The sequence below is a fragment of the Arthrobacter sp. P1_B3 genome, from assembly GCF_056406615.1.
This window is the reverse complement of sequence record NZ_JBFTZV010000009.1, coordinates 57,267-114,937: the sequence shown is the minus strand read 5'-3', so window position 1 is coordinate 114,937 and position 57,671 is coordinate 57,267. Positions and strand designations below refer to the sequence as shown.

40 protein-coding genes and 1 pseudogene (2 of these 41 cut by a window edge) are annotated in these 57,671 nt (G+C 66.8%); 14 read left to right on the top strand and 27 right to left on the bottom strand.

All coding sequences use genetic code 11. From position 1 onward, the window contains the following. The 9 genes from rapZ to AC1D2F_RS12360 all read right to left on the bottom strand — a co-directional run. Positions 1 to 284, bottom strand: partial view of an RNase adapter RapZ gene (rapZ, locus tag AC1D2F_RS12400; RefSeq protein WP_229992642.1) — the beginning only. Its footprint begins 640 nt before the window's first position; 284 of the gene's 924 nt are visible here — the first part of the coding sequence; it begins with the start codon at positions 282 to 284; the stop codon falls past the left edge of the window. Positions 285 to 408: 124 nt separating this feature from the next. Further along, positions 409 to 2,418, bottom strand: coding sequence for an excinuclease ABC subunit UvrC (gene uvrC, locus AC1D2F_RS12395; protein ID WP_476966834.1), 2,010 nt, complete (start codon positions 2,416 to 2,418; stop codon positions 409 to 411). Between the two features lie 66 nt (positions 2,419 to 2,484). Continuing rightward, entirely contained in the window at positions 2,485 to 3,153 is a 669-nt protein-coding gene (locus tag AC1D2F_RS12390; RefSeq protein WP_229992644.1) for a lysophospholipid acyltransferase family protein, read from the bottom strand. Further along, positions 3,140 to 3,904, bottom strand: coding sequence for an HAD hydrolase-like protein (locus tag AC1D2F_RS12385; RefSeq protein WP_476966833.1), 765 nt, complete (start codon positions 3,902 to 3,904; stop codon positions 3,140 to 3,142). The genes AC1D2F_RS12390 and AC1D2F_RS12385 overlap by 14 nt, the downstream gene beginning before the upstream one ends. Before the next feature lie 181 nt (positions 3,905 to 4,085). Next, entirely contained in the window at positions 4,086 to 7,034 is a 2,949-nt protein-coding gene (gene uvrA, locus AC1D2F_RS12380) for an excinuclease ABC subunit UvrA (RefSeq protein ID WP_476966832.1), read from the bottom strand. 67 nt (positions 7,035 to 7,101) lie between these two features. Beyond that, entirely contained in the window at positions 7,102 to 7,494 is a 393-nt protein-coding gene (locus AC1D2F_RS12375) for a GntR family transcriptional regulator (RefSeq protein WP_229996135.1), read from the bottom strand. Beyond that, the gene (locus AC1D2F_RS12370; RefSeq protein ID WP_476966852.1) at positions 7,491 to 9,332 is read right to left on the bottom strand and encodes an ABC transporter ATP-binding protein; all 1,842 of its coding nucleotides are present in this window, start codon (positions 9,330 to 9,332) and stop codon (positions 7,491 to 7,493) included. Before AC1D2F_RS12370 ends, AC1D2F_RS12375 begins: the two co-directional genes overlap by 4 nt. Before the next feature lie 113 nt (positions 9,333 to 9,445). Then, on the bottom strand, positions 9,446 to 11,230 hold the full coding sequence (locus AC1D2F_RS12365) for an ABC transporter ATP-binding protein (protein ID WP_229996137.1): 1,785 nt from the start codon (positions 11,228 to 11,230) through the stop codon (positions 9,446 to 9,448). 135 nt (positions 11,231 to 11,365) lie between these two features. Continuing rightward, positions 11,366 to 12,145 carry a trans-aconitate 2-methyltransferase gene (locus AC1D2F_RS12360; RefSeq protein WP_476966831.1) on the bottom strand — a complete coding sequence of 260 codons (780 nt, stop codon included), beginning with the start codon at positions 12,143 to 12,145 and terminating at the stop codon, positions 11,366 to 11,368. A gap of 144 nt (positions 12,146 to 12,289) precedes the next feature. On the opposite strand from AC1D2F_RS12360, the gene AC1D2F_RS12355 reads away from it, so the two are divergent. The 3 genes from AC1D2F_RS12355 to AC1D2F_RS12345 all read left to right on the top strand — a co-directional run bounded on the left by AC1D2F_RS12355 (position 12,290) and on the right by AC1D2F_RS12345 (position 16,868). Continuing rightward, positions 12,290 to 14,836: a DEAD/DEAH box helicase gene (locus tag AC1D2F_RS12355; RefSeq protein ID WP_476966830.1), complete on the top strand. Its 2,547-nt coding sequence runs from the start codon at positions 12,290 to 12,292 to the stop codon at positions 14,834 to 14,836. A gap of 93 nt (positions 14,837 to 14,929) precedes the next feature. Beyond that, positions 14,930 to 15,502 carry a GNAT family N-acetyltransferase gene (locus tag AC1D2F_RS12350; RefSeq protein WP_229995866.1) on the top strand — a complete coding sequence of 191 codons (573 nt, stop codon included), beginning with the start codon at positions 14,930 to 14,932 and terminating at the stop codon, positions 15,500 to 15,502. Positions 15,503 to 15,521: 19 nt separating this feature from the next. Further along, positions 15,522 to 16,868 (top strand): alpha/beta fold hydrolase, encoded by a 1,347-nt coding sequence (locus AC1D2F_RS12345; protein WP_476966851.1) that lies wholly within the window; start codon positions 15,522 to 15,524, stop codon positions 16,866 to 16,868. 116 nt (positions 16,869 to 16,984) lie between these two features. Here the strand turns inward: AC1D2F_RS12345 and AC1D2F_RS12340 are convergent, their stop codons facing one another. The 3 genes from AC1D2F_RS12340 to coaE all read right to left on the bottom strand — a co-directional run bounded on the left by AC1D2F_RS12340 (position 16,985) and on the right by coaE (position 21,626). Beyond that, entirely contained in the window at positions 16,985 to 18,013 is a 1,029-nt protein-coding gene (locus tag AC1D2F_RS12340; RefSeq protein WP_229995867.1) for a TerC family protein, read from the bottom strand. Positions 18,014 to 18,175: 162 nt separating this feature from the next. Next, the gene (gene uvrB / locus AC1D2F_RS12335; RefSeq protein ID WP_476966829.1) at positions 18,176 to 20,257 is read right to left on the bottom strand and encodes an excinuclease ABC subunit UvrB; all 2,082 of its coding nucleotides are present in this window, start codon (positions 20,255 to 20,257) and stop codon (positions 18,176 to 18,178) included. Between the two features lie 40 nt (positions 20,258 to 20,297). Continuing rightward, the gene (gene coaE, locus AC1D2F_RS12330) at positions 20,298 to 21,626 is read right to left on the bottom strand and encodes a dephospho-CoA kinase (RefSeq protein WP_476966828.1); all 1,329 of its coding nucleotides are present in this window, start codon (positions 21,624 to 21,626) and stop codon (positions 20,298 to 20,300) included. Positions 21,627 to 21,648: 22 nt separating this feature from the next. On the opposite strand from coaE, the gene AC1D2F_RS12325 reads away from it, so the two are divergent. Together AC1D2F_RS12325 and AC1D2F_RS12320 are read left to right on the top strand one after the other, a co-directional pair. Next, positions 21,649 to 22,350 carry an IMPACT family protein gene (locus tag AC1D2F_RS12325; protein ID WP_476966827.1) on the top strand — a complete coding sequence of 234 codons (702 nt, stop codon included), beginning with the start codon at positions 21,649 to 21,651 and terminating at the stop codon, positions 22,348 to 22,350. Next, positions 22,334 to 22,930, top strand: coding sequence for a GNAT family N-acetyltransferase (locus AC1D2F_RS12320; protein WP_476966826.1), 597 nt, complete (start codon positions 22,334 to 22,336; stop codon positions 22,928 to 22,930). The genes AC1D2F_RS12325 and AC1D2F_RS12320 overlap by 17 nt, the downstream gene beginning before the upstream one ends. A gap of 775 nt (positions 22,931 to 23,705) precedes the next feature. Here the strand turns inward: AC1D2F_RS12320 and rpsA are convergent. The 3 genes from rpsA to polA all read right to left on the bottom strand — a co-directional run bounded on the left by rpsA (position 23,706) and on the right by polA (position 29,745). Next, positions 23,706 to 25,181 carry a 30S ribosomal protein S1 gene (rpsA, locus tag AC1D2F_RS12315; protein ID WP_026537355.1) on the bottom strand — a complete coding sequence of 492 codons (1,476 nt, stop codon included), beginning with the start codon at positions 25,179 to 25,181 and terminating at the stop codon, positions 23,706 to 23,708. Between the two features lie 333 nt (positions 25,182 to 25,514). Next, positions 25,515 to 26,801, bottom strand: a complete 1,287-nt coding sequence (locus AC1D2F_RS12310) for a GNAT family N-acetyltransferase (RefSeq protein WP_476966825.1) — start codon at positions 26,799 to 26,801, stop codon at positions 25,515 to 25,517. Between the two features lie 70 nt (positions 26,802 to 26,871). Then, positions 26,872 to 29,745: a DNA polymerase I gene (gene polA, locus AC1D2F_RS12305; RefSeq protein ID WP_476966824.1), complete on the bottom strand. Its 2,874-nt coding sequence runs from the start codon at positions 29,743 to 29,745 to the stop codon at positions 26,872 to 26,874. Between the two features lie 19 nt (positions 29,746 to 29,764). Between polA and AC1D2F_RS12300 the strand changes: the two genes are divergently transcribed. Further along, positions 29,765 to 30,229, top strand: a complete 465-nt coding sequence (locus AC1D2F_RS12300) for a hotdog fold thioesterase (RefSeq protein WP_229992202.1) — start codon at positions 29,765 to 29,767, stop codon at positions 30,227 to 30,229. 30 nt (positions 30,230 to 30,259) lie between these two features. Here AC1D2F_RS12300 and AC1D2F_RS12295 read toward each other — a convergent pair whose 3' ends face one another. From AC1D2F_RS12295 to AC1D2F_RS12275, 5 genes are all read right to left on the bottom strand, one after another. Next, entirely contained in the window at positions 30,260 to 30,808 is a 549-nt protein-coding gene (locus AC1D2F_RS12295; protein ID WP_476966823.1) for a dihydrofolate reductase family protein, read from the bottom strand. Between the two features lie 76 nt (positions 30,809 to 30,884). Continuing rightward, positions 30,885 to 31,106 (bottom strand): hypothetical protein, encoded by a 222-nt coding sequence (locus tag AC1D2F_RS12290; protein WP_229992115.1) that lies wholly within the window; start codon positions 31,104 to 31,106, stop codon positions 30,885 to 30,887. Then, positions 31,103 to 32,329, bottom strand: a complete 1,227-nt coding sequence (locus AC1D2F_RS12285) for an inorganic phosphate transporter (protein ID WP_290369305.1) — start codon at positions 32,327 to 32,329, stop codon at positions 31,103 to 31,105. The genes AC1D2F_RS12290 and AC1D2F_RS12285 overlap by 4 nt, the downstream gene beginning before the upstream one ends. A gap of 271 nt (positions 32,330 to 32,600) precedes the next feature. Further along, positions 32,601 to 33,287 carry a hypothetical protein gene (locus AC1D2F_RS12280; RefSeq protein ID WP_476966822.1) on the bottom strand — a complete coding sequence of 229 codons (687 nt, stop codon included), beginning with the start codon at positions 33,285 to 33,287 and terminating at the stop codon, positions 32,601 to 32,603. 105 nt (positions 33,288 to 33,392) lie between these two features. Continuing rightward, the gene (locus AC1D2F_RS12275; protein ID WP_476966821.1) at positions 33,393 to 34,262 is read right to left on the bottom strand and encodes a universal stress protein; all 870 of its coding nucleotides are present in this window, start codon (positions 34,260 to 34,262) and stop codon (positions 33,393 to 33,395) included. Between the two features lie 179 nt (positions 34,263 to 34,441). Here AC1D2F_RS12275 and AC1D2F_RS12270 point away from each other — a divergent pair, with 179 nt between their 5' ends. Further along, entirely contained in the window at positions 34,442 to 35,242 is an 801-nt protein-coding gene (locus AC1D2F_RS12270) for a hypothetical protein (protein WP_476966820.1), read from the top strand. Here the strand turns inward: AC1D2F_RS12270 and AC1D2F_RS12265 are convergent. Both AC1D2F_RS12265 and AC1D2F_RS12260 read right to left on the bottom strand, forming a co-directional pair. Then, positions 35,239 to 36,555, bottom strand: a complete 1,317-nt coding sequence (locus AC1D2F_RS12265; RefSeq protein ID WP_476966819.1) for an erythromycin esterase family protein — start codon at positions 36,553 to 36,555, stop codon at positions 35,239 to 35,241. The two genes, AC1D2F_RS12270 and AC1D2F_RS12265, sit on opposite strands and share 4 nt — an antisense overlap. After that, entirely contained in the window at positions 36,552 to 37,934 is a 1,383-nt protein-coding gene (locus tag AC1D2F_RS12260; protein WP_476966818.1) for an MBL fold metallo-hydrolase RNA specificity domain-containing protein, read from the bottom strand. The genes AC1D2F_RS12265 and AC1D2F_RS12260 overlap by 4 nt, the downstream gene beginning before the upstream one ends. A 269-nt stretch (positions 37,935 to 38,203) precedes the next feature. On the opposite strand from AC1D2F_RS12260, the pseudogene AC1D2F_RS12255 reads away from it, so the two are divergent. Further along, positions 38,204 to 39,942, top strand: a pseudogene (locus AC1D2F_RS12255) (long-chain-fatty-acid--CoA ligase). Between the two features lie 33 nt (positions 39,943 to 39,975). Here the strand turns inward: AC1D2F_RS12255 and AC1D2F_RS12250 are convergent. The 3 genes from AC1D2F_RS12250 to AC1D2F_RS12240 form a co-directional block, all read right to left on the bottom strand. Beyond that, entirely contained in the window at positions 39,976 to 40,845 is an 870-nt protein-coding gene (locus AC1D2F_RS12250) for a hypothetical protein (protein ID WP_364743349.1), read from the bottom strand. A gap of 1 nt (position 40,846) precedes the next feature. Continuing rightward, a complete protein-coding gene (locus AC1D2F_RS12245; protein ID WP_229992123.1) occupies positions 40,847 to 42,547 on the bottom strand; it encodes a multicopper oxidase family protein in 1,701 nt (566 codons plus the stop codon). A gap of 135 nt (positions 42,548 to 42,682) precedes the next feature. After that, positions 42,683 to 48,169: a peroxidase family protein gene (locus tag AC1D2F_RS12240; RefSeq protein WP_476966817.1), complete on the bottom strand. Its 5,487-nt coding sequence runs from the start codon at positions 48,167 to 48,169 to the stop codon at positions 42,683 to 42,685. A 581-nt stretch (positions 48,170 to 48,750) separates the two neighbouring features. Here AC1D2F_RS12240 and AC1D2F_RS12235 point away from each other — a divergent pair. Further along, positions 48,751 to 51,099, top strand: coding sequence for an FdhF/YdeP family oxidoreductase (locus AC1D2F_RS12235; protein WP_476966816.1), 2,349 nt, complete (start codon positions 48,751 to 48,753; stop codon positions 51,097 to 51,099). Positions 51,100 to 51,312: 213 nt separating this feature from the next. Here the strand turns inward: AC1D2F_RS12235 and AC1D2F_RS12230 are convergent, their stop codons facing one another. Both AC1D2F_RS12230 and AC1D2F_RS12225 read right to left on the bottom strand, forming a co-directional pair. Then, positions 51,313 to 51,630 carry a DUF6457 domain-containing protein gene (locus tag AC1D2F_RS12230; protein ID WP_229992126.1) on the bottom strand — a complete coding sequence of 106 codons (318 nt, stop codon included), beginning with the start codon at positions 51,628 to 51,630 and terminating at the stop codon, positions 51,313 to 51,315. A 94-nt stretch (positions 51,631 to 51,724) separates the two neighbouring features. Beyond that, entirely contained in the window at positions 51,725 to 52,714 is a 990-nt protein-coding gene (locus tag AC1D2F_RS12225; protein ID WP_364743754.1) for a LysR family transcriptional regulator, read from the bottom strand. Positions 52,715 to 52,845: 131 nt separating this feature from the next. Between AC1D2F_RS12225 and AC1D2F_RS12220 the strand changes: the two genes are divergently transcribed. The 5 genes in view from AC1D2F_RS12220 to AC1D2F_RS12200 are tightly spaced (at most 5 nt apart) and all read left to right on the top strand, a layout consistent with a single transcriptional unit that may run on beyond the window. Then, the gene (locus AC1D2F_RS12220) at positions 52,846 to 53,724 is read left to right on the top strand and encodes an FAD binding domain-containing protein (RefSeq protein WP_364743363.1); all 879 of its coding nucleotides are present in this window, start codon (positions 52,846 to 52,848) and stop codon (positions 53,722 to 53,724) included. Positions 53,725 to 53,729: 5 nt separating this feature from the next. Then, complete coding sequence (locus AC1D2F_RS12215) at positions 53,730 to 54,302, top strand: (2Fe-2S)-binding protein (RefSeq protein WP_229992128.1); 573 nt, start codon at positions 53,730 to 53,732, stop codon at positions 54,300 to 54,302. Then, a complete protein-coding gene (locus AC1D2F_RS12210) occupies positions 54,299 to 56,692 on the top strand; it encodes an aerobic carbon-monoxide dehydrogenase large subunit (RefSeq protein WP_364743366.1) in 2,394 nt (797 codons plus the stop codon). The genes AC1D2F_RS12215 and AC1D2F_RS12210 overlap by 4 nt, the downstream gene beginning before the upstream one ends. Further along, a complete protein-coding gene (locus AC1D2F_RS12205; protein ID WP_476966815.1) occupies positions 56,692 to 57,645 on the top strand; it encodes an XdhC family protein in 954 nt (317 codons plus the stop codon). The genes AC1D2F_RS12210 and AC1D2F_RS12205 overlap by 1 nt, the downstream gene beginning before the upstream one ends. Next, positions 57,629 to 57,671, top strand: partial view of a nucleotidyltransferase family protein gene (locus AC1D2F_RS12200; protein WP_476966814.1) — the beginning only. 674 nt of this gene lie beyond the right edge of the window; 43 of the gene's 717 nt are visible here — the first part of the coding sequence; the start codon lies at positions 57,629 to 57,631; the stop codon falls past the right edge of the window. The genes AC1D2F_RS12205 and AC1D2F_RS12200 overlap by 17 nt, the downstream gene beginning before the upstream one ends.

The window sequence follows — 57,671 nt, the reverse complement described above, 5'->3', positions numbered from 1 at the left end:
AGGGCCGCGCGCATGTCGACGAAGAGTTCCTTGCTCCGGACGTCCATCACGACGGCGAGCTTGGACATCGAATGCGGTGTCCGCGACACGAGCTCGGCGAGCGTGCCGAGCATCTGMGGCGGCAGGTTTTCCACGACGTACCAGCCATGGTCCTCAAGGGCGTCCGAGGCGGTGCTCCGGCCGGCTCCCGACATTCCGGTCACTACGAGCAGTTCCGCCTCGACGGGTTTAACGGGCGTCATGCCGTCCGCATCCGTCTCGGATCCTGCCGTCGACTCTGCCATCAGTGAAGCCCCATCTCTGCCTGTGCGATTTGCTGTTCCGATCAGGTTCGCGCCCATGGCCGCGGTGATGCCGCGGCCATGGCGTTACCCAAGTCTTTACCCTAGCTAAGTTTGGCGGCGCTAGCTAAGCGTCGAGGATTTCACCGGTGGTCATGTTGACGGCAGGAACCGTGGCGGCCTCCTCGCCGCCGTCGGCATTGAAGTGCCGGACGATTGCGGCGGCCAGGGACGGACCGATCCCCTTGGCGCCGGTGAGTTCTTCCTGCGTCGCAGCCTTGATGCCCTTCACGGAGCCGAATTCGGCCAGGAGGGCCTTGCGTTTGGACTCACCCAGCCCGGGCACGCTGTCCAGCGCGGAAACTGTCATGGCCTTGCCGCGCTTTTGCCGGTGGAAGGTGATGGCGAAGCGGTGGGCCTCGTCGCGGATCCGCTGCAGCAGGTACAGGCCGGCGGAGGCGCGCGGCAGGATCACCGGGAAGTCACTCTCCGGCAGCCACACTTCTTCGAGCCGCTTGGCCAGGCCGACCACATACACGTCCTCGATCCCCAGCTCCGCCAGCGCCCGGGCGGCGGCGTTGACCTGCGGTTTGCCGCCGTCGACGACGACGAGGTTGGGCGGGTAAGCGAACTTGCTTCGCGGCGCCGGCGTCGTGGAGTCAGCGACCGCTGCGGCGGTTGCCGCGTCCAGCGCGGCCTGGTGCGCCGGTTTGGCCGCGGCCGCTGCCTGCTCGGATTTCTCCTGCAGATAGTGCCGGAACCGGCGGGTGAGCACGTCGTGCATGGCCGCCGTGTCGTCGGTGGCGGCGGCTCCGGTTACGGCGAACTTCCGGTACTCGGACTTCTTCGGCAGGCCGTCCTCCACCACCACCATGGAGCCGACCACGTTGGTGCCCTGGACGTGCGAGATGTCGAAGCACTCGATCCGCAGCAGCGCCACGGGAAGCTCGAGGGCTTCCTGGATCTCCTGAAGGGCCTGGGAGCGCATGGTAAGGTCGCCGGCGCGCCGGGACTTGTGGAGCTTGAGCGCGTGCTCGGCGTTTTCACGGACCGTGGACATGAGCGCGGCCTTGTCTCCGCGCTGGGGCACCCGGACGTCCACCCGGGCCCCGCGCAGGCCGCTGAGCCATTGCGTGAGCTCCGTGGCGTTGCTGGGTTCGGTGGGCACAAGGACCTCGCGGGGCAACCTGCCCTGCAGCCCGGCTTCCTCGCCGTAGACCTGCTGGAGCAGGTGTTCGACCAGTTCCGGGGTGGTGGAGTCCTCGACTTTTTCCACGACCCAGCCGCGCTGGCCGCGGATCCGGCCGCCGCGGACGTGGAAGACCTGGACGGCGGCTTCGAGCTCGTCTTCGTGCAGGGCGAAGACGTCGGCGTCCGTGCCCTCGGCGAGGACCACGGCGTTGCGTTCGAAGACTTTCTTCAGCGCCACGATGTCGTCCCGGAGCCGGGCCGCGCGTTCGTAGTCGAGCTCGGCAACTGCCGCGGCCATCTCCCGTTCCAGCCGGTTGACGAACGGCTTGGCTTCGCCGCCCATGAAAGTACAGAAGTCCTCGGCAAGAGCGCGGTGGTCCTCGGCGGAGATCCGGCCGACGCAGGGCGCGGAACATTTGTCGATGTAGCCGAGCAGGCAGGGCCGGCCGCTGGCTTCGGCGCGCTTCAGCACCCCAGGACTGCAGCTCCGCACCGGGAACACGCGCAGCAGGGTGTCCATGGTGTCCCGGATCGCCCCGGCGGTGTACGGGCCGAAATACCGGGTCCCCTTGCGACGGTCGCCGCGCAGCACCTGGACGCGCGGGTACTTCTCCCCGATCGTGACGGCCAGGTACGGGTAGGTTTTGTCGTCCCGGAACATCACGTTGAAGCGGGGCGTGAATTCCTTGATCCAGGTGTATTCCAGCTGCAGCGACTCGAGCTCGCTGCCCACTACGGTCCATTCGACGCTGCTGGCCGTATGCACCATCGCGTAGGTCTTAGGCATGAGCCCGGCGGGGTTGGCGAAGTACGTATTCAGCCGGGAACGGAGGTTCTTGGCCTTTCCGACGTAGATGACCCGGCCGTGCGGATCGCGGAAGCGGTACACGCCCGGATTGGTCGGAATTTCACCCGTCTGGGGTCGGTAACTCGCTGGATCTGCCACACATCCAGTCTACTGAGCCGCCGGCGGTGCCGTGCACCTCCCCTGCGGAGAGCAGGATGGCGTGCGCTATTCGGCCGACTTGCTCTGGTTGTAGCTCGTGGAGCGTTCCTGGCCGCTCAGGTCCGCGATTGCGTCCATGATGCGGTCTGTGACCTGGCGGCGGGCCGGCAGGGAGTGGTCCGGGCCGGTCTTGTCGAAGTACAGCGGCTCGCCCACCTTCATGGTGAAGTGCTGCGGTTTGACGGACTTGCTGTCCGCGGGCTGCAGGTGTTCGGTGCCGATCAGGCCCACCGGGACCACCGGCGCGCCCGTGGTGAGGGCCAGCCAGCCGACGCCGGTGCGGCCGCGGTACAGGATCCCGTCGCGGGAGCGCGTCCCTTCGGGATAGATGCCCACGCCCTTGCCGGAGTCGAGGATGTCCAGCAGCGTCTTCAGTGCCTGCACGCTCGCMGCCTGCTCGCCGCGTTCCACTGGAATGGAGCCCACAGCCTCGAAGAAGGACTTCATGACCTTGCCCTTGACGCCGCCGGTGGTGAAGTATTCCGCCTTCGCGAAGAACGCTACGGGCCGAGGCATCAGGGCCTGGACGATCACGCTGTCCAGGAAGGAGAGATGGTTCGGGGCCACGATGAACGGTCCGTCCTTGGGCACGTTTTCCAGGCCAATGACCGTGGGACGGCACGTGGAGGATATGAGCCCGCGGGTGGTCCAGCGGATTGCGTCAAACATTGCCATCGGTGTGCACCTCGTTCAGGGCTGTGGTCCCCGGGCGTTCGGAGAGTCTGTTAATCGTCGCGTGAAGCGCCGTGGTGTTGTGCACGATCTCGATGGCACCAGCCGTGTGCAGTTCGCCGTCGGGCGCAAAACCCCAGCCTACGCCGATGCAGTCCAGTCCGTTCGCAGCGGCCCCGGCCACGTCCTGCGCCCGGTCCCCCACCATCACGGCACGGCCGGCCGCCGTGGGGCCGGCCACCGCCAGGTCCGAGAGCGCGGCAGCGACAATCCCGGCCTTGCCTTCGGGGACGGCCTCTTCGGGGACAGAGGCCGATCCCGGGCCGGCGGCGGCCTCGTCGGCAGCGGAGCCCCGGATGCTGTGGAAGAGCCCGGCGATGCCGTGGTGCGCCAGGACGGTGCGGGCAAGCCCTTCCGGCTTCTGGGTGGCGACGGCGATGGGGCGGCCCGTGGCCACAAAGTCCTCGAGCAGTTCCCGGATCCCCGGGTACAGCCGGCTCTGCGCGATTCCGGTAGAAACGTAGTGCGCGCGATAGATGCGGATTGCGTCTTCGAGCAGTGCGGCCGGAACCCCGGCGATTTCGGTGAGGGAATGGCTCAGCTTGGGTCCGATCATGGCGTCCATCCGGGACTTGCCCGGAACCGGCAGGCCAAGCTCGGTGAGGGCCGCGGCGATTCCGTCCGTAATCCCTCCGGCTGGATCGACAAGAGTGCCGTCAAGGTCGAAGATCACGGGCACTGTTGTATGCGTCACCGGCTTAGTTTCTCACGAGTGTGCGGATGCCAGAAATTCGCATACTCCTTCAGGAATACGTCAGGCGATACATCAGCCGATTGCATCAGGTGAATGCATTCCCGTGCGGGCGGGGACACGTGCGGCGACAGTATGTCCTTGCCGCCCGCGCCCGCCCGCACGTGTCCCCGGCGGCAGATGGTCAGGCCAGAAGCTCGGCAAGGAAGGCGGCCGTGTGGCTTTCGCTCGATTTGGCCACCTGCTCCGGCGTGCCGGAGGCGATCACCCGGCCGCCGCCCGAACCGCCGTCGGGGCCAAGGTCCACGATCCAGTCCGCGCTCTTGATGACATCGAGGTTGTGCTCGATCGTGATCACGGTGTTGCCCTTCTCCACGAGGCCCTGCAGCACCATGAGGAGCTTGCGGATGTCCTCGAAGTGCAGGCCTGTGGTGGGTTCGTCCAGGACATAGACGCTGCGGCCGTTTGAGCGTTTCTGGAGCTCGGCCGCGAGCTTCACGCGCTGGGCCTCACCGCCGGAGAGCGTGGTGGCAGGCTGGCCCAGCCGGACGTAGCCAAGGCCGACGTCGACGAGCGTGTTGAGGTGCCGCGCGATCGGTGAGAAGGCCGCGAAGAATTCGGCCCCTTCCTCGATGGGCATGTTCAGCACGTCCGCGATGGTCTTGCCCTTGTAGTGGACCTCCAGGGTTTCGCGGTTGTAGCGTGCGCCGTGGCAGACCTCGCAGGGGACGTAGACGTCCGGCAGGAAGTTCATTTCGATCTTCAGGGTGCCGTCGCCGGAGCAGGCCTCGCAGCGGCCGCCCTTGACGTTGAAGGAGAACCGGCCTGGCAGGTAGCCGCGGACCTTGGCCTCGGTGGTCTCGGCGAAGAGCTTCCGGATGTGGTCGAACACGCCGGTGTAGGTGGCCGGGTTCGAGCGCGGCGTGCGTCCGATGGGGCTCTGGTCGACGTGCACCACTTTGTCCAGGTGCTCGAGGCCCTGGACGGACTTGTGCCGGCCGGCCACTTGCTTGGCGCCGTTGAGCTTGTTGGCAAGCACTTTGTAGAGGATCTCGTTGACCAGGGTGGACTTGCCCGAGCCGCTGACGCCGGTGACGGCGGTGAAGAGGCCCAGGGGGAAGCTGGCATCGATGTTGAGGAGGTTGTTCTCCTTGGCCCCGACCACTTTGAGCTCGCGCTTCTTGTCGTATTTGCGCCGCTTTTTGGGGATCTCGATTTTCTTCCGGCCCGAGAGGTAGTCGCCGGTGAGCGAATCCGTGTTTTCCAGCAGCGCCTGGTAGGAGCCGGAGTGGACCACCATGCCGCCGTGCTCGCCGGCGCCCGGTCCGATGTCCACCACCCAGTCGGCCTCTTGGATGGTGTCCTCGTCATGCTCCACCACGATCAGGGTGTTGCCGAGGTCCCGGAGCCGGGTGAGGGTTTCGATCAGGCGGCGGTTGTCCCGCTGGTGCAGGCCGATCGAGGGCTCGTCAAGGACGTAGAGCACGCCCACGAGGCCGGAGCCGATCTGGGTGGCCAGCCGGATGCGCTGGGCCTCGCCGCCGGACAAAGTGCCGGAGGGCCGTTCCAGGTTCAGGTACTCCAGTCCGACGTCGAGGAGGAAGGTCAGCCGGGCCTGGATTTCCTTGAGGACCTGGTGGGCGATCTGGGCTTCGCGGCCGGTGAGGACGAGGTTGTCAAGGAAGCCTGCACATTCACGCATGGGCAGTGCGGCGACCTCGGCGATTGACTTGCCGTTGATCAGCACCGAGAGGGACGCAGGATTCAGCCGTGCGCCGTTGCAGGCCGGGCACGGGACCTGGCGCATGTACTCCTCGTAGCGGTCGCGCGCAGAGTCCGAATCGGTCTCACCATGCTTGCGGTGGACGTACTGCACCACGCCCTCAAAGCCGGTGCTGTACTTGCGTTCCCGGCCGAAGCGGTTGCGGTATTGCACCACCACTTTGTGGTCCTTGCCGTGCAGGACCGTCTGCCGGACGTCGGTGTCGAGCTTCTCCCACGCCGTCGTCATGGAGAAGCCGAGCTCGTCCGCGAGGCCGGCCAGCAGCCGGTTCCAGTACTCCGTGGTGGCGGTGCCCAGAGACCACGGCGCGATGGCCCCCTCGGAGAGCGAGAGCTCCGGGTTGGGGATGAGGAGTTCCTCGTCGACTTCGAGCTTGGTGCCGATGCCGCTGCACGCGCTGCAGGCGCCGAACGGGTTGTTGAACGAGAAGGAGCGGGGCTCGATCTCGTCGATCGCCAGGGGGTGCTCGTTGGGGCAGGCAAGGTGTTCGGAGAAGGCCCTGATCCGCTCGGGGTCGTCCGCTTCGAGGTCGACGAATTCGGCCAGGATGCGGCCCTCCGCCAGCCCGAGGGCGGTTTCGACGGAGTCGGTCAGGCGCTGGCTGATGCCTTCCTTGACCACGAGGCGGTCAACCACCACTTCAATGGTGTGCTTGAACTGCTTGCCCAGCTTCGGCGGATCGCTCAGGTGGACGAGCTCGCCGTCCACACGGGCCCGCGAGTAGCCCTTGGCGGTGAGTTCCTTGAAGAGGTCGACGAACTCGCCCTTGCGGCCGCGGACCACGGGTGCCAGCACCTGGAAGCGCGTGCCGTCCGGGAGCTCGAGCAGCTGGTCCACGATCTGCTGCGGGGTCTGCTTGGTCACAGGCTCCCCGCAGACGGGGCAATGCGGCCGGCCCACACGGGCCCAGAGCAGGCGCATGTAGTCGTAGATCTCGGTGATGGTGCCCACGGTGGAGCGCGGGTTCTTGCTCGTGGACTTCTGGTCGATGGACACCGCCGGCGAGAGGCCCTCGATGAAGTCGACGTCGGGCTTGTCCACCTGGCCCAGGAACTGCCGGGCATAGGCAGAGAGTGATTCGACGTAGCGGCGCTGGCCCTCGGCGAAGATGGTGTCGAACGCCAGGGAGGACTTGCCGGAGCCGGACAGGCCGGTGAACACGATCATGGCATCGCGGGGCAGGTCCAGGTCCACGTTGCGCAGGTTGTGCTCGCGGGCGCCCTTAACGACCAGGCGCGTCATGTCCGGACGTTTCATCACGGGGCGGGACGGGGCGGCATCCCGGGCTGCCAGCGGTTCGATGGCGGACTGGACTTCAACGGCTGGATCTTCAGCTACGGCTTTAGGCACGAATCTAATGCTAATCGAAAACTTCTTCGAAAAACTATTCTGCGCACCAGGGGCAGCGCCGGATGTGCTACTGGCGGTCGTAAGCGGCGGCGAGCAACTGCACGGCCTCGGCGAAACTCGCGCCCTGGGCCTTGGCGGCCGCGGCGAACTCGGCGGCGGCGGCGGACAGCGAGCTCCAGGCGGCATCGCGGGCACAGACAACGGTGCCGTTCCGGCCCCGCGTCACCACGACGCCGGCAGCCTCGAGTTCCTTGTACGCCCGCGCCACAGTGTGGGGTGCCACACCCAGTTCGCCGGCGAGGCTCCGCACGGCCGGAAGCCTCGTGCCCGGTGCGAGCGTGCCGTTGTCTGCGCGTTCAATGACGTACAGCCGGAGCTGTTCGAAGAGCGGCACGGAGCTGGCAGGGTTGGTCCGCCACGAACCGGGGAAACGCTCCCCCGCGGTGTCCGTGGAGCTCACTGTTCCGCCTCCCGGACGGCCGGGACCTGTTCGCGACCGGCGAACTGTGCCTCGTACAAATCCTTGTAGAGCCCGCGCCTGGCCATCAGCTGCTGATGCGTCCCGTGTTCAACGATTCGTCCGTGGTCCATGACGAGAATTAGATCAGCGTCCCGGACCGTGGACAAACGGTGCGCGATCACGAAGCTCGTGTGACCTTGCCGCAGCCGCTCCATGGCATGCCGGATCTGCACCTCGGTACGGCTGTCAACCGAACTCGTCGCCTCGTCCAGCACCAGGATGCTGCGCCCCGCGACCTGCGCCCGCGCGATCGAGACTAGCTGGYGCTGGCCGCGGCTCAGGGAGTCGCCGTCGTTGCCGAGCATCGTGGCGTAGCCGCCCGGAAGGGACCTGACGAACTGGTCCACGTGGCTGGCGCGGGCAGCGGCCACGATGTCGGCGTCGGTGGCACCGGGCCGGCCGTATTCGATGTTCTCCCGGATGCTGCCCGTGAACAGCCACGCATCCTGCAGAACGGTGCCGAAGGCGCTTCGCAGCTCGTCGCGCGGGATGGTGGCGATGTCGGTCGAGTCCACCAGGATCCGCCCGGAGTCGAGTTCATAGAAGCGCATCAGGAGGTTTACCACGGTGGTCTTGCCGGCCCCGGTGTGTCCCACGATTGCCACGGTCTGTCCCGGCTCCACCGTGAAGGAGAGGTCCTTCACCACTGGGGTGCCGGGGCTGTAACTGAAGCTGACGTCCTCGAACGTCACCCGGCCCGCCACCGCGCCCCAATTCAGTGGGGCCTGGGACGTGCCCGGGGCGCGGGACTTGCGTCCGTTGGAGGCTTTGCGCGGGACGTGGAGTTTTCGCGGGGAGCCGCCGCGATGAAGCTTGCCGGCGCCATTGGCCGAAACGGCAGGCACCGCGCTGTCCGGCGGGATCTCCGGAGCGTCCAGCAGCTCAAACACGCGCTCCGCCGAGGCCAGGCAGGACTGCATGAGAGTCAGCATTCCGCCGATCTGGCCCACGGGCTGGCTGAAGAGGCGGGAGAACTGGAAGAAAGCCTGGATGCCGCCGATGGTCATCGCCCCCGCGGTAACCTGGAGCGCCCCCACAACAGCCACCGCAATGTAGTTGAGGTTGGCGACAAACATTAACAGCGGCTGCACGATGCCGGACAAGTACTGGGCACGGGTGCTCGATCGTGTGAGCTTGTCGTTGTACTCCCGGAAGCTCACCGCCGATGCCTCCTGCCGGCCGAAGGCCTTGACCACTTCGTGGCCGGTGAAGAACTCTTCGAGTTGGGCGTGCAGTGCCCCAGTACTGCTCCACTGCTCCTTGAAATGCGCCTGGGAGTGCCGGGCCACGAGCACCGTGATGGCCGTGGACACCGGCACCGACAGGACAGCGATCAGTGCCAGCAGCGGCGAGAGCCACAGCATCATGGCGAGTGCGGCGGAGAGCATGAGGAGGGACATGATCAGCTGGTTCAGGAGCTGGTTGAGGGCCTGGGAGATATTGTCGACGTCGTTCGTGGCGCGGCTGAGCACGTCGCCGCGGCGCTGCTCCTCGAAATGGCTGGACGGCAGCACGTGGAGTTTTTGTTCCACGGAACCGCGGAGCCCGTAGCTGAGGCGCTGCACAGCTGTGGCGGCCAGACTGCCCTGGATCCAGCTGAACAGCGAAGCCCCAACATACATGGCGGAAACCGCCAGCAGCCGCTCGGCCAACTCTTGCTCGTCGAGGGAGCCGCCCATGAAGCCCGCGACGACGACGTCGGTGGCGTCGCCCAGGACCTTCGGAGCCGCCACATTGAGTGTCACGAACGCACAGGTGGCGGCGATGACACCGGCCATCCGCCATTTCAGCGGCAGGAGCAGGCCAAGCAGCCGGCCGGCGATCTGCCATTTGATGCGCTCCGGGACGCCGGGCCCCGCAGTGGTCCCGGCGCGATGTGCCCGCCCGCGGCTCACGGGGTTTCCTCCAGCACCAGCTGGGAATCGGCAATTTCCTGGTAGCTGGGCGAGGACTCCATGAGTTCGCTGTGCGTACCCTGCGCGACGACGCGGCCGTCCTCCAGCACGAGGATCAGTCCGGCGTCCACGATTGTTGACACCCGTTCGGCCACGATCAGCACGGTTGCCGAGCGCAGCAGGGGCTCGATGGCCGCGCGGAGCCTGACGTCGGTCCCGTAGTCCAGGGCCGAGAAGCTGTCGTCGAACAAATAGACGGGGGCATTCTTGAGCAGTGCCCGCGCGATGCACAGGCGCTGCCGTTCGCCGCCGGAGAAGTTGGTGCCGCCCTGGCTCACGGGCGCTTCGAGTCCTAGCGGCAGGGCCCGGACAAAGTCGGCGGCCTGGGCGGCCTCGAGCGCCTGCCACAATTCGGGCTCGTCCGCGGCGGCTGAGCCGAACCGGAGGTTTTCCGCGACCGTGCCCGTGAAGAGATAGGACTGCTGCGGGACCATTGCGATGAGGTCCCGCAGGACGTCCAGCGGCATGGCCCGCACGTTATGCCCGCCAATGCTGATCCCGCCGGCGGTCGTGTCGAGGAAGCGGGGAAGCAGGTTCAGGAGCGTCGTCTTGCCGCTGCCGGTCGCGCCGATGATCGCCGTCGTGGTCCCGGTCCGGGCGGTGAACGAGACGCCGTCCAGCACAGGCGCTTCGGCGCCGGGATAGGCGAAGGACACGTTCCGGAATTCGACGGTGCTGCCGGTGTGCGCCGTCTTGCCGGCAAGGACGGTGCCGGCAATGGCGGTCCCGGTGGGGGACGTCTTGCCGGGAGGGGCGGTGCCGGCGGAAGTGGCCGGATCCGCGATGGCCGGTTCCGTGTCCAGGACTTCGCGGATCCGCTCCGCGCACGCCGCCGCCCTGGGGGCGGTCATGAACACGTACATTGCCATCATGATGGCAATCAGGATCTGCAGGATGTAGGCGATGAACGCCGTTAGCGCCCCCAGCCGCATTTCGCCGGAGTCGATCCGGTGGCCGCCAAACCACACCACGAACACGGAAGACAGGTTGACCACGAACATGATCATCGGCATCATCGCGGCGACCAGGAGGGCGGACTGCAGGTTGTTCCGGGTGAGGTCCTTGTTGGCTTCATCGAAGCGGCGGATTTCGTGGTCCTGCCGGACGAAGCCGCGGATGACATTCGCGCCGATGATCTGCTCACGCAGCACCCGGCCGATCCGGTCCAGGAGCCCCTGGCCCTGGCGGTACAGGGGAATCAGGCGGCGCACGATCACGGTCATGATCACCGTGAGGACCGGGATCACCACGACCACGATCCAGGACAGCACAACGTCCTGGTGCACGGCCAGCACGATGCCGCCGATAAAGATCGCGGGGGCCGCAATCAGCATGATGAAAATCAAGATGGCGAGGTTTTGGATCTGGGCGACGTCGTTGGTGGCCCGGGTGACGAGGCTGGGCGCACCGAACGCGCTGACCTCCTGGGAGGAGAAGGACTGCACTTTCGCGAAGAGTTCCTGACGCAGCTGCCGGCCAATCTCCATGGCGACGACGGCGCCCAGATACCCGGCCGCGATGGCCGTGACCACCTGAACGGCGGCGATTCCGGCCATCCAGCTGCCGAGATAGAGGATTTCCCCTTTGTCCCCGCCGATGATGCCGTCGTCGATAATCGCGGCGTTCAGGGTGGGCAGGAGCAGGTTGGCAGTGGCTTGCACGAGCTGCAGCACAACGATGGCCAGCACGCTCCCCTTATGCGCGGACAGCAGCCGCGACATCAGGCCTATAAGCACCGAACCTCCATTACTAGCCCAGGGCCCGGTATGGAATCAGCCTAACGGCCGCCCCCATACCGCCACGTCATTGTAAGCCCCATTCCGGAGTGCTTCGTGTCATCCGGCAGACACGCCCGCTCACCCGGTTTTTTGCGCCACCGCAAAGGTGCGGCGGAACGGGAAAACGGTCCCGTGCCGGCCCGCGGGATACGCGTCGTCCAGCCGCGCCGAATATTCGGCCTCGAACTCCCTGGCCTCGTCCTCGGGGAGGGCCGCGAGGACCGGCCTGAGTCCAGTGCCGCGGACCCACTCCAAAACAGGGTGGGCGCCCGGGAGCAGCTGAAGATAGGTGGTCTCCCAGGCGTCGGCGGCGCAACCGGCGTCGAGCATGATCTCCAGGTATTCCGCGGCCTCCCCCACCACGTCCTCGTGGCGCAGAACCCCGGCGAGCCGCCCCGCCCAGGCCGGGGACTCGGCGAGTTCCCGCATCAGGGTGTGGGACGGGGCGTTGAAGTTCCCCGGCACCTGAAGCGCGAACCAGGCGCCAGGTTTGAGGGCATCGAGCCACTCGGGCAGCATTTTCCGGTGGCCGGGCACCCACTGCAGGGCGGCGTTGGTGACCACCACATCGGTGTCTCCGGACGGCAGCCAGTGTGCGATGTCGGACAGCTCGTAGGAAAGATTGGCTGCCGCGGCTGCGTAGTCCTTTGAGGTGGCCAGCATTTCCGGCGAAGAATCCAGGCCCACCACCTGGGCGCCCGGCCACCGGTCCGCGAGCGTCGCGGTCAGGTTGCCGGGACCGCAGCCGAGGTCCACGACGTGCCGCGGGGCTTCGGCATGAATCCGCCCCGTCAGGTCAAAAAATGGCMTGTCCCGGTAATCCCCGAACTGCACATATTTCTCGGGATCCCACTTCATGGCGCCTCCAGTTCCCGGCAAAGTCGTCCTAACCGAAGCCTAGCCCCGCCCCTTGGGCCAGCCAAGGAGGCACTTATTCGCTGCGTGCAGCGCAGGGCCCGCGCCGGTGCCGCGGGCACTGCGCGGGCACTAAGCTGGACAGCAATGAAACTCGTTGATCAGCTCCCCGCCCCGGCCGCCCGAGTCCCCGGCAGGACGGCCCTGGACCCGGACGAGCTCTACACCCGGTTCGTCGAGTGGACCGAGACCCGCGGCCTTGCCCTCTACACCGCCCAGGACGAGGCCGTCATGGAGCTGGCCGCCGGCTCCAACGTCATCCTGGCCACGCCGACCGGATCCGGGAAATCCCTTGTGGCCATCGCCGCGCATTTCCAGGCCATGGCCCGCGGGCAGCGCAGCTACTACACCGCCCCGATCAAGGCCCTTGTTTCGGAGAAGTTCTTCGCCCTCTGCGAGATCTTCGGGGCCGACAACGTGGGTATGATCACCGGCGACTCCGGCGTCAACCAGGACGCCCCGATCATCTGCTGCACTGCCGAAATTCTGGCCAACATCGCCCTGCGTGAAGGTGCGGCGGCCCAACTTGGCGCCGTCATCATGGACGAGTTCCACTTCTACTCGGACCCGCAGCGCGGCTGGGCGTGGCAGGTGCCGCTGCTCGAACTGCCCCAGGCGCAGTTCCTGCTGATGTCGGCGACCCTCGGCGACGTCAGCCGTTTCGAGGACGGCCTCCGCGAACTGACAGGCCGCGCGACAACGACCGTCAGTTCCGCGGAACGTCCCATTCCGCTGCACTACTACTTCGAGCAGACCCCGGTCCACGAGACCCTTGAGGAGCTGCTCGCCACCAAGCAGGTCCCGGTCTACGTGGTCCACTTCAGCCAGGTCGAAGCGATTGACCGGGCCCAGAACCTGATGAGCATCAACGTCTGCACCCGCGAGGAAAAAGACAAGATTGCCGAGCTCATCGCCGGGTTCCGCTTCGCCGCGGGCTTCGGCAAGACCCTCAACCGGCTGGTCCGGCACGGCATCGGCGTCCACCACGCCGGCATGCTGCCGAAGTACCGCCGGCTGGTCGAACAGCTTGCCCAGGCCGGGCTGCTGAAGGTCATCTGCGGCACGGATACCCTCGGGGTGGGCATCAACGTRCCCATCCGCACCGTGCTGCTCACGGCCCTGAGCAAGTACGACGGCGTCCGCACCCGGCTGTTGAACTCCCGCGAATTCCACCAGATCGCGGGGCGCGCCGGACGCGCCGGCTATGACACTGCCGGAACCGTGGTGGTCCAGGCCCCGGAGCACGTGACCGAGAACGTGAAGGCGATGGCCAAGGCCACGGCCAAGTTCGGCGACGACCAGAAGAAGCTGCGCCAGGTAGTCAAGAAGAAGCCCCCGGAGGGTTTCGTGTCCTGGGGTGAACCGACCTACAAGCGGCTGGTCGAGTCTGTTCCGGATCCCCTCACGTCGAGTTTCACCGTGACGCACGCGATGCTGATGAACCTCATGGAACGCCCCGGCGACCCGTTCCAGGCCGCCCGCCGCCTGCTCACCGAAAACCACGAGACCCGCCCGGCGCAGCTGCGGCTCATGAAGAAGGCCCTGGGAATCTACCGCGAACTGCTCGCTGCCGGCGTCGTGGAGCGGATCCCGCCGGAAGAGCAGGGTGCGGACGGCCGCACGGTCCGGCTCACGGTCCACCTGCAGGCCAACTTTGCCCTCAACCAGCCTCTGTCTCCCTTCGCCCTCGCCGCGCTGGAGCTACTGGACCCGGAGTCGCCGTCGTACGCCCTGGACGTTGTGTCCGTGATCGAGGCGACCCTGGAGAAGCCGCGCCAGATCCTGACGGCACAGCAGAAGAAGGCGCGTGGCGAAGCCATCGCGGCGATGAAGGCCGACGGCATCGAGTACGACCAGAGGATGGCGATGCTCGAGGAGGTCACCTACCCGCAGCCGCTCGCGGAGATCCTCGGCGAGGCCTTCGATGTCTACCGCAAGGCCGCGCCCTGGGTCGGCGACTTTGAGCTCGCGCCCAAGTCCGTGGTCCGGGACATGTACGAGCGTGCCATGAACTTCGGCGAATTCGTCCGGTTCTACGGCCTGGCCCGCTCGGAGGGGATCGTGCTGCGCTACCTCGCCGACGGCTTCAAGGCGCTCCGCCAGACCGTCCCGCAGGATGCCCTCCGGGAGGACCTCGAGGACCTCATCGCCTGGCTGGGCGAACTGGTCCGCCAGGTGGACTCCAGCCTGCTCGACGAATGGGAAGAACTGACGTCCGGCGCTGCGCCCACACCGCACGACGCTCCCCCGCCCCCGCCGCCGTCGCTGACCTCCAACATCCGGGCCTTCCGGGTGATGGTGCGCAACGAGATGTTCCGCCGCGTGGAGCTGTTCGCCGATGAGGCCGCCACCGCCTTGGGCGAGCTCGACGCCGGTTCCGGCTGGGACGCGGAGCGCTGGGAGGATGCCCTGGATGACTACTTCGACGAACACAACGACATCGGCACCGGCCCGGACGCCCGCGGCCCCGGGCTGCTGATCATCACCGAGGGACCCGGCGCGTGGAAGGTCCGGCAGATCTTCGATGACCCGGCCCGCCACCACGACTGGGGCATCTCCGCCGAGGTGGATCTGGCGGCTTCGGACGAGTCCGGGACCGCCGTCGTCCGCGTCACGGACGTCAACCGGCTCTAGCCGGCGGCGCCGGCCCGGGGACGGTGCGCGCCGGCACACGGCGCCGGCGGGGGCCGTCCCGGGGACGGTGCGCGCCGCGGGTAAACTCGAATAATGAGTGTAATCCGCCCTGCCGCACCGCATGACGTCCCTGCCATCCTGCAGATGATCCACGACCTCGCCCTCTACGAGAAGGAACCGGACGCCGTCCGGAATACCCCCGAGCTGCTCACCGAGGTCCTCTTCGGCGAAAATCCGAGGGTCTTCGCCACCATGGCGGAGAACGCGTCCGGCGAGGTGCGGGGCTTCGCCCTCTGGTTCCTGAACTACTCCACGTGGGAAGGCGTCCACGGGATCTACCTGGAGGACCTCTACGTCAGGCCGGAGGCCCGCGGCGAGGGCCACGGCAAAGCACTCCTGCAGCACCTGGCCGCGACCGCCGTCGACCGCGGCTACGCGCGCGTCGAATGGAGCGTGCTGGACTGGAACGAGCCCTCCATCAACTTCTACAAGAAGCTTGGCGCCGCACCGATGGAGGAATGGTCCACCTTCCGCCTCGCCGGAGCCGCGCTGGCGGCTTTCGGCGCCCCCCGCCTAGTTTCCGGCACACTTACCGGGGCAGATCCTGGTGCAGGCGCCCTCGCCGGTTCCCCCGCCGACTCCCGCGGGGCGGCCGCCCGTGGCTGATCTCCCGCTGACGGGGCTCATGGGAGCCTCCCTCCTGGAGTCTGCATCTACCGTCCGGCACAGCGTCCGGGCACGCCACACCTTCCGTGGAATGCGGACCACTGAACACTACTTCCAGGTCCCCCTGGACCACTTCAGCGAGGCGGGACGGCGCGGCGAGACCATCTCGGTGTTCGCCCGCGAGTACGTGTCCACGGAACACAGCGAGGAAAACGCCGCCGAGCTCCCCTGGCTGCTCTTCCTGCAGGGCGGTCCCGGCGGGCGCGGCAACCGGTTCCCGTCCCTGGGCGGCTGGAGCAAGGCCGCCGCGAGGGACTTCCGGATCCTCATGCTGGACCAGCGCGGCACCGGCCTGTCCTCGGCCGTGGACCGCAACACACTTCCGCTGCGCGGCACCGGCGCGGACCAGGCCCGCTACCTGACGCACTTCCGCGCCGACTCGATCGTCGCCGACGCCGAGGCCATCCGGGCGGCCCTCGGCTCCGCCCCCTGGACCATCTACGGCCAGAGCTACGGCGGTTTCTGCGCACTCAGCTACCTTTCCTTCGCGCCCGAAGGTCTGCGCGAGGTGCTCGTGACGGGCGGACTGGCCCCGCTGGGCGGTTCCGCGGACCGGGTGTACAGGGCTACATTTCAGCGGGTCGCGGCCCGGAACGCCGAATACTTTGACTGGTACCCCGAGGACCGGGCCACGATCACCCGGATCGCCCGGCACCTCCGGGACACGGAGGAGTTCCTGCCCGACGGCGGCCGGCTCACCGTGGAACGGTTCCAGATGGTGGGCTCGTTCCTGGGCGGCAATACCCGGGTGGACGCGCTGCACCACCTGCTCGAAGACGCCTTCGTGGCCACACCCGACGGCGACCGCCTCTCGGACGCCTTCCTGGAGCAGGTCCGGGGAATCGTCTCAAGGGCCGCCAACCCCTTGTACGCGCTGATGCACGAGTCCATTTACGGCCAGGCCGGGGCCACCAGCTGGGCCGCCTGGCGCGTGCTGGCGGAATTCCCGGAGTTCCGCCCCGACGCCGGTGAGCCGCTCCTGACCGGGGAAATGGTGTACCCGTGGTACTTCGAGCAGGACCCGGCCCTGCGCCCGCTGCAGGACGTGGCCCGGCTCCTCGCCGAAAAGGACGACTGGGCGCCGCTCTATGATCCGGAGAGGCTGGCGCTGAATTCCGTGCCCGTCGCCGCGGCCGTCTACACCGACGACATCTACGTGGACCGTGAGCTCTCCCTGGAAACAGCGGCGGCCGTCCGGGGCCTGCAGGTGTGGGAGTCCGACGAGTTCCACCACGACGGCATCGCGGACGACGGCGAGGCGATCTTCGGGCGCCTGCTGGGAATGGCCCGTTCCGCCCGCCGCTGACCTGGCACCGGCTCCACTGATGGCCCGCCGGCGCGAACCCAGACAAGGACGGCGCCGGACCTGTGAGGGTCCAGCGCCGTTCTGCTGCGCGCTGCCGGTAAACCGGCGGTGCGGCGCTAGTCGACGTCGCTCAGGCTCTTGCGGGAGTCCTCTTCCAGCCGGGCGTCCAGCTTCGACTTGGACGCCTTGGAGCTGACCAGGCTGGCGACCACCGCGATGACGATGGTGCCGATGATCACTCCGAGCGAGACGTACGTGGGGATCTCCGGTGCCCATTCAATGTGCTGGCCGCCGTTGATGAAGGGCAGCTCGTTGACGTGCATGGCGTGCAGGACCAGCTTGACGCCGATGAACGCCAGGATCACGGAGAGCGCGTGCTTGAGGTAAATGAGCCGGTTCATCAGGCCGCCGAGCAGGAAGTACAGCTGGCGCAGCCCCATCAGGGCGAAAATGTTCGCGGTGAAGACGATGAAGGCGCTCTGGGTGAGGCCGAAGATGGCCGGAATGGAGTCGACGGCGAAGAGCAGGTCCGTCATGCCGATGGTCACAAAGACGATCAGCATCGGGGTGAAGACCTTCTTGCCGTCGACGACGGTGCGGAGCTTGCCGCCGTCGAACTTCTCGGACATCGGCAGGACCCTGCGGATCCGGGCGATCAGCGGGTTTTCCTTGTCTTCCTCGTCCTCGCCCTCGTCCTGGGCCTGCTTCCAGGCGGTCCAGAGCAGGAAGGCACCGAAGATATAGAAGACCCAGCTGAACTGCTCGATCACGATCGCGCCGAGCATGATGAATATGCCGCGGAGGATGAGGGCGATGATGATGCCCACCATGAGCACTTCCTGCTGGTATTTTCGCGGTACCGAGAAGCGCGCCATGATGATGATGAAGACGAACAGGTTGTCGATGCTCAGGCTGTATTCCGTCACCCAGCCGGCGATGAACTGGCCGCCGAATTCCGGGCCGGTGAAGGCGAACATGGCGCCGGCGAAGACCAGGGCCAGGGCCACGTAGAACGCAACCCACAACCCGGCTTCTTTCATGGAGGGCTCATGCGGGCGTTTGAGGACCATCAGCAGGTCGATGGCAAGGATGACGCCGAGGGCGACAAACGAGCCGATCTCAAACCACAGGGGAAGCTCGGGCACGGGGAAATACCTTTCGTAGGGTACAGCTCAGCGGTGTAAGTCTCTCCGACCGCTGGCGCATGACGCTGCCTGGCTGCCCGCTACGCCCGGCGCGGCATCGTAGCCGTGCGTGTTGACGATCGTAGCGCTTGGGATACTCCCCTACGTTTGTCCGAGTTTACCCTAGGCGTGCCCCGCGGATTGCATTTGACGCAGCTCCTTCTTCAGTTCCCCCACCTCGTCGCGGAGCCGGGCGGCGAGTTCGAACTGCAGCTCCCCGGCCGCGGCGTGCATCTGTTCGGTCAGCTGCTCGATCAGGCCAACGAGGTCCTCCGCCGGTGCAGCCGCGAGCCCGTCCGCGCGGATGTGCGCGGCGCCTTTGCCCTTGCCGCGGTTCTTGCCGGCCGCGGCCAGCAGCTCGCGGGTGTCGGCATCTTCCTTGGCCAGCTGGTCGGTGATGTCCGCGATCTTCTTCCGCAGCGGCTGGGGATCGATCCCCTTCTCCGTGTTGTAGGCAACCTGGATGGCGCGGCGGCGGTTCGTCTCGTCGATGGCGTGGGCCATCGAGTCGGTGATCCGGTCCGCGTACATGTGCACCTGGCCGGACACGTTGCGGGCGGCTCGCCCGATGGTCTGGATCAGGGACGTCGAGGAGCGCAGGAAGCCTTCCTTGTCCGCGTCCAGGATGCTGACCAGCGACACCTCCGGGAGGTCGAGGCCTTCGCGAAGCAGGTTGATGCCGACGAGGACGTCGAAGACACCCATCCGCAGTTCGCGCAGGAGTTCGACGCGGCGCAGGGTGTCGACGTCGGAGTGCAGATATTCGACCTTCACACCATGGCCTAGCAGGTAGTCCGTGAGGTCCTCGGCCATCCGCTTGGTCAAGGTGGTGACCAGGACCCGCTCGTTCTTCGCGGTACGGGTCCGGATTTCGCCCAGCAGGTCATCGATCTGCCCCTTCGTGGGCTTGACGACGACCTCCGGGTCGATCAGGCCGGTGGGGCGGATGATCTGCTGGACGAAGCCGTCGGACTTGCCGAGCTCGTATTTGCCCGGGGTGGCGGAGAGGTAGACGGTCTGGCCCACGCGGTCCTGGAACTCGTCCCACTTGAGCGGGCGGTTGTCCATCGCCGAGGGCAGCCTAAAGCCGTGGTCCACGAGGTTCCGTTTGCGGGACATGTCGCCCTCGTACATGGCGCCGATCTGCGGGACGGTGACGTGGGATTCATCGATCACCAGGAGGAAGTCGTCCGGGAAGTAGTCGATGAGGCAGTGCGGCGCGGTCCCGCGGGCACGGCCGTCAATGTGCGAGGAATAGTTCTCGATGCCGTTGCAGAACCCCATCTGCTGCATCATTTCCAGGTCATAGGTGGTGCGCATCCGGAGCCGTTGGGCCTCGACCAGCTTGTTCTGGCCTTCCAGTACCGCGAGACGCTCGGCCAGTTCGTCTTCGATTCTCTTGATCGCCCGGCCCATCCGTTCCGGACCGGCGACGTAGTGCGAGGCGGGGAAGACGTACATTTCGGTCTCGTCCCGGAGCACTTCGCCGGTCAACGGGTGAAGGGTCTGGATGTTCTCGATCTCGTCCCCGAAGAACTCGATCCGGATCGCCAGTTCCTCGTACATCGGGATGATTTCCACGGTGTCGCCGCGCACCCGGAACGTGCCGCGGTGGAAGTCCATGTCGTTGCGGGTGTACTGCATGGAAACGAACTTCCGGAGCAGGTCGTCGCGGTTCATCTCCGCTCCCCTGCGGAGGGTCACCATGCCGGCGATGTATTCTTCCGGGGTGCCCAGGCCGTAGATGCAGGAGACGGTGGCCACCACAATCACGTCGCGGCGGGTCAGCAGCGCGTTGGTGGCGGAGTGCCGGAGCCGTTCGACTTCCTCGTTGACGGAGGAGTCCTTCTCGATGAAGGTGTCCGTCTGGGCGACGTAGGCCTCGGGCTGGTAGTAGTCGTAGTAGGAGACGAAGTACTCCACCGCGTTGTTCGGCAGCAGTTCCCGGAATTCGTTGGCCAGCTGCGCGGCGAGGGTCTTGTTCTGCACCATCACCAGGGTGGGACGCTGGACCTGCTCGATCAGCCAGGCCGTCGTCGCGCTCTTGCCGGTGCCGGTCGCGCCGAGCAGCACGACGTCTTTTTCGCCGTTCTTGATGCGCTCGGTCAGTTCGGCGATGGCGGCCGGCTGGTCACCCGCCGGCTGGAACTCGCTGATGACCTCGAAGGGCGCCACGACGCGGTTGATTTCCTGGGCAAGACTCATGTACCTAATCTACCGCCGGGCTGCGACAGGATGTCCTGATTCAGCTTTGGGCAGTTCCTGGGCCGACCGCGCTGGCGGAGCCTGAGGCAGGGGCGGCGGCGCCGCTGACGGTGCCGCTGGCGCCGTCGTCCGCACCGCCGTCGTCCGCCCGCTCAGCGTCAGAGTACGACGGCGCCTGCCATCCCGTGCGCCGCACCCACGCTTCCATCCGGGGCGCAGCGTAGTCGGTGAACCAGCCCTCTTTATCGGCGGCATAGCCGGCGGTGGACTTGTCTGTCTCATGCAGCCCGGCCACCCGCTTCTTTTCCGCGACATAGTCCGCCCGGGCCTCGGGATCGGCGCGGAGCCAGTCGCGGAAGCACAGGGCATACCGCCAGCCCGGGGAACCTGCCGCGCGGAGGTGAAGATTCACCGGCCGGCCTGGATCGGCGTTGCCGTGCAGCCGCTTGCCCCAGTCGGCGGGGTCCGGGTGAGTGGGCTTGGGGTTGTCGGCAATGATGCCGGGCCAGCGCGGGAATCCCGCGTCGGCCAGCAGCGGAGCGATCCGGTCCGCGGCGTCGAGGTCGCGGACGCTCAGCTGGAGGTCGATCACATCTTTGGCGTCAAGGTCCGGGACGGCCGTGGACCCGATGTGGTCCACGGCCAGGACGTCCTGCGGAACCGCGGCGTGCAAACGGGCAATCAGCCGGCCGGCCTGGGCCGCCCAGGCCGGATCGGCGGTGGAGAGGACCGGCCCTTCCGTCCGCGGTGCAATCCGCTGTTCCTTGAGGTTCAGCGCGAACGGCGTCAGCCGCTCCTCCCACAGCGCGTCCACGGCGCGCCGGAGTTGTTCCGGGGTGCCCGCGTTCTCGAGCACGACGTCCGCCGCCGCCAGCCTGTCCTTGCGGCTCGCCTGGGCGCTCATGCGGGCGTGCGCCTGCTCGACGCTCATGTTGCGGTGTTCGGTCATGCGTTGGATCCGGACGCCATCCGGGGCATCCACCACGACCACCAGGTGGAAGTTCTTCCCTTGTCCGGTTTCGACCAGCAGCGGGATGTCCTGGACCACGACGGCGCCGGCCGGGGCGGCGGCAACAATCGCTGCGGCGCCCTCCCGCACCAAGGGGTGGATGATCCCGTTGAGCACGGCCAGGCGCTCAGGGTCGCCGAAGACCATGGCACCGAGCCGAGCCCGGTCCAGCCGGCCGTCCGACGTCAGGATGGCGGCACCGAAGGCCTCGACCACCTTCGCCAGCCCTGGCGTTCCTGGTTCCACGACCTCCCTGGCCAGCGCGTCGGCGTCGACAAGCACTGCTCCCAGTTCGCGCAGGCGCGACGCAACCATTGACTTCCCCGAAGCGATCCCGCCGGTCAACCCGATCTTCAACACCTCACCAGACTAAACTGAACCGGTGGCAGATGCGGCGGAAACCCCCGAGAGCAGGACGGCCCTCTACACCACCCTCGCCGCGGGGACCGAGTTCCGCCACGAAATCGAGGTCAAGCGGTCCCGGTTCATCACCGTCCTGGCCCGAACGGCGGACGAGGACGCCGCCCGGGCCGCCCTGGGCCGCCTGCGCCGGGAATTCCATGACGCCCGGCATCACTGCTTCGCCTTCGTGCTCGGCCCCGACCGGGACGTGCAGAGGTCCAACGACGACGGCGAGCCGTCCGGCACGGCGGGCCTCCCCATGCTCGAGGCGCTGCTGAAGCGGGAGACCGCGCCCGGCGTCGCCGATCTCAGCGACGTCGCCGCGATCGTGGTGCGCTATTTCGGCGGAATTCTCCTGGGCGCCGGCGGCCTGGTGCGTGCCTATTCGGAATCTGTGTCCGGGGCGCTGGAGCTCGCGCCCCTCGTGCGGCGCCGCCGGCTACGAATCTGCTCGGTGCCAGTGCAGCACGCCGTGGCCGGGCGGCTCGAGAACGATCTGCGCGCCGCGGGGTATGTCATGGCTGAAACCCGTTACGAGGCGCAGACTACTGTCCTGAGGCTGGCGCTCCCGGATGATCCGGAAGAGCTGGCCCGGGCCGCGGACCGCGTGGCCGCCATGTCAGCCGGCAGCGCATCGCTCTTGCCCGGAGAAACGGAGTGGATCGATGTCCCCATCAGCTGAGCCCGTGCCCGCGGTCGCGCTGCTTGACGTCAGCGAGGCCGTGCTCGCACAGCTCCTGGAACTTGCGCTCCGGGACGCCGACGCCGACGAGGTGACCCCGCCGCTGGGGACGGCCGCCGGCTGGAACACCGATCGGATCAGCTGGTTCCGCGAATTCCACCGCGCCTCCGCCGCCGGCCTGGACGGTCCCGCGGGGCAGAAGAGCTGGGCCATCAGCTGCGACGGGCAACTGGCAGGGTCCATCCGGCTCAGGCGGACCGACACGGGGCCTACTGAGGCTGCTGATGGCGGGGCTGGGGCTGGCGATGCCGGGGCTGGCGATGGCGGGGCTGGCGGTTGGGCGCTGGAAACCGGAATCTGGCTCGCCCGGAGCTTCCGCGGCCGGGGGGTGGGCCGCGAGGCGCTCCGCCAGGTGAAGGCCCGCGCCGCGTCGGCCGGCGCAGCCGTCCTGGTGGCCGAGACGACGGCAGGAAACGTGGGTGCCCTCGCATTGCTGAAATCCGCGGGCGCCGAACTCGAGACCGGCGCTGCCTCGGAGACAGAGACGGTGCCCGTCAGAGGCAAGATCCCGCTGCACTGACGCCACTCGCGTCCGGGGCCGGACTCCGCTCCCGCCACTGGACATGCCCTTCCGCAGCCAACCCACTTCGCATCAGGACTGGACATGCCCTGCGGTGGGTTTGAGCAATGCGCCCAATCCCCCTAGGCCCATCCAACGCCCCCAGCAATGGACATGCCCTCCGTCGGGCGATCCTTAGACGGTCCGTCTGGGCCCAAACGAAGAATGCGCCTCTTACCTGGAAGTCCAGGGGCCAAGGCCACGGATGGGCATGTCCGGTGACAGGGCATGGCGCGGGCCTCCCAGCACTGGACATGTCCCGCGCTCGGGGCCAGGACTGGGCATAATCCATACATGCCCACGGGCGGGCCCCAAAAATGGGCATGTCCCCCGAGGGAGGATTTCAAAAATGGGCATGTCCGGTGGTGCGGGCGGCCGCGGGGCATGTCGGGTGACAGGGCATGGCGCGGGCCTCCCAGCACGGGACATGTCCCGCGCTCGGGGCCAGGACTGGGCATAATCCATACATGCCCGCGGGCGGGCCCCAAAAAGGGGCATGTCCCCCGGGGGGAGGGTTTCAAAAGTGGGCATGTCCGGTGGCGCGGGCGGCCCGCGGGGCATGTCCCCCGGGTCACAAAGACGCGGGGCACAAAGACCCGGGGCGCAAAGAAAGGTGGCCGCCCCCGAGGGGACGGCCACCTTTCCTGTGCTTCCTAGCTACCGCACCGTGACGGTGCGGCTCCAAGCCACAAACTGCCTGGCCTCAGGGAGCGGACTCCATGAGGAACACGGGCAATTAGTTGCCGGTCAGCTTCTCGCGCAGAGCGGCAAGAGCCTCGTCCGAAGCAAGCGTGCCTGCACCGGTCTCGGTTGCAGCCGGCTCGGAGGAGTAGCTGGTGGTGCCGGAGTCGCTCTCGCCGGACGTTGCAGCTGCAGCGTCGTCGGCAGCGTGCTGGGCAACCTGCTTCTTGTGTGCTTCCCAGCGGGTCTGGGCGTCAGCGTACTGCTGCTCCCAGGCTGCGCGCTGGTTCTCGTAGCCTTCAAGCCACTCGTTGGACTCCGGGTCGAAGCCCTCCGGGTACTTGTAGTTGCCCTCTTCGTCGTACTCGGCGGCCATGCCGTAGAGTGCCGGATCGAATTCGGTGCTGTCGGCGTCGACGCCCTCGTTGGCCTGCTTGAGGGAGAGCGAGATGCGGCGGCGCTCGAGGTCGATGTCGATGACCTTGACGAACAGCTCGTCACCAACGGAGACAACCTGCTCGGCCAGCTCAACGTGGCGCACGGCGAGCTCGGAGATGTGGACCAGGCCTTCGATGCCGTCTTCAACGCGAACGAACGCGCCGAACGGAACCAGCTTGGTGACCTTACCCGGAACAACCTGGCCGAGGGCGTGGGTGCGGGCGAAGGTCTGCCACGGATCTTCCTGCGTAGCCTTGAGCGACAGGGAGACGCGCTCGCGGTCCAGGTCGACCTCGAGAACCTCGACGGTGACTTCCTGGCCAACTTCGACAACCTCGGACGGGTGGTCGATGTGCTTCCAGGACAGCTCGGAAACGTGAACCAGGCCGTCTACGCCGCCCAGGTCCACGAAGGCACCGAAGTTGACGATGGAGGAAACGACGCCGGGACGAACCTGGCCCTTTTCCAGCTTGTTGAGGAACGTGGAGCGGACCTCGGACTGGGTCTGCTCGAGCCATGCACGGCGGGAAAGAACAACGTTGTTGCGGTTCTTGTCCAGCTCGATGATCTTGGCTTCGATCTGCTGACCGATGTACGGAGCGAGGTCGCGCACACGGCGCATCTCGACGAGGGATGCGGGCAGGAAGCCGCGCAGACCGATGTCGAGGATAAGACCACCCTTGACAACCTCGATGACGGTACCGGTGACAACACCGTCTTCTTCCTTGACCTTCTCGATGTCGCCCCAGGCACGCTCGTACTGAGCACGCTTCTTGGAGAGGATCAGGCGGCCTTCTTTGTCTTCCTTGGTGAGCACCAGGGCTTCGACCTGATCGCCAACGGAGACGACGTCTCCGGGGTCAACGTCGTGCTTGATGGAAAGCTCGCGGGAGGGAATGACACCTTCGGTCTTGTAACCGATGTCGAGCAGAACTTCGTCGCGGTCGACCTTGACGACGGTACCTTCGACGAGGTCTCCGTCGTTGAAGTACTTGATGGTGGCGTCGACAGCTGCGAGGAAGTCCTCAGCGGTACCGATGTCGTTAATGGCGACTACGGGGGTACCGGGCTTCTCGGTGGAGGTGATGGTCATGTAGTAGGGGCTCCGTTGTGGATAGTTAGTCGGTCAGGCAAACCGCTTCGCCGGCATTATGGAATGCAGGCCAAGAACACGGCTTCTCAACATGTGATCCGCCGGGTCATCCTGATTTTGTGGATTGTAGATGCGCGCACGTAGTGCACGCCCGTTTAGTCTAGTCGTTTACGCGAACGCGGGTCAAAGTGCGCGGGACCGCTCGCGCCCCGACCGGCGCAGCCGTCCGTGCAGTCCTCAGTGCAGTCCTCAGTACAGTTCTCAGTACAGTTCTCAGGCCGCGGTCCGTCCCACCTGCAGTGCCGCCGGCGCAGCCGGAACCGAGCCGGCGGCCTAGAAGTGCGTGAGGCAGTGCGGTGAGCGTTCGACGGCGAACATGAGCCGCGCTGTCAGCGCCGCCCCGGCCGCGTGCTCGGCGATCCGCCCGGCGGCTTTCAGGGTCACGGGACAGACGGCGCCCAGATAGATGGAGCCGAGATCCGCGACATCCAGCGTCAGGTCCGGCTCAGCCTCCGGGGCCGACGTCACCGTGGCCTCTCCCCCGCTGACTGTGAGGGCGAACGTGCCGGCCGCGAGGCCGAGACTGTCGCGGACGGCGAGGACCAGGGTCCCGTCGGCCGAGTAGCGCCGGGCCCCCAGCACCCGGGCCGCGTCCAGGATGCGCAGCCACAGCATGTCCCGGTGGTCCGAGGACTCGACGCAGCGCGGGTCCTCCAGCGCCCAGGTCAGGGGGTCGTCCACCGGCGCATCCTGCCAGCTGATCCGGTCCACGAGGTCAATGCTGCCCAGGAACTGCCACAGTTCCAGGTACGCGGCGTCAGTCGCCGCGACGAGGTCCACGATCTCCATGGTGTACGGCTTGGTGTCCCACCCGGCGAACTTGTAGGCGACGTACCCGTCCACGGTACCCGCGGCGTCGTAGTGCAGGGCGCACCGGATGGCCTCGTCCTCGCTGCCGTCGCGGCCGAGCATGCCCGCGGACCGCAGCCGGTACGCCTCCTGCCGCGAGATCGATCCGGGCATGGCACCGTGGACCCGGCCGAAAACTTCGGGGGCCAGTTCCAGCAGGACCTTGCGGTCGGCGATCTCCACGGAGCCGACAGGCACATGGCGCAGGCGGAAGCGCGGTCCGGTGTCGACCTTCACGCTGCGCTCGAAGGTGGCCACACCGTAGCCGAACCGGCCGTAGATCGAGGCCTCCGAGGCAGTCAGTGCCGCCAGTGCGACGCCGTCCGCCTTCGCCGCGGCGAGGTCCTCGGTCATCATCCGCCGGAGCAGTCCCTGCCGGCGGTGGGTCCCGCGCACCGTGACGGCCGTGACGAGGTGGGCTTCCAGCTGCCGGCCGTAGCCGATGTTCAGGTCCTTGCGCAGGGTCGCGAAAGTCGCCACCGGGACGTCGGCCGCCAGCGAGTGGGCCGCGACGCCGTCGGCCTGGTAGACGCCGGTCATCTCACGGTTGTCCACGAGATACATGGCCATGATTTTGTCCATGAAGTCGTCTTTGCGCGGCTCGTCATAGAAGCCGATCCCGACTCCCCGCAGCCACGCGGTGCCCTGCGCGTAGTCCGCCGAGTCTTTCGCGACCGCGCGGAACCGCCTGAGCTCGTACTTTTCTGCCATGTGCTTCTCCCCCTGAGAATCTCGGGCCCCGGCAACGCCGGAACAAAAACCTGCCGGAACAGGTAAACCGTTAGTGCCCGGCCTCGTACCAGCTGGAGCCGATGCCGATCTGGACGTCCAGCGGAACGCTGAGGTCCGCGGCCGAGCCCATTTGCTCGGTCACGAGCTTCTCGACGGCTTCGCGCTCACCCGCGGCGACTTCGAGGACCAGTTCATCATGGACCTGCAGCAGCATGCGCGATTTCAGGCCCTGCGCCGCCAGTTCGGCATGCACGCCCAGCATGGCGCGCTTGATGATGTCAGCCGCCGATCCCTGGATTGGAGAGTTCAGCGCGATGCGCTCCGCGTTCTCGCGCAGCTGGCGGTCGGTGCTGGTGAGGTCCGGGAGGTAACGCCGGCGCCCCTCGATGGTGGCCGTGTAACCGTCGACCCGGGCCTGGTCCACCACGCCGCGGAGGTAGTCGCGGACGGCACCGAACCGGTCGAAGTAGTCCTTCATGAGGGTCCGCGCCTCGTCAACAGAGATCTCCAGCTGCTTGGACAGGCCGAACGAGGTCAGGCCGTACGCGAGGCCATAGGACATCGCCTTGACCTTGGAACGCATGGCACTGGTCACCTGGTCTGTGGGCACATGGAAGATGTTGGAGCCCACGAAACGGTGCAGGTCTTCGCCATCCWTGTACGCCTGGATCAGGCCTGCGTCCCCCGAGAGGTGGGCCATGATGCGCATTTCGATCTGCGAGTAATCCGCGGAAAGCAGGCACTCATAGCCGTCGCTGACCACAAAGATGCCGCGGACGCGCCGGCCTTCCTCGCTGCGGATGGGGATGTTCTGCAGGTTGKGGTTATTGGAGGAGATCCGGCCCGTGGCTGCGACGTTCTGCGCGTAGGTGGTGTGGATCCGGCCGTCTTCCGTGACGGACTTCTTCAGCGACTCCAGCATCTGGCGCAGCTTCGAGGACTCGCGGTGCGCCATCAGCTGGACCAGGAATTCGTGCCCGGTCTTTTCCAGCAGGTTCTTGAGCGACGCGGCGTCGGTGGTGTAGCCGGACTTGATTTTCTTGGTTTTCGGCAACTGGAGTTCGTCGAACAGCACGGTCTGGAGCTGCTTCGGCGACCCAAGGTTGACCTCGTGGCCGATCGCGGCGAAGGCCAGCTCCTGGGCGTTGTCGATCACCTTGGCCAGGTCCGACAGCTGCTCGTCCATGCGCGGCAAATCGATGGCGATTCCCGCGAGTTCCATGTCGGCGAGCACGCGGCTGACGGGCAGTTCAAGGGTGGTCAGCAGGTTCTGGGCTTTGCGTTCCTTCAGTTCGGATTCGAAGAAGCGGCTCAGGGCCTGGACGACGGCGGCCACGTGGACCAGCGCACCGGCGGCGGCTGCGTCGTCGCCGTCGAACGCCAGCTCAAGCTGGCCCTCCTTGGCGGCCTCGGTGGAAACCGCAATGTTGAGGTGATGCTGCGCCAGCTCCGCGAGCTCATAGCTGCGGCGGTCGGGCTGGATGAGGTAGCCGGAGATGGAGGTGTCATCCACCACTCCCTCCAGTTCCAAACCACGGGCGGTCAGTGCCTTCAGGGCAGCCTTGAACCCATGCACCACCTTCGGCGATTCGGCATCACGCAGCCACGCGGCCAGGACGTTTTCGGCAGCAGCGTCCTGGCTGGCCAGGTCGATGTAAACGGCGGCGCCGTCGCGGACGATTGCCACCGCGGCGGCGTCCTCGCCGATCCGGCCGGGCACAACATCGACGGCCACTGCGGAGCGCTTGCCGGCACCGGCCGCGAGGAAGGCGCCGAGCTCGGCCGCGTCCGACGGGATCACGAAGTCCGGGATGTCGAGGCTTTCCCTCTCGGCTTCGGTAACTTCACTGCCGTAGAGGGCAAAGAGCCGGGTGCGGATGGTCTTGAATTCGAGGGCGTCGAAGAGTTCCTCGAGGGCGGCCTGGTCCGGCCGCGGGTCCGCGAGCTCGTCCAGCGTGACGGGCAGGTCGAGATCGGTGTGAAGCCTGTTGAGCCGACGGTTGCGCTTGACGTCCTCGACATATTCGCGGAGGGCATCGCCCACCTTCCCGCCGATCGCGTCGAGGTTCTCCAGGACGCCCTCAAGGCCGCCGTAGAGGTTGATCCATTTGGCTGCCGTTTTGGGGCCGACGCCAGGAACGCCCGGGAGGTTGTCCGCGGTCTCCCCCACCAGCGCGGCGAGGTCCGAATACTGGGCGGGGCTGACGAAATACTTCTCCTGGATCGCGTCCGCGTCCATCCGGGGAATGTCGCTGACGCCTTTCCTGGGGTACAGCACGAACACGTTGTCCGTGATGAGCTGGAAGGCATCGCGGTCGCCTGAGACCAGCAGCACCTCGTAACCCGCCTTTTCCCCCATGGCGGCGAGAGTGGCCAGGATGTCGTCAGCTTCCCAGCCGGGCATCTTGATGGTCTTGATGCCCCACGCACCCATGACCTTGTCGATGAGGTCGATCTGGCCGCTCATTTCCCGCGGGGTCTCATTGCGGCCGCCCTTGTACTCGCTGTACTCGGCCTTGCGGTGGGTCGTGTCGTCGGAGACGTCGAAGGCCACGGCCACGTGGGTGGGCTTTTGCTCCTTGATCAGGTTGATCAGCATGGATGTGAAGCCGTGGACGGCGTTCGTGTGCTGGCCCGTGGCGGTGGAGAACTTGTCCGCGGGCAGGGCGAAGAACGCCCGGAACGCCATGGAGTGACCATCGAGCACAAGTAGTCGCGGCTGGTCCGTGATGGGAATCACGGGGGCCTCGGTGGCGGAAACCGACCCCGCGGCCCGGGTGGATTTTCCGGCGGGCTTGGCCGCAAGCACTGATTCTGGCTCAGGTGCCGGGAGGAGGTCTGCTGCGGTGTCTGCAGAAAGGGGGGCTGCCGAATGGGGGGCTGCCGAATGGGGGGCAAGGGCCGGTTTGGTAGTTTCGCTCACAGGTGCCAGCCTAGTTCCCATGATGGACAATTTCACGCCCGGCCCCTACGCGGCCGAGCTCGCGGCGGCCGGGGTTCCCGAAGAGATGCACGATTGGCTGGGCCAGTACGGCGTCGGAGCCCTCGTGGTGAAGATGGGGATCCGCTTCCTTGAAATGAGTCCGGAGCGCACCGTGGCCACCATGCCGGTGGAGGGGAACACGCAGGTGGCCGGCATCCTGCACGGTGGGGCCCACGTGGTCCTGGCCGAAACCCTCGGTTCGTTCGCCGCGGGCATGCACGCCGGTCCCAACCGGCAGGCGCTGGGAATCGAGGTCGGGGCGACGCACCACCGGGCGATCGCCGAGGGCACCGTCACCGGCACCTGCACGGCCATCCACCTCGGAAGGACCCTCGCCACCCACGAGATCGTGATGACCGACGAGCACGGCCGGCGGCTCTCCACCGCCCGGATCACGAACCTTATCCGCGATATCGCGCGCTAGGAGACCGCACCGCTCGGGTGCCGGATCCGGCTACGCCCGGGCCTGGAAGCGGTACCGCAGCTCCACGATGCCCCGGCCCAAGGTGCGGGAAGATGTCAACTCCAGCGGCGGCGTCGGACCTGCCATGGGCAGCAACGGCTTGCCGCTGCCCAGAACCACGGGAATGACCGAGAGAATCAGTTCGTCCAGCAGCCCGGCGTCCGCGAACTGCGCTGCCAGGACGCCTCCGCCCACAACCCAGATGTTCCGGCCGCCGGCCTCGTCCTTCAGGTCGTCCACGAACTCGCCAACGGCCCCGCGCACGAACGTCACATTGGCGCCCTTCGGGGCGGTGTGTTCGTGGTGCGTGAAGACCCAGCAGGGCGTGCCCGGATAGGGCCAGGTGTCCGGTTCGTATTCCCGAAGCCAGGCGTAGGTCTCGCCGCCCATGACGATGCAGCCGACGTCGGCCATGAACGCGTCATAGCTGTCCTGTCCGCCTTCAAATCCGTCGAACTGAAGCAGCCAGGCCAGATTGTCCTTGTCAGTGGCTATATACCCGTCGAGTGAGGAGGCCACGAAGTACTGGAAGCTCACCATGGCCCCAGCCTAGCCAATGCGGTGCCCGGTTCCCATCCCCGGACGCACGTCCAACCGACCTGCACGCGGCAGCGGCTTACTTGTGGAAGTAAGGAACGATCAGGTACAGCCCGAAGAGGACGGCAGCGCCGCACACGGCGAAGCAGGCGTACGCGAGCGGTCGGGTCCACGACGCCGGCGAGTTCCGGATGTCGCCCGCGATGGCCGTGAGCCGGACACCCAGGGCGTAGAGGACGACGACTGTCATGGCAGCTATAAGTGTGGCACCGGCCACGCTGAGCAGTTCCAACCATTTCATCGCTTGGCGCCCCCGTTCTTGATCGCGGCGGCGGAGTCCTTGATCGCCCTGGCGGCGGACTTCTTCTTACGGAATTGCACGGCCTGGCCGACTTCCTCGATCTGGACTGCATTGTGGTGCCCAACATGGGATTTCCGCGAATGCACGAACATATAAGCCACGGCGGCGGTGCCGGCGACTGCCGCCATGATCACTCCAATGACCCCGGTCTGCACCAGCATGGCAGTCAGTGCGCCCACGATTCCGGCTGCGGGGAGCGTAAATAGCCAGCCGATCGCAATCCGGCCTGCAGTTCCCCACCGCACGGTGGTGCCACGGCGTCCCATCCCGGAGCCGATGACTGAGCCGGAGGCCACCTGAGTGGTGGACAGGGCGAAGCCCAAGTGCGACGAGGCCAGGATGGCACTGGCCGTGCTGGACTCCGCGGCGAAGCCCTGGGCAGGCTTCACCTCGGTGAGGCCGGAACCCATGGTGCGGATGATCCGCCAGCCGCCGGAGTAGGTGCCGATCGCGATGGCGAAGGCACAGCAGGCGATGACCCAGAGCTGTGGCCCGGAGCCGGCTGGCTGTGTCCCGGCCGAGATCAGGACCAGCGTGATGATGCCCATCGTCTTCTGGGCATCGTTGGTACCGTGGGCCAGCGCCACGAGGCTGGACGTGAAGATTTGACCGGTCCGGAATCCGCCGCGCTTCTGCGTCAGTTTGTCCCCGGTTTCCGGGTCATGCCGGGAGGTGAGCGCGTAGGCCAGCCTCGTGCACAGGTACGCCACAGCGCCTGCGATGATAGGCGCAAAAATCGCGGGAAGAATGACTTTCTGCAGGAGCGACTCGAAGTTGATCGAATGGATGCCGATGCCCGCGATCGCAGCCCCGATCAGGCCACCGAAGAGCGCGTGCGAGGAACTGGACGGCAAGCCTTTGAGCCAGGTGATCATGTTCCAGAGGATGGCGCCCATCAGCCCGGCGAAGATAATGTCCGGGGTGATCTGGACACCGTCCGCGCCTTCCTTGATGATGCCGCCCGAGACTGTCTTGGCGACTTCCGTCGAGAGGAACGCTCCCACAAGGTTCAGCACCGCCGCGAGGGCGACTGCTGTTTTCGGTTTGATGGCACCGGTCGCGATGGGGGTAGCCATGGCGTTTGCGGTGTCATGAAATCCGTTGGTGAAGTCGAAGAACAGCGCCAGCGATATCACTAGCGCCACCATTACGGTGATTTCCACCTGTTGCCCAATCTGCAGTGTCCATGGTCAGCAGTTCCACATCCCCGGTGCCGCGTGCCCACCACTCACATACGGTGTCTATCCCGATGGACTCGCAGTGGTCACTTAAGCAGCTTGAAACCTTATCGATGGTACGTGGGAAATACGGCCGGGCAAAACGTGCCAGAAGACCCTAAATTCCGGCCGCCGGTCCGATAGGCGGCATTCATGGTGGCGGTGCGATGCGCCTCACAGCGGGCTTGGCGGAATACGCCCGGCCCGCGGCGGCCCGCTAGACGGTCCGGCGGACGTCCGGCGCCGGGCCGGCGTCGAGCATCGAAGCTATCCTGTCCTCAAGCGCGGCGAGCGTGGCCTCCGGCAGCACGATGAGCCCGTCGAGTTCGTGGCGGGCGCGCCTGTACGCCGTCTGGCGCTCGGCGGGAGTCGCGGCCGCGTCTGAGGCGATCCGCAGGAGCTTCCGGGCAGTCTCCAGCCGCTGGCGTTCCGGCCCGGTGAACTTGCTGTCCCTGATCCGCTTGGCTTCCCGTTCGGCCACGTCGAATGCGAGCTCAAAACTGGTCACGGCCGCCCGGTACTCCGCAAGCCGTGCGGCGGTTCTGACGTCGCCGGGGGCGGCGGGCCGCAGCCCGTCGGCCTCACGCTTGGCCCGCAGGAACGCCACGGTGAGGGGCTCGCGGACATCCGTCATGACCGGAAAATCGATCAGCTTCCCCACGTCGACTTCGTAGTCCAGCCAGCGCCTGTTGACGGCGTCGTGCGCCTTCATGAGGCCCAGCACATCGGTCTGGCTGGCCTGCTCTGCCTGCGCCGCCTGGTTCTTGAGCGTGTAGAGCTCCACCCGGCGGCGGTGCCGGCGTTCAGCGGCTTTAGACCAGGACCGCGCCCACCCGCCAGCCAGCCCGCTCAGGGGAAAGACGAGCCACCAAAAGTGGGTGACAAAATTGAAGAAGGGGTCCACTGGATCATCCTCCCATCCGTTGGCGGCGGCGAAAAGCCCCCTCCTCGGACCCGGGCTTCCTGCCAGTCCCGGGCCGGTCCTGAACAGCGGATGCCCTGCGGGGCGTCACTCCCCGTGCTTGACCCGGTGCACCCGCGTGACGATGGTGGGGCACGGCAACTGCTGCAGGACGGCATGCGCCGTGGAGCCGAGCACCGTCCGGGAGAACCCGCCGCGTCCGCGGCTGCCGATCACCAGCAGCCTGGCTGCGGCGGCGATATCCACAAGGGCCTTTGCCGGTTCGGTGTTCGTTTCCAGGCGCTGCCGAACCGTCATGTCCGGATACTTGTCGCCGAGGCCCGCGACCGATTCGGCGAGCACTATCCGGTCCTCTTCGACCATGCTCTCGGCGAGGCCGCTGGAGGGCAGCTGTTTCTCGACCCACCGGGCCGGCTTCTTGAAGGCGAGGACCACGGTGAGCTCGTCTCCGCCCAGGTCCGCTTCCTTGGCCGCGAAGGCGACGGCCTGCAGCGACTCCTCCGAACCGTCCACGCCGACCACCACGCCCTTGGCCCCGGCTGCCGGCTTGGCGGGTATGACCGCTACCGGGCATTCCGAGGCGGAGACAACCTGCAGGGCACGGTCAGTTATGGGACCGCCGTCCAGCCAACGCTTGTCGTGTCCTCCGACCACCACGATGGCTGCCTCCTTGGACACCTCCCGCAGCACCGAGCCTCCGCTGCCATGACGAAGCTGGATGTCCACCTCGACGTCCGGGGCCTGCACGCTGGCGCTTGCCCGGGCTTGTTGAAGCAGGTCCATCCCCGCATCCCGGATGATCTCGTGGTATTGGAAATCCGGCGACATCCAGCGGTCGTCCACCGCGTGGACGACGATGACGGGCAGCTTGTTCCGGGCGGCCCGTTCAAGAGCCCAGGTCAGTGCGGCTTCGCTGCCCGCAGAGCCGTTGAAGCCGACGACGATTGCATTGCTCATCCTGAATCCTGCTCTTCTGAAGTGAAGTGATGGTTAGGCACCGCATAAGCCGACAAGTCCCCTGACACTTCAGTGTGCTCCGCCTGCCAAAAGCCGACTTAGGGCCTTAAGCCCCTCACTTGCCATCCTTGGGCGCGCGTAGCGTCGCACCGGAGCCCCGAACATCCTGAGGAACCGCCATGGACAGCCCGTCACAGCCCGGGAATACGGCCGCCGACGCCGGAGGGCTCCGGCTGGCAGGGGCTCTCAGCGGCCTTCTGTCCGCCGCCCTGGGCGTGGCCGGAGGGATGCTCGAAGGCGCGCTTTCGGGCCCATGGCCGGGTGCCGCGGACCCGGGCTACCCTGATTTCCTCCTTGAGAACCGGACCCTGATCCTCGCGCAAAGCATGCTTTTCGTCTTCAGTTCAGCCGTGCTGCTCTGGTTTCTGGCGTATGTCCGGGCGCATCTGTTGCGCACCGAGAAGGCGCCGGGCACGCTGTCCGGGCTCGCCTTCGCCGCCGGAGTCCTGGCCGCGGGAATGAACATCCTCGGACAGGCCGCCCAGCTGACTCTGACGCTGCCCTCGCAGTCCCGGATTCCTCCCGAAGTGGCCTCGGCGGTGGCCGACCTCTGCCTCGTCACCCTGAACCTCGCTAACCTGCCGGCGGGTGTCATGTTCCTGGCGATCGCAGTGTTGTCCCTGCGGCTGCAGGCCTTCCCGCGCTGGCTTGGCTGGATAGCGGCCGTGGCGGGCCTGTCATCGTTCGTCTCGACGCTGTCCCTGATCCCGGTGGAGGGGCCGTTGTCCCCGCTGGGGCCCGCGACGACGGCGCTGCGTCTCGTGCCGCTGCTCTGGTACATCCCCGCCGCCGTCGTGATGATCCGGTACGAGACGGGACGGCGCCGTCACCGCATGCCTCCTGAAAGGGACAGCCTGGGCAGCGTCCGTCCAGACGCTATTGGGCCCGACGGACTGCCGCCGGAATCCACACCTGCCTAGAATCCGGTGGGCTCGGTCTCGAACTCCGGTTCCCGGGGCGGTCCCTCATGGTGCACCGGACGCAGTGCGGCGGTGTGTTCAAGCCAGATGAGGGCATCGTAGCGCTCCCCCATCCTGGTCGGGACATAGTTTCCGGCTTCCTTTTCCGGGTGGTAGACGACGCCGATAGCCCGGTGCCCGAGCCGTGTCGAAAGCCACGGCCCGCTCCGGTCGTCGCCGAACTCCAGCACTGACGGCACCCCGAGGGCCTGATGCAGGAAGTCTTCGTGGCTGCCCGGACGGGCTTCCGGCACTGTAAGGATGCGCTCGGGGCGGCCCCACCCGTCGGAGGCGATCACGGAGCCGCGGTGGGCTGCGAAGCCGACCAGCAGCACCCCTTCGCCCGCGTGGCGTTCGCGCAGCAGCTGCCCGACGTTGACCAGGCCGTCCTGCGCCATGTCGGTGGCGCGGGCATCCCCGATGTGTGTGTTGTGTTCCCAGATCAGGCCCTTCGACGCCGGCCCGAGGTGCCTGCTGACCCGGTCGATGGTGTCCGCCATGTGGTGGTCGCGGACGTTCCAGGACTGCCGGTCGCCGCGGACCATGATGCGGTAGTAGTGCTCCGCGTTTGCCGCGACTTCGGCGTTCTGGACGGCGTCGAAGGCGTCCTCCTCATGGGGGCCAGGGCTGAAGACCCGGTTCCTGACCTCGGTCAGGAGGGCCACGACGTCGGGCTCGCAGGACTGCGGCACCAGCCGCGTGCTCCAGGCGTACTGGTGCGGGTCCTCGTGGTGGGGCAGGAAGCACTGCCAGGCGCGCTCGGCCGCGGGCACGGCGTCGGGAACGTTCTCCTGCAGCCAGCCGATGATTTCGCGCAGCGAATCCCAGAGCGAGTAGACATCCAGGCCGTAGAAGCCGACCCGCTTATCCAGGGGCCGGCCTGCGTTCCAGCCGCGCAGCCAGTCCAGGAACGCCGCGACTTCCTCGTTGGCCCACATCCAGGTCGGCCAGCGTTCGAAGCCGGCCAGCAGTGCGTGGACGCCCTGGTCCTTCCCCTCCTGGCCGCGGACCCAGCGGTTGATGCGCCAGCAGTCGGGCCAGTCTCCTTCCACCCCTATCCAGTTGTAGCCTTCCTCCGTGATGAGCCGCCTGCTGAGGGTGTCGCGCCAGGTATAGAACTCGTGCGTGCCGTGCGACGCTTCGCCGATGGCCACGAAGCGGCAGCCGGCTGCGCGCCGTACGAGGCCGTTGAGATCGCGATCGGTTTTCAGCGGCCGGGCGAGATCGTGGATCTCCTTCAGCACGGTGGTCCGGGTGACACCGTTGGAGTTCATCGCGGTTCCTCGATGTCGATCGTCTCCAAGTGCTCGGGCACCCGGGCCCGCCAGCCGAGTTCGCGTTTGATCCGGCTGCGCAGGGCATCGGACGCGTCAGGGTCACCGTGCGTGATGTAGGTCATGCGGGGCTCCTTTGCTGCCGCTTTCATCCACGCGATGATGCCGTCGGCGTCGGCATGCGCGGACAGGCTTTCCATCTGGATGACTTCCGCCCGCACCTTGATGTCTTCCCCGTAGATGCGCAGCTCGCGTTCGCCGGCGGCCAAGGTGGCCCCCCGGGTCCCGCCGGCCTGGTAGCCGCTGAGGATGATGGCGTTTTTCGGATCGGGGCCGTAGGCCGCGACGTGGTGCAGGATCCGTCCGCCGGTCAGCATGCCGCTGGCCGAAATGATGATCATGGGTCCCCCGCGCAGGTTCAGCAGCTTGGACTCGTCCACCGTGCGGGTGAGCTTGGCCAGCTTGTACATTTGCCTGTATTCCTCCGGCTTGAGTCGGTGTTCTTCGGGATGACGCTGGTACATTTCCGAGGCATCGATCGCCATGGGGCTGTTCAGGTATACCGGGATGGGCGGAATCGCGTCATTTCGGAGGAGCCGGGACAGGTACAGCATGAGCGTTTCCGCCCGGCCGACGGCGAACGCGGCGAACATGATGACCCCGCCGCGTTTCGCGACACGGTTGATGATCTCCCCCAGTTGCTTCTCCGGATCCTCGGTGGAGTGTTTCCGGTTGCCGTACGTGGACTCGGTCACCAGGACGCCCGTTTCGCCGAGCGGCCGGGGCGGGTACATGAACGGGTCATCGGCGCGGCCCAGGTCCCCGGTGAAGTGCGCGGAATGCGAGCCGAGCCGGACGCGGACCTGGGCCGCCCCGAGGATATGCCCGGCGGGTACGAGCGTCACTTCCACGCCCCCGCCGAGGTCAATGGGATCGTCAAACCCGCACACCTTGAAACTGTTGAGAGACCTGACGGCGTCGGCGGCCGTGTAGAGCGGCAGCGCAGGTTCATGCGCGGACGATCCCCGCTGTGAGGCATAGCGGGCTTCCTCCTCCTGCAGGTGGCCGCTGTCGGGCAGGAGGAGTTTGCAGAGATCTGTGGTGCCGTCGGTGGCGTAGACGGGGCCGCCGAACCCGTCCCTGACCAGGGCCGGGACGTAGCCCGTGTGGTCCAGGTGCGCATGTGTCAGCACCACTGCATCAATGGACCGGGGCGGCACCGGGAACGGCGCCCGGTTGCGCTCGCGGCTGCGCTTGTAGCCCTGGAAGAGCCCGCAGTCCACCAGCACGCGCCTGCCGCCGGCGTCGATCAGGTAGCGGGAACCGGTGACTGTGTCGGTGGCACCCAGGAACTTCAGGCTCGGCTGCTGGTGTTTCATGGCGCTCCCGTGGACCTCTACCCCGTAGATCTTTGCATTGCCCGGCCCAGTGAAATGCGCGGACCTGCGGCTCGCGGTGTACGCCCCAGCCTCCGCCCGGGCCTGCCGGGTGCCAAGGGCCAAAAGTCACCTCCGGGCACGCACCGCCTACCGCCACTGCGGTGCTCCCGTGAGGCGGATCCGTGCGGGCCGCCCCGGTAGGATTTCTTGACGGGCCCTGCCGGGCCTGGAGCCGGCAACCCGGCGCAGCCCAGTGGCAAGGACAAACCATGAGCACCAGATCCGCGGGGCCCCTGCGTCCCGAACGCCCGTGGACCCGCCACTACAGCCCCGGAGTTCCCGCCGATCTCAAGCTCCCCGAAGGGTCCCTTGTCGACCTCATGGACTCGTCCGTCCGGCGCTACGGCAACAAGACCGCGCTGGAATTCTTCGGCGCGCGCACCAGTTACCGCGAACTTGGCGCTTCCATCAGCAGAGCGGCCGCGGGCCTGAAGGCGCTAGGCGTCCGGGCCGGTGACCGGGTGGCGCTCGTCCTGCCGAACTGCCCGCAGCACATCATCGCGTTCCACGCGGCGCTGCGCCTGGGCGCCGTCGTCGTCGAACACAATCCCTTATATACAGACCGCGAGCTTCGCCATCAGTTCGAGGACCACGGCGCCACCGTCGCCATCGTCTGGGACAAGGCCGTTGACAAGGTCCGTCAGCTGCCGGCCGACGTCGGGCTGCAAAGCATCGTCTCCGTTGAACTGATTCCGGCGATGCCGTTGCTGCAGCGGATGGCGCTGCGGCTTCCCGTGCCGGCAGCCCGCGCTGCCCGGGCCGCCTTGGCAGCCGGCAAGCACCCGCCCCGGCCAAAGGCGCAGCCGGCACCGCGGACCGTGCTGGCGTGGAAAGAGCTCCTTGCCGCCGGCGGGCTGAAGAAGAGGCACCGCGCCCGGCCGCCGGTGACCTGGCTGTCATCCAATACACCAGCGGCACTACGGGCCGGCCTAAAGGCGCCATGCTGACCCATGCCAATCTGCAGGCCAATGCCGCGCAGGGCCGCGCCTGGGTGCCCGGGCTCAAGGACGGCCGGGAAACCGTGTACGCGGTGCTGCCCATGTTCCACGCCTACGGGCTGACGCTGTGCATGACGTTTGCCCTGAGCATCGGTGCGAGGCTGGTGCTGTTCCCCAAGTTCGACGTCGACCTTGTGCTGAAGGCGCACAAGAAATCGCCCGCCACGTTCCTGCCCGCGGTGCCGCCGATCTACGACCGGATCGCCGCAGCAGCCGCCGAGCGCGGTATCGCGCTGGACAGCATCCGGTTTTCAATCTCGGGGGCGATGAACCTGCCGACGGCGACCGTGGAGACGTGGGAAAAGGCGACCGGGGGCTACCTGATCGAGGGCTACGGGCTGACGGAAACCTCGCCAATCGCCCTGGGCAACCCGTTCGGGCCCAGCCGGAAACCGGGAACTGTGGGGGTGCCGTTTCCGCTGACCGACATTCGCGTAGTGGACCCGCGGAACGTTCTCCTGGACCGTCCCCCAGGCGCGGAGGGCGAGCTCTTGATCCGGGGTCCGCAGGTTTTTGCCGGCTACTGGAACCGGCCAAAGGAGACAGAGGAAGCACTGCTGGAAGGCGGCTGGTTCCGCACGGGTGACATTGTCTCGGTGGACAAGGATGATTTCGTGACCGTTCGGGACCGGATCAAGGAACTCATCATCACGGGCGGCTTCAACGTCTCCCCCACGGAGGTCGAAGACGTCCTGTCCGAATACCCTGGCGTCAGGGACGTGTGCGTGGTGGGACTTCCCCGCCCGGGCGGCGGCGAAGACGTGGTGGCCGCCGTCGTGGCATCCGCGGGGGCCGGCATCGACCCGGAGGCGCTGCTGGCGTTCGCGCGGGAGACCCTTGCCGCGTACAAGGTCCCGCGCCGCGTTGCAGTGGTGGACGAGTTGCCGCGTTCGCTGATCGGTAAGGTCCTGCGCCGCGAGATCCGGGACACACTTGTGGCCGGCCGGTAGCGTTCCCCTTGCTCCGGCCGGCCACTGGTGCGGTCAGTGCCCGGTCTCCTCAGTGCCCGGCGTCGTTGTTGTTGTGTCGTGGCTGCCGGCGTCCTCGTGGGCGGCGTCGTGCGAGTGCGTCCCCGGAGACGGCTCAGGCTCGGGTGCCGGTTCCGGCTCGAGGGACATGTCCACTCCCTCGCCCGTGGCCGAACGGGGAGCCAGCGCCACGTCCGCGGGCTCGACGCCGGCGCCGCGGGCCATGCCGATCCGCACGGATTCCACCAGCAAGTCGCTGAGCAGAGGTCCCGTATAGGTGACCTTCAGGGCTCCGCTGTCCAAGGTGGTGCCGTAGTTCCCGAGCGCGTCCGTGAGAATGCCTTCCTCGGCGATGGAAGCCGCCAGGGCTGCCGGATCGGTGGCAGCGACGCTGAACTGGAGGTCGTGGACCAGGACTGAGGTGACGTGGACATGCTCCACTCCCGGGTAAGTGCCCTCCGGGCCGAAGGCGAGTTCGGCCAGCTTCTCCGCGTCCTCGCCCGTGCTTCCGGCCGGAAGCACCAGGATCAGTTCCGGCGCGAGGTGCTCCAGGATCGCTGGTTCGAGCACGTTCGGGGGGATGTCGGATAGGACGATGCCGCTCGCAGCCGCTGTCTGCTCGAGCCGTACGCGTGGCGGGCCCGGCTCGGCGCCTGCGGCGGGGTGGACGGCAATGACGGCGCGCCGCCGCACCATCAGCCCGTCGTGGCTCACGGCCGGGCGGCCGTTGCCTACGTCTGTCCCGGTCTCCAGCGAGACAGGCGCGGCGCTCTGCACGGCCAAGGCGGTCGGAGAGGAAGGTGCCGGTGACGGCGTTCCGCCGGTACAGGCGCTCAGCGCCAGCACGAGCAGGGTCGCGGCCCCCAGTTGGCCCAGGCGCCGCACGTCAGGTCCCCGCCGGGAATCCGGGCCGGTACACCGGCTGGAACGCGTCCAGAGGAGTAGTGTCCAGGACTGGCGGATCCGTGGTGACGGGGTCGTTGGTCCTCAGATCGCCCACGGAGAACTGCACCATCATGTCGTGGTCCTCGTGGACCAGGTTGTGGCAGTGGATCATGTAACGGCCACCTCCGTTCGCGCCTGGGTCGAATTGCATGAGCGCTGTGATGGACTCGTTCTCGCCGGCGTAGAAGACGTCCTTGGGGCCCTTTTCCCAGGCGAACGGCTGGCCGCCGTTGGTGTTCCTCCCGATGATTTTGGCGTCAATGAGGTGGATGTGCACCGGATGGAACCAGCCGCCGGACGCATTGATGATGGTCCATTGCTCGACGTCGAACGGCTGGGGATTGCCGAACAGCTTGGTGAACCCGGACTTCTCCACGTCGGCCCAGGTGACGCCGTTGACGGTCCATTGTCCGTGATCCCGGAAAAATTTCAGCTCGCGTTTGGCTTTGACCATCGCCGGCGTCAGGCTCATGGTGGGAATGGCGCCCAGAGACGCGTTGACGGCCCCGCCGTCGTCCAGGGTGGCCGGGATGCTGGAAATGGAGCCGGCCCCCGACCCGGAGTCCGCCACCACCTGGAATCGCATGATTTTGTTCGTGTTGGCGAAGTCGATGTTGTTTTTGTTGCTGAGGTTGCGCAGTTCGATCAGCTGCCCGGTCCGGTATTTACGGAAGTCGATCAGCACCTCGTAGCGTTCCGCCGTGCCCTGCCGCCAGGATTTGACGGCCTGCACTTTCGGCGTCATGCCGCCGTCGGTGCCAACCACGTAGACGGGGTCACCGGTGGAGAGCGTGGGCCGGTAGGAGCGCGAGATGGACGCATCGAGCACCCGGAAGCGGTAGATCCGCGGCTTGACCTTCATGGTGGGCCAGGGCACGCCGTTGACCAGGATGATGTCCCCCCACAGGCCCTTCTGGTCGTTGTCGTTGTAGGCGAGGGAACCGTCGGCATTGAACATGGCGTCCGAGATCATCAGGGGCACGTCGAACTCGCCCTGCGGCAGCTGGGCACGCTCGAACTTGTCAGAGAGCGGATAGAAGCCGGCGAGTCCTGAGTACACGTTCTGGGCCGTGATGTGGTGCTTGTGGTCGTGGTACCAGAGCGTCCGGGACGGCTGAAAGTTGGGGTAACGGTAGTTCTTCACGTTCCCGGGGATGGTGATGTCGTTGGCGTACCCGTCATATTGGGGCAGCGACGCCGAGCCGTGCAGGTGGGTGACTGTATCAAAGCGGGCGGGCTGCACGAGCCCGGCGGCCGGCAGGGCGTTGCGGATCCGCACCTCGATCCGGGTGCCCTGGATGGCCCGGATGGTGGGGCCTGGAAAGATGCCGTTGTAGCCGGCCACGGTGGTGTTCAGCCCGGGCACGAGCTGGGCCTGGCCGAGCTTCTGGGTGAGGGCGTACCGGGCGAACGGCCGGGCCGGGTCGCCGCCGTCGAAGCCCGTCGCGAAGGGGACGAGCTCGGGCGGGCGGCGAAAGACGCCCGCGTAGGGAACAGGCTTGTTCTGAGGCGCAAGTTGGCTGGCGGTGAGGAGCGGTGTGCTCGGACCAGTAGTGGGAATGTCGTCGTCGCCGCCTTTGAACCCGGCAAGGCCGAGGGCGCCGACAGCGCCCAGTTTGAAGATCTCTCGTCGTGTAGTCATGGCCCCTCCAAGTGGGCAATAGAGCTGAATACAGTGTCGAAAAGTGAATTTCGAAGAATTGAGGAAGCCGGCTGGCGGGCCGCTGTGGGTCCGCCAGCCGGCGATCTCGTCGTGCTGTTGCAGTGCTGCTTGCTGTTACAGCCCTGCGCCCGTGGTGAACGTCCAGATACGGGTTGTCATCGGGTTACCGGCCAGGTCGCGGACGCCAGTGGTGCCACCGGTGACGGTGACCCGGTACTGGGTGTTCGCGAGGAGGCTGGTTCCGGGGTTGATCGTCAGCACCCTGGTGGTGCTGTTGAACGTGATCGCCGAAGCGACCGCCGCCCCGGTGGAGACCCGTTCAATCCGGACCTTGCCGGCAACTGCGAAGCCGGTAATGACCTCACTGAACGTGGCGGTCACGTTGCTGTTGCGCAGCACCCCTGTGGCTCCCGCGACGGGAGTCGTGGCGGTGATGGTCGGGTTGGGGCCCGTGGTGAACGACCACGTGCTGGTCGCCATCGTGTTGCCCGCGAGGTCACGGATCCCCACGAGGTTCACCGTGTACACGCGGTCCGCCAACAGCGTGCCGACCGGGTTCAGAGTCGCAACCCGGGTGAGCGTGTTGTAAGACACGACGGTGGGGATCACCGTGGTGCCGAGCCGCAGCTGGAACGTGGTTCCGCTGACTCCCGTCACCGCCTCGCTGAACGTTGCCGTCAGGTTCGCCGTCTGGCTGACGGAGAGTGCACCGGATGCCGGTGTCCGCGCTGTCACGGTGGGAGCCACGAATTCCGTCCGTGGTGTCACCGCTGCCGTGCGGGCCGAGAATCCGCCCGTACCGGCCACGTTGACGGCGGCGACGTCGAACGTGTACGCCGTCCCATTGGTGAGGCCGGTGACGACGACGTTTCCGACGTTTCCGGTGACCGTCGTACTTATCAAGGCAGTTCCGGCGAAGGCCCTCACTCTGTAACCCGTGATGGGGGATCCGCCGGTGGACCCCGGGGTCCAGGTCACGGACGCCGAAGCGTTCCCGGCCGTGGCCGTCCCGATGGTCGGCGCTCCCGGTGCGGTGGTAGCCRTCGGGCTCACCGTGTTGGACAGCGCCGAGAACGGGCTGTCACCGAGGGCGCTGTTGGCCAGAACCTGGAACCTGTACTGCGATCCGTTGGTCAGGCCGGTCACCACCAGGCTGGTGGCGCCTGCCGGGGCGGTGCGCAGGGCACCGACCTGGACGCCGGCCGGATTCGTCGTCACGTCGAGCACCTTCACGGAGAAGGCGCTGGCCGTTCCGACGGTCGGAGCCGTCCAGTTAACCGTGGCCTGGCCGGCGGCGGCGGTTGCCGTGCCGATGACCGGAGCGTTGGGCGCAACGGTGTCAGAGAACTGCAGGAGCTCGATGTTGCGGACAGTGTCCGTGCCATCGGCGCCGACGTTGTCAACCACCGTAGTGGTCGAGCCTGCCGAGCCCAGGGTGGCGCCGGCAGGGGTGGTCGTGACGGTGTAGTCGGCCTGCGGGCCGGTGAAGACGGCCCTGTCGGATCCGCCGGAGCCGGTCAGGATCTCACGGACGGCCACGATGTTTCCGGGGTCGACGGTGCCGGCAAAGACGGCTTCCTGAAGTGTCGGTCCGGTAAGCGCACCGGCGCCGTCACGAAGATACCGGCTGGCCATGGCGCTTTGGCCGGATCCGGTCACCGCTGCACTGCCGATTTCCGTCGACGGGTCAGCTGCGTTCGTCCTGACGCTCAGGCGGACGTTGAAGTAGGCGTCACCGTCGATGATGTCGTCTCCGCCACGTCCCTCGATCAGGTCGCTGCCGCCGCCGCCAAGGAGGATGTTGCCATCGCCCCAGACGTTCGCGCCGCTCAGAAGCGGGCAGTCGCCCGATGCCGACTGGGCCACGACGGTAGCCAACGGGGTGTTCAACGCCGGCACCAGCGCATCAAGACCGGCAATACGGTCAAGGCCCGCCTGGTCCAGCACGTCGCACCCGATGAACCCGGCGCCACCCACGGCACTGGGAACCACGCTGTCACCACGGATGGTGTCGTTGAGTTCCGCGCCGGACAACGCCTCGACCTCGTTGAACTTGTCCCTGACGCCGACCTGGAGGATATCCAGCGGCGGGATCGGGAGAGCCAAGTCAAGGTCCTGCGGCTGTGGATCACCGACGCCGATTTCCCAGTCATAACCTGAAGCGCCAGCGACCTTCTCGATGCCCGGACCTGCGACACCGACGTCATCGCCGCCTTCCATGTCGTAGTCGTCGTCACCGCCCTGTCCGATCAGGATGTCGTGTCCGGGCTTTTGGGAGTCGTCCAGGAAGAACAGGTTGCCGCTGTCCCCTTGCATGAGGTCCGGCTGATCACCACCCTCTTCCCAGTCATTGCCGCTGTCGCCGAAGGCGGCGTCAAGGCTTTGACCGAGCATGATGAAGTCGTCACCCTCACCACCGAAGGTCTCGTTGGCGTTGGCACCACCGTTCGTGAAGTCCTTGCCATCACCGCCCATGATGATGTCCAGGCCCGGTCCGGTGTCGATTGCGTCGTTACCGGGACCGCCCTTCAAGACATCGTCGCCGGCAAGGTCGGTGATGATGTCGTTGCCTTCACCACCGAGCGCGACGTCGGCTCCGTCACCACCTTCGATGATGTCGTTGCCGAGTCCACCCCAGAAGGTGTCGCTGTCGTTACCACCGAAGATGCGGTCCACGCCGGCAGTGCCGTTGTAGACGCTCTGGCCGTTGATCCCGGAGGGATCGACGGTGTTCCGCGCACGGTACTTGATGGTGCCGTCGGACATGCGGATCAGCAAAGCCGGCTCGCTGCACTCCGACTGCAGGTCGTCCGCTACGGTGTTTCCGAAGGACGCAAAGCCGGCAGCGGTGCCGGCAAGGTTCTTCAGCTCGAACTTGCAGTCCGCCGTGGCGAATGCATCGGCCTTCAAACTGCGAACGTTCGTGTTGCGCATCATCAGTTCGGAGAACGAGTTGCCTTCGAGCTGCGTCCTCAGGTTCATGCCCGGGGTGCGGGCCAGGTAGTAGAGGCGGTCGCCGTTCTGCAGCTCGGTCAGCTGGTTCTCGAACACGTAGTTGAAGGTGCTGCCCAGCAGGCCACCGAACACAACCGTTTGCTCCGCGAGTCCGCCGACCCAGAGGTCGACGTTGTCGAGGCCGGTGATCGACTGGGTGCCGTTGTTGGCCCAGGCGTCCGTGCTGTTCATGAACGCCGCGGCGTCAGCAGGGGCGACATCGCCAGCAATGGGGTTGGGGTTGACGATCAACCGTGCAGCCTCGCGCTTGCCCGCCAGCGTCGTCGCGCCGGTGATGGACGGGTGCTGACCGTAGGCAGCCACGAAGTTAGTCAGCGACTCAGGGTGCTTGAGGCCCTCCCCGAAGTCGATCCAGTTGGTGTAGGGCTTCAACTGGGCGTCGTTCGTCGAGTTGAAGATCTCCCGGCGAAGCTGGTTCAGCCGCGGGATACCCTCGGACCGGGCCCGCGTCATGTTGATCGTCGGCAGGTCCAGTGGCAGGCCCAGCAGGTTGTTGCGAAGCGTGTCGGTCACGAACTCATCGAGCTCGTTGCCGACCTGATCCGACATACCCATGATGACGCTGCCCGCAGCCTCCTCGGAGGTGAGCGAACCGGCAGGGCCGCCATTGGTGTACTCCGGAGGGTTGAGGAACCCGTTGAGCAAGGAGATGTCGTTCTGACTCCCCAAGATGTCATCGGAGGTGCCGAACTGGTTGTCCGGACCGGGGCGGTCCTCGTTCCTGCGCGAGATCGTCTCGGTGAGCATAGAGTGACCGAAGCGGTACACGGCGTGGGCAAACTCGGCCTTGATGGCCGGGTTGAGCTCCGTCTGAGTGAACGCAAACGGCTCGAAGGGGTTGATCGCAGGCTGGATCTTGCGGGCGAATTCCTCGAAGACCAGGTGCTGGTATTCCATTTCGGTGATGAACCGTGCCGCCTGGAAGAGGCGCTCACCGTTCCAGCCGTCTGCACCGGCCGCCAACTGCCATTGGGCCAGAGCCGCCGTGCCGCTGGCGGAAGTATCGTTCGTCAGCACGGTCTTGATATTGCCGACGAGACGGTCGTGCTCAGAGTGGAAGATCTGGTGGATGGTGGTGAGACCGATGTTCTCGTTGACCCGCCCGTCACCGGCGATGAAGTGCGCATTGAGCATCTCGTCGTCGTAGGTCCCGGCCGGCTGGTTGGCAAAATCTGCCGAGGCCGTGTTGTCAGCGTCCGGGGTGGGCGCTACGGGAGGCGTGGCCGGGTTGTTGTCAGCGTCCCGCGGTGACGGGTCGGCGTTGTGCGCGATGTCCGTCAGGAACGGCGTGTCGAAGTACCGCACGTTTGTCGGCACCGGCACGGGCGTGACCGTGTTTCCCTCTACGAGGCCGGTCTGGGTGACGTACTGCGGCAGCCCGCGCAGGGGTCCGGGGATGAACTTGCCATACGCGTCCGCTGCGATCATCGGGATGTTGGTGACGTCCTTGTCCTCGAGCTTGAGACCGAGGAAGATCGCCGCCTGGGACTTGGTCGTGGCCCACGTGGCCATGCCGTTCGCCGTCGGGCCGGCTGCGCCACCGAGCAGCTTGCCAGTGGAGACCGGCCTGCCGGCGGCGTTGTTGATGTACTCCCGCAGGAACACTTGGTGGGATGAGTGGGACGTGTAGGTCTGGGACTGGTCAACCCAGGGCGAGTCCGTGTTGGTCGCATTCTGGATATCGTCAGCACTCTCGTCGGCAGCGGTGGCGGGGTTGTCGCCTGTGACACCGTCCGGACCGGGCTGGTTCTGGCCCCGGGTCAGCACCATGAACCGCAGCTGCGGGGCCAGGTCGTCGGCGTTGCCGAGGATGTGGTCCGGGCCGGCGATGAGCGGATCATCGGCCTTCAGCGGAACGAAGACAGTGCCGCCGGACTTGACCGTCTGGTCTACGCCGTGGTCGAAAAACTGCCCGAACAGCGTGAAAAGCGAGTTGTAGGGCGGGGAAAGCCCGACGTCCGTGGTGACGTTCGGGATGAACAGGGTCTGATGCGACGGCACGCAGCCCGCAGGAACTTCAATGACCGGAGGTGTGGCGTTAGGCTGGGGATCCGTCGTGCACGGCACGACGCCCGTATTCCCCTGCGTCCTGACCGGGTTGCCGGCCGCTGCGACGGCGGCGGGGTTGGTGGAGGTCTGGTCCACAATCAGATTGCTGATGGTGCGGGGCTCGGAGTCGAAAACGTTGCCCTTCTTCTGCGCGTAGCTCGTCGAGCCTGCCGGGCCGAAGCCAGGGGGTACAGCCTCGGCGGCCTTGAACACGGGCGTGGCCAGGCGCGGGAACGTCTGGTCAGCAGCGCCGAACGTTTCCTGGCCTGGCTGGRGGTTGTTGCACGAGCCGTCCACTGTCCGCAGGCCCTGGGAGACGAGAGGGCTGGGGATTTGGTTGGGGCCGGTGCCAATCAGGGCACCGCACGGGCCGGTTGCCGACGTCGTGTTGGCGACGTGGGCCTCGGCGATCTTGATTTGCTTGAGAATAAAGGCCAGATCGGACGGGGTGATGGTGAAGCCTGCGCCGACCGGCGCCTGCACGGCGCTGGCGCCAGGCGCCGTTGCGGTGAGTCCGACAAAACTGAGCAGGGTCATCGCTGTCCCTGCCGCTACTGCCCGGGTTGACCGGCTAAAGACACGTCTTTGGCCGCCAACCTTCCTGCATGCGAACAAATTCATTGCACACCTGCCTCTTAGAGTGAGTGATGGTGCAACAGTGCTTGGTGATTCCTTGGGGAAAACTGGGACGGGTGGGTAACTTAGGATCCGGACCACGGTCCGGCGTTTTTCGGGGCCTCCGGCCACCGGGATCGCGGGTTTGAAATACGCGCACCGACGCTTGGGCTACTCGCCCCGAGGTCGACGGCGGCAACGTAGCCTACGCGGGAACTACTGCGCGGGCGTGCTGTCGGCGAATAACAGCCGGGTAACGGCTACCCCTGCAGGACCCGAATATTTGGCCTCTGCTACCTGAGGCTGGCGCACAGCAGGTCCCCAGCACGCGCCAAGACGGCGGTGGTATAAGGGGTGCGCACGGTGCCGGGCGGCACTCGGGACAGGGCCCCGGCCAATTGCTTGCGGCGCTCCGATCAAGCTGATAGGCCTGAAGGTATGGTGCATAGTGGCAGATCAGCACGCCGCCCCCTCCGGACGGTGGTTGAGGAAGGGAAGTTCACGTGACTCGCAAGACTCCTCACATCGAGGAACCGTCGGAGCAGGATCTCGTAGTCGGGGACGGGCCGAAGAGCTGGGCCGCTGGTGTCCCGGGCGTGTACCACTCCATGAAGCCGGCCATCGAGCAGATGGGGCTGAACCGGACCCGTAAGACCGTCATGGCCATGAACCAGAAGGAAGGCTTCGACTGCCCGAGCTGCGCGTGGCCGGACCCGCACCACCGCAAGGCGTTCGAGTTCTGCGAGAACGGGGCCAAGGCGGTGACTTGGGAGGCGACCCCGGTGGTGGTTCCCGAAACTTTCTGGGCCCAGAATTCCGTCAGCGAACTGCGCGGCCGGTCCGAGTACTGGCTTGGCATGCAGGGCCGGCTCACGGAACCGGTATACAAGCCCGCCGGCGAGGACCACTACAAGGCGGTCAGCTGGGATGAGGCGCTCCGGCTTGTGACCGACAAGCTCAAGGGGCTGGACTCCCCCGACCAGGCGGCGTTCTACACGAGCGGCAGGACGTCCAACGAGGCCGCCTTCCTCTACCAGCTGATGGTCCGCGGCTATGGCACCAACAACCTGCCGGACTGCTCCAATATGTGCCATGAATCTTCGGGCTGGGCAATGGGCCAGACCATCGGGATCGGCAAGGCGACCGTCAGCTTCGACGACTACGCCCAAGCCGACCTGATCATCGTCATGGGCCAGAACCCGGGTACCAATCACCCCCGGATGATGACCGAACTCGAGGCGTGCAAGAACCGCGGCGGTGAGATCGTGGCCGTCAATCCCCTTCCCGAGGCCGGCCTGCGCCGCTATAAGAACCCGCAGGAGGTCAAGGGCGTGATCGGCCACGGCACGCAGATCGCGGACCAGTTCCTTCAGATCCGGATCGGCGGCGACATGGCACTGCTGCAGGCCGTGTCCAAGCGCGTGCTCGAGGCCGAGGCCAAGAACCCCGGCACGGTTCTGGACCACGCCTTCCTGGCCGAACACTGCGAGGGACTCGAGGAGCTTAAGGAGCACTTGGCCCGGCTGGATGAGCGCACGGTGCTCGAAGCCACGGGCCTGCGCAGCGAGGACATCGATGAGCTCGCCGCCCGCTACCTCAAGGCCGAGAAGGTCATCATCACCTGGGCCATGGGCATTACGCAGCAGAAGAAGGCTGTCGCCACCATCAAGGAGATCATCAACCTCCTGCTGCTGCGCGGCAACATCGGCAAGCCGGGCGCCGGCGCCTCCCCCATCCGCGGGCACAGCAATGTGCAGGGCGACCGCACCATGGGCATCTGGGAGCAGATGCCGCAGTCCTTTATGGAAGCCCTCGGCAAGGAGTTCGACTTCGAGCCGCCCCGCGAACACGGCACGGACTCCGTCGAGACCATCAACAAGATGCGCGCGGGCGAGATCAAGGTTTTCGTCGCCCTGGGCGGCAACCTTGTGGGTGCCATCTCGGACACGAATGCCGCCGTGGCTGCCATGGAAAACACGGAGATGACAGTCCAGATCTCGACCAAGCTGAACCGCTCGCACACTGTGACGGGCCGCGAGGCGCTGATCCTCCCCACGATGGGGCGGACCGAGATCGACATCCAGGAATCCGGTCCCCAGTTCGTTTCGGTGGAGGACACTGTCTGCGCGGTGCACCCGTCCTGGGGCAGCGTCGAGCCGGTGTCCCATCATCTGCTCTCGGAGCCGGCCATCGTGAGCCGGCTGGGCAAGCTCCTGGTGGGCGAGAAGATCAAGGCCGACTGGGACGGGTTTGAGAAGAACTACGACCTCATCCGCGATCACATTTCGCGGGTGGTGGGCGGCTGCAAGGACTACAACGAACGGATCCGGCAGGAAGGCGGATTTGTCCTCGCCCACGGTCCCCGTGACTCCCGCACCTTCCCCACGCCCACCGGCAAGGCCGTGCTGACTGCCAATGATCTCGAGCTGGTCCAGCGGCCGGGGGGAACCCTGATCCTGCAGAGTATGCGCTCCCACGACCAGTTCAACACCACCATCTACTCGCACAACGACCGCTACCGGGGTATCAAGAAGGGCCGCCATGTGGTGTTCGTGAACCCTGACGACATCGCCGAACTCGGCCTTGCGGACGGGCAGTACGTGGACATCCGCGGCGTGCACGACGACGGCGAGGAACGCATAGTGCGCAAGTTCCGCGTGGTGTCGTATCCCACGGCACGCGGCTGCGCGGCCGCCTACTACCCCGAGGCCAACGTGCTGGTGCCGCTGAACCACACGGCCGAGGGCAGCAACACGCCGGTCTCGAAGGCGGTCATTATCCGGCTCGAGCCGAGCCTGGACCAGACGCCCGACGGCGCGGCAACAGTCCCTGCCGGGGTGGCCTCACCCTAGGCACACGCCGCAAGGCACCCGCCAGTCGCCGGGGCCGGGGCCGGGGCCACGGGACCTGCCCCACCCCGGCCCCGGCGACTGGACATGACACCAGCATGCCCGTCCCTGAGCCCCACCGTGGAGCATGTCCCGTACTGCCGGCGCGGGCGCTACTCCGTCACTCAGTTACTCCGTTACTCAGCTACTGCGCGACTCAGCTACTGCGCTACTGCCTTACTGGGCCCTCTTGGCCCAGCCTTCCTCGTCCGGGCCGCCGGACTCGCCGTGCTCGCAGAGCTCAATGACTTTGTTCGACGCGGCGTGCACGGCCTCCTGCGTGCCCTTGCGGCCGTTGGTGGACGCGGTACCGGCCGCGTAGCCCACAATGAACGCGCTGATGGCGTCCGCATGCGGCCCGACGGCTTTAACGGATTCGTCCGCGACCTGGACGATCTTTTCGTGGTCGACTTCCAGGTCAAGGATCTGCAGCGCCTGAATCAGCCGGCTGCTCCAATGCCGCAGCGAGCTGTCTTCGTCTCGGGACAACGTCATTGCTACTCCTTCTCGCAGGGTGAATGGATCGTCTAACCCCTCAAGGGGTAGCACCCGCCCGGGCGTTGTGCAACGCGACACAGCGGCAGGCGCCTCAGCTCCAGAGCGCCACGTGGAACTTGGACCCCCGCCTCTCCAGCCCCCGCGAACCGCCGGGAGCGACCATGGCCGCGGTGGCGTCGGCGGTGCCGGCAAACCTTTGCAGGGTCCGCGCCATGGTGGTGGCCCGGCGGCGGTCCAGGGTACTGGCCCACCAAAGTCCGGAGACTGGCGTTCCGGCCACCGGCACGCGGACCAGGGCGCCGCTGCGAATTTCAGCCCGCACAATATGGCCCAGCGCCAGCATGGTTCCCTCGCCCGCCCTGACGGCGGCGAGCGCCTCTGTCTCGCTGCTCAACCGGACGATCTCCGGCGCCACTGCCTGGGACGCCAGCCAGCGGCCCTCCTCGCTGGCCGCCTGGACGCCGGCGGGACCGGCAAACCAGGGCCTGCGCAGCAGTTCAGCCAGCGCTACCGGCCCGTGGAGGGCGGCGAGCGGATGCCCGGCGGCCGCCACAACAATCCGCTGGTACCGCAGGAACGGGGCGGAGTCGATGCCGACGTCGCCAGTACCGTTGGGAAGGCCGCCGTTGCGGACGGCGGGCCGGGCTCCCAAGGCGATGTCATAGACGCGTTCGCGCATCAGCGAGGCAATGTCCTCGGCCTCCTCCACCACCACGTCGACGGAGGCGCCGGGAACCCGGCGGGTGAAAAGGTCCAGCAGGCGCCCGGCCGCGTGTTCGGCAAAGGGCGCCGTCGCCACGATATTCAGGCGTCCGGTCTCGGTCTGGGCATGCGCCACCTCCCACCGGGCCTGATCCGCCAGTCCCACGATATCCTGGGCGTGTTCGGCGAGGGCCCGGCCGCCGGGAGTCAGCGCAATCCCGCCGTGGGCGCGCACGAAGAGCGGGTCGCCCAGATCCTGCCTGAGTGCGGCAAGCGCCGTCGAAACGGCCGGTTCGCTGACTCCGAGGTGGACTGCTGCGGCGTGAAGAGAGCCCAGCTTGGCCACCAGGGCGAACGTCCGCAACTGTCCCAATGTCATCGCCACGGCTTCATAACCTTTCGCTTATGACGATATTGACAGCCCACTCAGGCCGGGGCAAGACTGACCTCAATCCGGCGCTAAGCAGCCGCTGCACCATGCCGCCGGCCATTCGGAGTGAGGTAGGGACTATGCAGATTCCGGCTCCATTTGACTACGTGCGCGCCACCACCGTGGACAACGCCCTGGAACTTCTCGCCCGGTACGGCCCCGATTCCCGGGTGGTGGCCGGCGGCCACAGCCTCCTGCCGATGATGAAGCTTCGCCTTTCCCGGCCCGAATGGCTGATCGACATCAATGACCTCTACGAGCTGGATTTCATCCTCCGTGACGGCAACAAGCTAAGGGTGGGCGCCATGACGCGCCACACCACCTTGCTGGAGTCGGACGAGGTCGCCGCGCTGTTCCCCATTGTGCGGGACGCCGAATTGGTGATCGCCGACCCCGTGGTGCGCAACCGCGGCACGATCGGCGGCTCCCTCTGCCAGGCCGACCCCGCCGAGGACCTCTCCACCGTTTGTGACGTCCTGGCCGCCGAGGCAGTGATCCGCGGGCCACGCGGCGAGCGCATCCTGTCCATGTCCGAGTTCCACCGCGGACCTTATGAAACCGCGGTCGGACAGGATGAGCTGCTCTGCGAACTCAGGTTCGGCATCCGCCCCCGCTCGGGCAGCGCCTATGAAAAGGTCGAACGCCGGGTCGGCGACTGGGCAGTCGGTGCCGCCGGCGCCGCAGTCACCCTCGCCGCGGACGGGACCGTCGACGACGCCGCCGTCGGACTCACTGCGCTGGGCCTTGACCACCCGCTGGCCGAGGCCGCCGCGGCGCTCCGCGGCAGGCATCCGGACGAGGAGCTGTTCGCCGAGGCCGGCAGGCTGGCAGCGGCGGCCTGCGATCCGGTAGCGGACCAGCGCGGCCCGGTCGACTACAAACGGCATCTCGCCGATGAGCTCACCCGGCGGGTACTGCGGCGGGCCTGTGCCCGCGCCGCCCAGATGCAGGAAGGCTGAAACCGATGCAGATCAGCATGACCGTTAACGGCACCGACGTCACGAGCGAGATTGAACCCCGGGTGCTCCTGGTCCACTACATCCGCGAGGTCCTGGGCCTCACCGGTACGCACTGGGGATGCGACACGAGCAACTGCGGGACGTGTGTGGTCCTGATGGACGGTCAGCCCGTGAAGTCCTGCACCGTCCTGGCCGCCATGGCCGCGGGGCACGACATCCGCACCGTGGAGGGACTGGCCACCGGCGGCACCCTCGACCCCGTCCAGCAGGGCTTCATGGAGGAGCACGGGCTGCAGTGCGGCTTCTGCACCCCGGGGATGATGCTCACGGCCCGCGCGCTCCTTGATAAGAATCCGCACCCGGACGACGCCGAGATCCGGCGGGCCATTTCCGGGCAGATCTGCCGGTGCACGGGCTACGCAACGATCGTCCGCTCGGTGCAGTGGGCCGCCGCCCATCCTGCCGGCACTGGAGTGGAGGACGCAGCGGCCGCCGACGAAGTCCTGGATGGCACGGACACTGCCGTCCCGGATGTCGCCGCAGAGACAGCGAACACAGCCACGGAGGTGAAGGCATGACCGTCATCCATGACCGGCCGTCGAACCCGGCCGCCGGCGACGAGGACCGCCCGATCGGCTACGGCCGGATCCAGCGGAAGGAAGACCCGCGCTTCGTGCGCGGCAAGGGCCACTACCTGGATGACATCGTGCTGCCGGGTATGCTGCACGGGGCCATCCTGCGGGCTCCGGTGGCGCACGCCCGGCTCGTGTCCATCGACACCACCAATGCCCTGGCACACCCGAAAGTCGTTGCAGTCATCACCGGCAAGGACCTCCTGGGCCTGAAGCTCGCATGGGCACCGACGCTCTCCGCGGATGTCCAGGCCGTGCTGGTGACCGACAAAGTCCGGTTCCAGGGCCAGGAAGTCGCGTTCGTCGTGGCAGAGGACCGCTACGCCGCCCGGGACGCCCTGGAGCTGATCGACGTCGAATACGATGTGCTGCCGCCGCTGGTGGACGCCCGCAAGGCGCTCGACCCGGACGCGCCGGTGATCCGCGACGAGATCGAGGGCCGGACGGACAATCGGATCTTCGACTGGGAGATGGGCGACAAAGCCGAAACCGATGCGGTGTTCGCCTCCGCCGATGTGGTGGTCAGCCAGGAGGTGGTGTACCCGCGCGTCCACCCCGCGCCGATGGAGACGTGCGGTGCCGTCGCCGACTTCGACGCCGTCAACGGCAAGCTGACGCTCTACGAGACCACGCAGGCCCCGCACGCGCACCGGACCTTGTTCGCGATCGTCGCCGGCATCCCCGAACACAAGATCAGGATTGTCTCCCCCGATATCGGCGGCGGCTTCGGCAACAAGGTCGGGATCTACCCCGGTTATATCCTCGCCGTCGTCGGCTCGATCGTCTCCGGCCGCCCGGTCAAATGGGTGGAGGACCGTTCGGAGAACCTGATGTCGACCTCGTTCGCCCGGGACTACATCATGCAGGGCGAAATCGCGGCGACCAAGGACGGCAAGATCCTGGCCCTGCGCACCCACGTGCTGGCCGACCACGGCGCGTTCAACGCCACCGCCCAGCCCACCAAGAACCCGGCCGGATTCTTCTCCATCTTCACCGGCAGCTACGACCTGATGGCTGCCCACTGCTCCGTCACTGGCGTCTACACCAACAAGGCGCCCGGCGGCGTCGCCTACGCTTGCTCGTTCCGCGTCACCGAGGCCGTCTATCTGGTGGAGCGGATGGTGGACGTCCTGGCCCGCAAGCTGAACATGGACCCCGCCGAGCTGCGGCTCAAGAACTTCATCAAGCCGGAGCAGTTCCCTTATGCCAACAAGACCGGCTGGGTCTACGACTCGGGCAACTACGAGGCTGCCATGCGGCTCTCGATGCAGCTCGCCGGGTACGAGGACCTCCGCCGCGAACAGGCCGAAAAGCGCGAGCGCGGCGAACTCATGGGCGTCGGGGTGTCCTTCTTCACGGAAGTCGTGGGAGCCGGCCCCCGGAAGCACTTCGACATTGTGGGCCTCGGCATGGCCGACGGCGCCGAGCTGCGCGTGCACCCCACCGGCAAGGCCGTGGTGCGCATCTCGGTGCAGAGCCAGGGCCAGGGCCACGAGACCACGTTCGCCCAGATCGTGGCCGAGGAACTCGGCATCCCGCCGGAGGACATCGAGGTGGTGCACGGGGACACGGACCAGACCCCGTTCGGATTGGGCACGTACGGCAGCCGTTCGACGCCGGTCAGCGGCGGCGCCGTGGCCCTCGTAGCCCGGAAGGTGCGCGAGAAGGCGAAACTGATCGCCGGGGCCATGCTCGAGACCCGCCCCGAGGACCTCGAGTGGGAAAAGGGACGCTGGTTCGTCAAGGGCGACCCGAGCGTCGGCAAGACCATCGCCGAGATCGCCATGGGCGCCCACGGCACCGTTGCCTTGCCCGAGGGAGTGGACGGGAACCTCGACGCCGAGGTGACCTACGACCCGCCGAACCTCACCTTTCCGTTCGGCGCCTACATCTGCGTCGTGGACATCGACCCCGGCACGGGGCAGGTCAAGGTGCGGCGGTTCATCGCGGTGGATGACTGCGGCACCAGGATCAACCCGATGATCATCGAAGGCCAGGTGCACGGCGGACTGACGGACGGTGTCGGCATGGCCCTGATGGAGATCATCGAGTTCGACGAGGCCGGCAACTGCCTCGCCGGGTCCTTCATGGACTACCTGATCCCCACGGCCATGGAGGTGCCGGACTGGGAAACCGGGTTCACCGTCACCCCGTCCCCGCACCACCCGATCGGGGCGAAGGGCATCGGCGAGTCCGCCACAGTCGGCTCCCCGCCGGCGATCGTCAACGCCGTCGTCGACGCCCTGGCGCCGTTCGGCGTCACCCATGTGGACATGCCCTGCACCCCGGCCCGCGTCTGGGCCGCCATGCAGGGCCGGGCCAGGCCGCCGATCTGATGGCCGGCTCCGCAGGATCCCTGGCCGCCAGGGCCGATGAACTCGCCAGCCGCCGCGAGCCGTTCGTCCACGCCACGGTGGTCCGCGCCCAGCGTCCCACGAGCGCCCACGCCGGGGACACGGCTCTGGTGCTGCCCACCGGAGAGATCCAGGGCTTTGTGGGCGGGAACTGTGTGGAGGCATCGGTGCGCGAGTACAGCCTGCAGGTTCTGGCCTCCCAGGAACCGCTCCTGTTGCGGGTGCTGCCCGGGGAACCGTCCCGCACCGCGGAGGAAGGCGCCGTCGAGGTCTCCAACCCCTGCCTCAGCGGCGGGGCGATCGAGATCTTCCTCCAGCCGCGGATTCCGGCGCCCCGGGTCCTGGTGGTGGGCACGACGCCGGTGGCGCAGGCCCTGGCGACGCTCGGCTCCGGCGTCGGCCTCGAAGTCGAACTCACGGATGGCGAATCCGCCGATCCCCGCCGCGATGATGCGGCATTGATCGTCGCCTCCCACGGAAGAGCCGAGGAGGGTGCGCTGGAGGCGGCCCTGCGCGCGGATGTCCCTTACGTGGCCCTCGTGGCCAGCGAAACCCGCGGCGCCGCCGTCCTGGAATCCCTCGACGTCGACGACGCCCTGCGGCGGCGGGTTTTCACGCCGGCCGGGCTGCAGCTCGGCGCCCGGACCCCCGGGGAGATCGCGCTTTCAATCCTGGCCCAGCTGGTCGGGGAACGGTCCAAGGCGCGGCGCGCTGCCCCGCCCCTCGCGGCGGCCGCTGCGGCCGCGCCCACAGGCATGGAGGCGCCCACGGAGTCAGGGCCGACGAGCGCGGTCGACCCGGTGTGCGGCATGTCCGTCCCAGCCCTCGAGTCGTCGCTGCACCTGGTACACAACGGGATGACCGTCTACTTCTGCTCGCCCGGCTGCCGGGCCGCCTTCCGCAAAGATCCGGAGCGCTATGCCCTCACGACCTGAACCGCTGCTGACAGCCGGGTGCCCCG

Bases quoted from the DNA above. Each gene is read 5' to 3' on its own strand.
- AC1D2F_RS12265 (WP_476966819.1), bottom strand. From the start codon at position 36,555: ATGAACTCCAACGGTGTCACCCGGACCACCGTGCTGAAGGAGATCCAC.
- uvrB (WP_476966829.1), bottom strand. From the start codon at position 20,257: ATGAGTCTTGCCCAGGAAATCAACCGCGTCGTGGCGCCCTTCGAGGTC.
- AC1D2F_RS12220 (WP_364743363.1), top strand. From the start codon at position 52,846: ATGCAGATTCCGGCTCCATTTGACTACGTGCGCGCCACCACCGTGGAC.
- AC1D2F_RS12350 (WP_229995866.1), top strand. From the start codon at position 14,930: ATGAGTGTAATCCGCCCTGCCGCACCGCATGACGTCCCTGCCATCCTG.
- AC1D2F_RS12275 (WP_476966821.1), bottom strand. From the start codon at position 34,262: ATGAGCAATGCAATCGTCGTCGGCTTCAACGGCTCTGCGGGCAGCGAA.
- AC1D2F_RS12295 (WP_476966823.1), bottom strand. From the start codon at position 30,808: ATGGTGAGCTTCCAGTACTTCGTGGCCTCCTCACTCGACGGGTATATA.
- AC1D2F_RS12245 (WP_229992123.1), bottom strand. From the start codon at position 42,547: ATGACTACACGACGAGAGATCTTCAAACTGGGCGCTGTCGGCGCCCTC.
- AC1D2F_RS12365 (WP_229996137.1), bottom strand. From the start codon at position 11,230: ATGTCGCGGCTGCTGTCCGCGCATAAGGGGAGCGTGCTGGCCATCGTT.
- AC1D2F_RS12345 (WP_476966851.1), top strand. From the start codon at position 15,522: ATGGGAGCCTCCCTCCTGGAGTCTGCATCTACCGTCCGGCACAGCGTC.
- AC1D2F_RS12215 (WP_229992128.1), top strand. From the start codon at position 53,730: ATGCAGATCAGCATGACCGTTAACGGCACCGACGTCACGAGCGAGATT.
- AC1D2F_RS12230 (WP_229992126.1), bottom strand. From the start codon at position 51,630: ATGACGTTGTCCCGAGACGAAGACAGCTCGCTGCGGCATTGGAGCAGC.
- rpsA (WP_026537355.1), bottom strand. From the start codon at position 25,181: ATGACCATCACCTCCACCGAGAAGCCCGGTACCCCCGTAGTCGCCATT.
- AC1D2F_RS12205 (WP_476966815.1), top strand. From the start codon at position 56,692: ATGGCCGGCTCCGCAGGATCCCTGGCCGCCAGGGCCGATGAACTCGCC.
- AC1D2F_RS12320 (WP_476966826.1), top strand. From the start codon at position 22,334: ATGTCCCCATCAGCTGAGCCCGTGCCCGCGGTCGCGCTGCTTGACGTC.
- AC1D2F_RS12260 (WP_476966818.1), bottom strand. From the start codon at position 37,934: ATGAAACACCAGCAGCCGAGCCTGAAGTTCCTGGGTGCCACCGACACA.
- AC1D2F_RS12210 (WP_364743366.1), top strand. From the start codon at position 54,299: ATGACCGTCATCCATGACCGGCCGTCGAACCCGGCCGCCGGCGACGAG.
- AC1D2F_RS12300 (WP_229992202.1), top strand. From the start codon at position 29,765: ATGATGGACAATTTCACGCCCGGCCCCTACGCGGCCGAGCTCGCGGCG.
- AC1D2F_RS12225 (WP_364743754.1), bottom strand. From the start codon at position 52,714: ATGACATTGGGACAGTTGCGGACGTTCGCCCTGGTGGCCAAGCTGGGC.
- AC1D2F_RS12270 (WP_476966820.1), top strand. From the start codon at position 34,442: ATGGACAGCCCGTCACAGCCCGGGAATACGGCCGCCGACGCCGGAGGG.
- AC1D2F_RS12290 (WP_229992115.1), bottom strand. From the start codon at position 31,106: ATGAAATGGTTGGAACTGCTCAGCGTGGCCGGTGCCACACTTATAGCT.
- AC1D2F_RS12310 (WP_476966825.1), bottom strand. From the start codon at position 26,801: ATGGCAGAAAAGTACGAGCTCAGGCGGTTCCGCGCGGTCGCGAAAGAC.